The sequence below is a fragment of the Candidatus Enterococcus murrayae genome, assembly GCF_017315985.1.
In the GTDB taxonomy this organism is placed as follows: domain Bacteria; phylum Bacillota; class Bacilli; order Lactobacillales; family Enterococcaceae; genus Enterococcus_A; species Enterococcus_A murrayae.
The window spans coordinates 1-57671 of the sequence record NZ_JAFLVR010000001.1 but is presented as its reverse complement, the minus strand read 5'-3'; the positions used below and the strand labels follow the sequence as shown (position 1 = coordinate 57671).

55 protein-coding genes (1 of these 55 running past the window's edge) are annotated in these 57671 nt (G+C 42.8%); 47 read left to right on the top strand and 8 right to left on the bottom strand.

What is annotated here, in order from left to right; translation table 11 throughout:
- Positions 1-1075: the 3' portion of a DEAD/DEAH box helicase gene (locus JZO85_RS00270; RefSeq protein WP_207106498.1), read on the top strand. Its footprint begins 275 nt before the window's first position; only the last 1075 of its 1350 coding nucleotides appear in the window; the start codon falls outside the window, past its left edge; the stop codon is at positions 1073-1075.
- Between the two features lie 20 nt (positions 1076-1095).
- Here the strand turns inward: JZO85_RS00270 and JZO85_RS00265 are convergent, their stop codons facing one another.
- Positions 1096-1533 carry a GNAT family N-acetyltransferase gene (locus tag JZO85_RS00265; RefSeq protein ID WP_207106497.1) on the bottom strand — a complete coding sequence of 146 codons (438 nt, stop codon included), beginning with the start codon at positions 1531-1533 and terminating at the stop codon, positions 1096-1098.
- A 70-nt stretch (positions 1534-1603) separates the two neighbouring features.
- Here JZO85_RS00265 and JZO85_RS00260 point away from each other — a divergent pair, with 70 nt between their 5' ends.
- From JZO85_RS00260 to cls, 3 genes are all read left to right on the top strand, one after another.
- Positions 1604-2656: a DUF7278 family profilin-like fold-containing protein gene (locus tag JZO85_RS00260; protein ID WP_207106496.1), complete on the top strand. Its 1053-nt coding sequence runs from the start codon at positions 1604-1606 to the stop codon at positions 2654-2656.
- A gap of 267 nt (positions 2657-2923) precedes the next feature.
- Positions 2924-5557, top strand: a complete 2634-nt coding sequence (alaS, locus tag JZO85_RS00255) for an alanine--tRNA ligase (RefSeq protein WP_207106495.1) — start codon at positions 2924-2926, stop codon at positions 5555-5557.
- Between the two features lie 146 nt (positions 5558-5703).
- Positions 5704-7164, top strand: coding sequence for a cardiolipin synthase (gene cls / locus JZO85_RS00250; protein ID WP_242550133.1), 1461 nt, complete (start codon positions 5704-5706; stop codon positions 7162-7164).
- Here the strand turns inward: cls and JZO85_RS00245 are convergent.
- Positions 7159-7548, bottom strand: a complete 390-nt coding sequence (locus JZO85_RS00245; protein ID WP_207106493.1) for a ribonuclease HI family protein — start codon at positions 7546-7548, stop codon at positions 7159-7161. The two genes, cls and JZO85_RS00245, sit on opposite strands and share 6 nt — an antisense overlap.
- A 33-nt stretch (positions 7549-7581) precedes the next feature.
- Between JZO85_RS00245 and JZO85_RS00240 the strand changes: the two genes are divergently transcribed.
- Entirely contained in the window at positions 7582-8013 is a 432-nt protein-coding gene (locus JZO85_RS00240) for an EbsA family protein (RefSeq protein ID WP_207106492.1), read from the top strand.
- A gap of 104 nt (positions 8014-8117) precedes the next feature.
- Here the strand turns inward: JZO85_RS00240 and JZO85_RS00235 are convergent, their stop codons facing one another.
- Positions 8118-8327, bottom strand: a complete 210-nt coding sequence (locus tag JZO85_RS00235; RefSeq protein WP_207106491.1) for a cold shock domain-containing protein — start codon at positions 8325-8327, stop codon at positions 8118-8120.
- A gap of 174 nt (positions 8328-8501) precedes the next feature.
- Between JZO85_RS00235 and JZO85_RS00230 the strand changes: the two genes are divergently transcribed.
- From JZO85_RS00230 to JZO85_RS00135, 21 genes are all read left to right on the top strand, one after another.
- Positions 8502-10175 (top strand): formate--tetrahydrofolate ligase, encoded by a 1674-nt coding sequence (locus tag JZO85_RS00230; protein ID WP_207106490.1) that lies wholly within the window; start codon positions 8502-8504, stop codon positions 10173-10175.
- 202 nt (positions 10176-10377) lie between these two features.
- Entirely contained in the window at positions 10378-11409 is a 1032-nt protein-coding gene (argC, locus tag JZO85_RS00225; protein ID WP_207106489.1) for an N-acetyl-gamma-glutamyl-phosphate reductase, read from the top strand.
- Between the two features lie 22 nt (positions 11410-11431).
- Positions 11432-12625, top strand: coding sequence for a bifunctional glutamate N-acetyltransferase/amino-acid acetyltransferase ArgJ (argJ, locus tag JZO85_RS00220; RefSeq protein ID WP_207106488.1), 1194 nt, complete (start codon positions 11432-11434; stop codon positions 12623-12625).
- Positions 12626-12664: 39 nt separating this feature from the next.
- Complete coding sequence (gene argB, locus JZO85_RS00215) at positions 12665-13414, top strand: acetylglutamate kinase (RefSeq protein WP_207106487.1); 750 nt, start codon at positions 12665-12667, stop codon at positions 13412-13414.
- Positions 13411-14553 carry an acetylornithine transaminase gene (argD, locus tag JZO85_RS00210; protein ID WP_207106486.1) on the top strand — a complete coding sequence of 381 codons (1143 nt, stop codon included), beginning with the start codon at positions 13411-13413 and terminating at the stop codon, positions 14551-14553. The genes argB and argD overlap by 4 nt, the downstream gene beginning before the upstream one ends.
- A gap of 401 nt (positions 14554-14954) precedes the next feature.
- On the top strand, positions 14955-15338 hold the full coding sequence (locus tag JZO85_RS00205) for a hypothetical protein (RefSeq protein WP_207106485.1): 384 nt from the start codon (positions 14955-14957) through the stop codon (positions 15336-15338).
- A 90-nt stretch (positions 15339-15428) separates the two neighbouring features.
- Positions 15429-15929, top strand: a complete 501-nt coding sequence (locus tag JZO85_RS00200) for a DUF2922 domain-containing protein (RefSeq protein ID WP_242550132.1) — start codon at positions 15429-15431, stop codon at positions 15927-15929.
- 367 nt (positions 15930-16296) lie between these two features.
- On the top strand, positions 16297-16998 hold the full coding sequence (locus tag JZO85_RS00195) for a CBS domain-containing protein (RefSeq protein WP_207106484.1): 702 nt from the start codon (positions 16297-16299) through the stop codon (positions 16996-16998).
- 2 nt (positions 16999-17000) lie between these two features.
- Positions 17001-17462 carry a signal peptidase II gene (gene lspA / locus JZO85_RS00190; protein ID WP_207106483.1) on the top strand — a complete coding sequence of 154 codons (462 nt, stop codon included), beginning with the start codon at positions 17001-17003 and terminating at the stop codon, positions 17460-17462.
- On the top strand, positions 17455-18363 hold the full coding sequence (locus JZO85_RS00185; RefSeq protein WP_207106482.1) for an RluA family pseudouridine synthase: 909 nt from the start codon (positions 17455-17457) through the stop codon (positions 18361-18363). Before lspA ends, JZO85_RS00185 begins: the two co-directional genes overlap by 8 nt.
- Before the next feature lie 218 nt (positions 18364-18581).
- The gene (gene pyrR / locus JZO85_RS00180; protein WP_207106481.1) at positions 18582-19121 is read left to right on the top strand and encodes a bifunctional pyr operon transcriptional regulator/uracil phosphoribosyltransferase PyrR; all 540 of its coding nucleotides are present in this window, start codon (positions 18582-18584) and stop codon (positions 19119-19121) included.
- Between the two features lie 35 nt (positions 19122-19156).
- On the top strand, positions 19157-20428 hold the full coding sequence (locus JZO85_RS00175; protein WP_207106480.1) for a solute carrier family 23 protein: 1272 nt from the start codon (positions 19157-19159) through the stop codon (positions 20426-20428).
- A gap of 89 nt (positions 20429-20517) precedes the next feature.
- Positions 20518-21444 (top strand): aspartate carbamoyltransferase catalytic subunit, encoded by a 927-nt coding sequence (locus JZO85_RS00170; protein WP_207106479.1) that lies wholly within the window; start codon positions 20518-20520, stop codon positions 21442-21444.
- Positions 21445-21457: 13 nt separating this feature from the next.
- Positions 21458-22738 carry a dihydroorotase gene (pyrC, locus tag JZO85_RS00165; protein ID WP_207106478.1) on the top strand — a complete coding sequence of 427 codons (1281 nt, stop codon included), beginning with the start codon at positions 21458-21460 and terminating at the stop codon, positions 22736-22738.
- A 4-nt stretch (positions 22739-22742) separates the two neighbouring features.
- Positions 22743-23822 (top strand): carbamoyl phosphate synthase small subunit, encoded by a 1080-nt coding sequence (locus tag JZO85_RS00160; protein WP_207106477.1) that lies wholly within the window; start codon positions 22743-22745, stop codon positions 23820-23822.
- Positions 23823-27005: a carbamoyl-phosphate synthase large subunit gene (gene carB, locus JZO85_RS00155; RefSeq protein WP_207106476.1), complete on the top strand. Its 3183-nt coding sequence runs from the start codon at positions 23823-23825 to the stop codon at positions 27003-27005.
- Between the two features lie 33 nt (positions 27006-27038).
- Positions 27039-27827 carry a dihydroorotate dehydrogenase electron transfer subunit gene (locus JZO85_RS00150; RefSeq protein ID WP_207106671.1) on the top strand — a complete coding sequence of 263 codons (789 nt, stop codon included), beginning with the start codon at positions 27039-27041 and terminating at the stop codon, positions 27825-27827.
- Positions 27827-28759 carry a dihydroorotate dehydrogenase gene (locus JZO85_RS00145; protein WP_207106475.1) on the top strand — a complete coding sequence of 311 codons (933 nt, stop codon included), beginning with the start codon at positions 27827-27829 and terminating at the stop codon, positions 28757-28759. The genes JZO85_RS00150 and JZO85_RS00145 overlap by 1 nt, the downstream gene beginning before the upstream one ends.
- Before the next feature lie 50 nt (positions 28760-28809).
- Positions 28810-29526, top strand: a complete 717-nt coding sequence (gene pyrF / locus JZO85_RS23020; RefSeq protein WP_242550130.1) for an orotidine-5'-phosphate decarboxylase — start codon at positions 28810-28812, stop codon at positions 29524-29526.
- Positions 29527-30153: an orotate phosphoribosyltransferase gene (pyrE, locus tag JZO85_RS23015; protein WP_242550129.1), complete on the top strand. Its 627-nt coding sequence runs from the start codon at positions 29527-29529 to the stop codon at positions 30151-30153. It abuts the gene before it with no gap.
- A 211-nt stretch (positions 30154-30364) separates the two neighbouring features.
- The gene (locus JZO85_RS00135; protein ID WP_207106474.1) at positions 30365-31381 is read left to right on the top strand and encodes an AI-2E family transporter; all 1017 of its coding nucleotides are present in this window, start codon (positions 30365-30367) and stop codon (positions 31379-31381) included.
- A gap of 27 nt (positions 31382-31408) precedes the next feature.
- Here JZO85_RS00135 and efbA read toward each other — a convergent pair whose 3' ends face one another.
- Positions 31409-33112 (bottom strand): fibronectin-binding protein EfbA, encoded by a 1704-nt coding sequence (efbA, locus tag JZO85_RS00130; protein WP_207106473.1) that lies wholly within the window; start codon positions 33110-33112, stop codon positions 31409-31411.
- Between the two features lie 90 nt (positions 33113-33202).
- Positions 33203-34870 (bottom strand): phosphoenolpyruvate carboxykinase (ATP), encoded by a 1668-nt coding sequence (locus JZO85_RS00125; RefSeq protein ID WP_207106472.1) that lies wholly within the window; start codon positions 34868-34870, stop codon positions 33203-33205.
- Between the two features lie 174 nt (positions 34871-35044).
- Between JZO85_RS00125 and JZO85_RS00120 the strand changes: the two genes are divergently transcribed.
- The 16 genes from JZO85_RS00120 (at position 35045) to JZO85_RS00045 (ending at position 52181) form a co-directional block, all read left to right on the top strand.
- Positions 35045-35605, top strand: coding sequence for a hypothetical protein (locus tag JZO85_RS00120; RefSeq protein ID WP_207106471.1), 561 nt, complete (start codon positions 35045-35047; stop codon positions 35603-35605).
- Between the two features lie 423 nt (positions 35606-36028).
- Complete coding sequence (gene trpX / locus JZO85_RS00115; protein ID WP_207106470.1) at positions 36029-37039, top strand: tryptophan ABC transporter substrate-binding protein; 1011 nt, start codon at positions 36029-36031, stop codon at positions 37037-37039.
- A gap of 4 nt (positions 37040-37043) precedes the next feature.
- Positions 37044-37925, top strand: coding sequence for an ABC transporter permease (locus JZO85_RS00110; RefSeq protein WP_207106469.1), 882 nt, complete (start codon positions 37044-37046; stop codon positions 37923-37925).
- A gap of 4 nt (positions 37926-37929) precedes the next feature.
- The gene (locus tag JZO85_RS00105; RefSeq protein WP_207106468.1) at positions 37930-38712 is read left to right on the top strand and encodes an ABC transporter ATP-binding protein; all 783 of its coding nucleotides are present in this window, start codon (positions 37930-37932) and stop codon (positions 38710-38712) included.
- Positions 38713-39180: 468 nt separating this feature from the next.
- Positions 39181-40059, top strand: a complete 879-nt coding sequence (aroE, locus tag JZO85_RS00100) for a shikimate dehydrogenase (protein ID WP_207106467.1) — start codon at positions 39181-39183, stop codon at positions 40057-40059.
- Between the two features lie 21 nt (positions 40060-40080).
- Positions 40081-41121 (top strand): 3-deoxy-7-phosphoheptulonate synthase, encoded by a 1041-nt coding sequence (gene aroF, locus JZO85_RS00095; protein ID WP_207106466.1) that lies wholly within the window; start codon positions 40081-40083, stop codon positions 41119-41121.
- 34 nt (positions 41122-41155) lie between these two features.
- Positions 41156-42214: a 3-dehydroquinate synthase gene (gene aroB / locus JZO85_RS00090; protein ID WP_207106465.1), complete on the top strand. Its 1059-nt coding sequence runs from the start codon at positions 41156-41158 to the stop codon at positions 42212-42214.
- A 3-nt stretch (positions 42215-42217) separates the two neighbouring features.
- Positions 42218-43378 (top strand): chorismate synthase, encoded by a 1161-nt coding sequence (gene aroC / locus JZO85_RS00085; RefSeq protein ID WP_207106464.1) that lies wholly within the window; start codon positions 42218-42220, stop codon positions 43376-43378.
- A gap of 16 nt (positions 43379-43394) precedes the next feature.
- Positions 43395-44468, top strand: coding sequence for a prephenate dehydrogenase (locus JZO85_RS00080; protein WP_207106463.1), 1074 nt, complete (start codon positions 43395-43397; stop codon positions 44466-44468).
- A 4-nt stretch (positions 44469-44472) separates the two neighbouring features.
- Positions 44473-45756: a 3-phosphoshikimate 1-carboxyvinyltransferase gene (gene aroA / locus JZO85_RS00075; protein ID WP_207106462.1), complete on the top strand. Its 1284-nt coding sequence runs from the start codon at positions 44473-44475 to the stop codon at positions 45754-45756.
- On the top strand, positions 45756-46265 hold the full coding sequence (locus tag JZO85_RS00070) for a shikimate kinase (RefSeq protein WP_207106461.1): 510 nt from the start codon (positions 45756-45758) through the stop codon (positions 46263-46265). The genes aroA and JZO85_RS00070 overlap by 1 nt, the downstream gene beginning before the upstream one ends.
- Positions 46265-47113 carry a prephenate dehydratase gene (gene pheA, locus JZO85_RS00065; protein WP_207106460.1) on the top strand — a complete coding sequence of 283 codons (849 nt, stop codon included), beginning with the start codon at positions 46265-46267 and terminating at the stop codon, positions 47111-47113. Before JZO85_RS00070 ends, pheA begins: the two co-directional genes overlap by 1 nt.
- A gap of 96 nt (positions 47114-47209) precedes the next feature.
- The gene (locus tag JZO85_RS00060) at positions 47210-48304 is read left to right on the top strand and encodes an LCP family protein (protein ID WP_207106459.1); all 1095 of its coding nucleotides are present in this window, start codon (positions 47210-47212) and stop codon (positions 48302-48304) included.
- Positions 48305-48383: 79 nt separating this feature from the next.
- Positions 48384-49229, top strand: a complete 846-nt coding sequence (locus JZO85_RS00055) for a DegV family protein (RefSeq protein ID WP_207106458.1) — start codon at positions 48384-48386, stop codon at positions 49227-49229.
- Between the two features lie 223 nt (positions 49230-49452).
- Positions 49453-49932, top strand: a complete 480-nt coding sequence (locus JZO85_RS00050) for a DUF6530 family protein (RefSeq protein WP_207106457.1) — start codon at positions 49453-49455, stop codon at positions 49930-49932.
- Between the two features lie 23 nt (positions 49933-49955).
- Positions 49956-52181 carry an AAA family ATPase gene (locus tag JZO85_RS00045; protein WP_207106456.1) on the top strand — a complete coding sequence of 742 codons (2226 nt, stop codon included), beginning with the start codon at positions 49956-49958 and terminating at the stop codon, positions 52179-52181.
- 95 nt (positions 52182-52276) lie between these two features.
- Here the strand turns inward: JZO85_RS00045 and JZO85_RS00040 are convergent, their stop codons facing one another.
- Genes JZO85_RS00040 through JZO85_RS00030 form a run of 3 tightly spaced genes read right to left on the bottom strand, consistent with a single transcriptional unit; the run spans position 52277 to position 54128 of the window.
- Positions 52277-52816, bottom strand: a complete 540-nt coding sequence (locus tag JZO85_RS00040; RefSeq protein ID WP_207106455.1) for a TIGR01440 family protein — start codon at positions 52814-52816, stop codon at positions 52277-52279.
- A gap of 23 nt (positions 52817-52839) precedes the next feature.
- Positions 52840-53334, bottom strand: a complete 495-nt coding sequence (locus tag JZO85_RS00035) for an ECF transporter S component (RefSeq protein WP_207106454.1) — start codon at positions 53332-53334, stop codon at positions 52840-52842.
- The gene (locus JZO85_RS00030; protein WP_207106453.1) at positions 53331-54128 is read right to left on the bottom strand and encodes a bifunctional hydroxymethylpyrimidine kinase/phosphomethylpyrimidine kinase; all 798 of its coding nucleotides are present in this window, start codon (positions 54126-54128) and stop codon (positions 53331-53333) included. Before JZO85_RS00030 ends, JZO85_RS00035 begins: the two co-directional genes overlap by 4 nt.
- A gap of 197 nt (positions 54129-54325) precedes the next feature.
- Between JZO85_RS00030 and JZO85_RS00025 the strand changes: the two genes are divergently transcribed.
- The 5 genes from JZO85_RS00025 (at position 54326) to JZO85_RS00005 (ending at position 57272) form a co-directional block, all read left to right on the top strand.
- Positions 54326-54949: an NAD(P)H-binding protein gene (locus JZO85_RS00025; RefSeq protein WP_207106452.1), complete on the top strand. Its 624-nt coding sequence runs from the start codon at positions 54326-54328 to the stop codon at positions 54947-54949.
- 159 nt (positions 54950-55108) lie between these two features.
- Positions 55109-55726, top strand: coding sequence for a hypothetical protein (locus JZO85_RS00020; protein WP_207106451.1), 618 nt, complete (start codon positions 55109-55111; stop codon positions 55724-55726).
- 113 nt (positions 55727-55839) lie between these two features.
- Entirely contained in the window at positions 55840-56499 is a 660-nt protein-coding gene (locus JZO85_RS00015; protein ID WP_207106450.1) for an HAD family hydrolase, read from the top strand.
- Between the two features lie 247 nt (positions 56500-56746).
- A complete protein-coding gene (locus JZO85_RS00010) occupies positions 56747-56956 on the top strand; it encodes a helix-turn-helix transcriptional regulator (protein ID WP_207106449.1) in 210 nt (69 codons plus the stop codon).
- Positions 56949-57272 (top strand): hypothetical protein, encoded by a 324-nt coding sequence (locus JZO85_RS00005; protein WP_207106448.1) that lies wholly within the window; start codon positions 56949-56951, stop codon positions 57270-57272. The genes JZO85_RS00010 and JZO85_RS00005 overlap by 8 nt, the downstream gene beginning before the upstream one ends.
- The last annotated feature ends 399 nt before the right edge of the window (positions 57273-57671 follow it).

Genomic DNA, 57671 nt, shown 5'->3' with positions numbered 1-57671 from the left:
AATCGCACAGTTTGCGCCTGCTGAAATTCGTGTAACGAATTTTGTCGGCGGAACGGATAAGCAGCGTCAAATTGATAAACTGGGAGCACACCAGCCCCATGTCGCTATCGGAACACCCGGTCGAATCCTAGACATGATGAATGAACAAGCACTGAAAGTTCATACGGCAAACTATTTCGTTGTTGATGAAGCGGACATGACCTTAGATATGGGCTTCCTGACCGAAGTCGATCAAATCGCCGGTCGTTTACCCAAGCATTTGCAGATGCTGGTCTTTTCTGCAACAATCCCAGAAAAACTACGTCCTTTCTTATTAAAATATATGGAAAATCCGGTGATCGAAGAAATCCGATCAAAAGCGGTGATTTCTGATACGATTGAAAATTGGCTGATCTCGACAAAGGGCCAGGATAAAAATCGATTGATCTATCAATTGCTAACGATCGGACATCCATATTTAGCGATCGTTTTTGCCAATACGAAGCAGCATGTTGATCAAATCAGCGATTATTTGAAATCTCAAGGTCTAAAAGTTGCGAAGATCCATGGTGATATTTCCCCGCGTGAACGAAAGCGCGTCATGCGTCAGGTTCAAAACCTAGAATATCAATATGTAGTCGCAACAGATCTAGCTGCCCGCGGTATCGATATCGAAGGTGTCTCTCACGTCATCAATGCCGAAGTTCCGCAAGACTTAGACTTCTTTATTCATCGTGTCGGCAGAACAGGGCGTAATGGGTTATCAGGAACAGCCATTACACTGTATGGACCGAGTGATGAAAATGATATCAGCTTGATCGAAAAAATCGGTGTGACATTCCAACCGAAGGAAATCAAAAACGGTGAGATCGTTGATACGTATGACCGTAATCGCCGAAAAAAACGTGAAAAATCAAAGGATGAGCTAGACCCGACATTAATTGGTTTAGTAAAGAAATCTAAGAAGAAAATCAAACCAGGCTATAAGAAAAAAATCGATCGAGCAATTTCAGAGTCGAATAAGCAGAAACGTCGTCAAGCACGACGTCAAGATGAACGGACCGTTCGAAAAAATAAAAAACGCTCAAATTCTTAAAGAAAAGAACTTGTATCCAATTAATCGGATACAAGTTCTTTTTGCATTTTGACACAGGGGATACCGTCTTCTTCGAAAACAGCTGAAATCACTTGATACCCTCGTCTTTCGTAGAATGATTGCGCACTAAGCTCGGCTGAAAGAATTGAAAAGCGGCAGCCTTCGCGGATTGCTCGTCTCTCGATTTGATCCAGCAGCTTAGTTCCTAGACCTTGATCGCGATAGTCAGAATCCACACACAAGCGATCAGGATTTAACGTCTGCTGATCCAGCTTTTGATAACGGACTGTCGCAACAGGCAGCTCTTCATCAAAGAAAACGAGATATTGCCGCTCTGGTGTATCCAGCTGATCAAACTCCAATCCCGGTGAAATATTTTGTTCTAAAACAAAAACTTGATAGCGCAAATAAAAGGCGGCAGCCTGCAGTTCTGGCGAAGCGCCAAAATATTCCTTCATCTTTTTCCTCATTTCTTTATGATAATGGTATAATTCTAGCATATGAGTGTTGGAGGAGGCAGAAAGATTTATGAATTTATTAGATCAATTAGACTGGTCCTATTGGAAGCGACTGAATCCTAAGGAGAAGCGTACATTATTAAGCCAGTTGTTGCTTCATTTTGTAAATCCATTGATGAAAATCTCAGATATTGAATTGAAGGATTTTGATTTATACGGCATTAAGTGTCAGACCTTTCAGTTGCTAATCGATGAAGAGGAATTTGTTTTTATTCCTGGAAACAAAGATGCGATTTTAGGCTGGAATTTAGGTACAAAGGGCCTATCTTTATTAGAAACAGCACCAAACTCTCAAGAAATTACGATTCCTCAGGATTTGCGCGGACAATATAACTTTTTTGACGTGGATTCACTGGGGGAATTGATCAATGATAAAACGACCAGCTTGCGGAAAGTCAAAATCCCGCCGATGTTCGTCCAACGTTATGCGTTACCAGCTGGAACGAATTATTTAGGAATTTATGACTCTGTGACAGGCAGCTTTTCAGGCGAAGCCGATCAATTTTCAACTTATGAAGAAGAAATCAAAGAGGTGTTATCGCCTAATCTAACACCGGAAGAAAGCATGACTTGGTCATTTCCAAAAAATGTCCTGAAGGAGGATCGCTGGTATATCGAGATGGTTCCTCATTCGGACAGTTATCATGTTTTTAGTCACGAAAAGCATACCTATACCAGCCTGCGGAAAAAAATTCGGAAGAAAAATTTTGATCTATTGACTGAAGATCAGTGGGAATACGTGAATGGCGCAGGCAGTCGTCGATTATTCCGATGGGGGAATGATCTAAACGTTGCCGATCCCTATCGCGGAAAAAAGGTACGTAAAATGATGGAGCAGGCGAATATGTTTGGCTTATTTTTTGATACATCGATGGAACGCTTCGAAATTACCGAAGATCCAGGTGTTCTCAAATTGACGAATAAGAAAAATCACGTAGGAATTCCAATCGTTGATTTTCTACCGTTATCAAGTTATTTCAGCAATACTACTGCGATGCTCCATGAAGAGGTCTTATCACCTAGCGAGTATCTATACCGCAAGGCGATTTTAATCAAGATCTAGTTTGACTTTTGACAGACTTTTTTCTATACTCTTAAAAGGATATGGTTTATTCCTTACGCTTCTACAGAAAGTGCACGATTGTTGAAAGCTGCACGTTGCGAAGAATAAATTGCTCCCGATAATTTTGATTGAAAAATCAACGCTGCTCAGCGTTAGCGAGCTGAAGAGGTAATGATCAAACTATCATTGCAATCAAGGTGGTACCGCGAGTTTTCGTCCTTGACTGCAGTGGTAGTTTTTTATTTTTTTGAGAAAAGAGGAGAACAGATGAAAAAATTATCAAGCGCTGAAGTGCGCCAAATGTTTTTAGATTTCTTTAAAACGAAGAACCACATGATTGAACCAAGTGCATCTTTGGTGCCGGTTAACGATCCAACATTGCTATGGATCAACTCAGGTGTAGCAACGATGAAAAAATATTTTGATGGGAGTGTTGTACCTGAAAATCCACGGATCGCTAATGCGCAAAAATCAATCCGTACGAATGATATTGAAAATGTTGGGAAGACAGCTCGCCATCATACGATGTTCGAAATGCTGGGGAATTTCTCGATCGGCGACTATTTCAAAGTGGAGGCGATCGAGTGGGCATGGGAATTCTTGACATCACCGGATTGGATCGGCTTTGATCCAGATAAATTATATGTAACTGTGTATCCAGAAGACAAGGAAGCAAAACGCATCTGGTTAGAAGAAGTCGGCATTCCGGCTGATCATGTAGTTGAAATTGAAGATAACTTCTGGGACCTTGGTGCTGGTCCGAGCGGTCCTGATTCAGAAATCTTTTATGACCGGGGAGAATCGTTTAACGATTTGGCGGAAGATGATCCTGAAAACTATCCTGGTGGCGAAAATGAACGCTATCTAGAAATCTGGAACTTAGTGTTCTCCGAGTTCAATCATACGCCGCAAGATACGTATGAACCACTGCCTCATCAAAACATTGATACGGGTATGGGACTGGAACGGATGGTTTCAATCATACAGGATGCTCCTACCAACTTTGAGACAGACCTGTTCTTGCCGATCATCGGTAAGGTTGAAGAATTGAGCGGAAAAACATATGGTTCTGATAAGCAGCTGGATATTTCGTTCAAGGTAATCGCTGACCATATTCGTTCGTTAGCGTTCGCAATCGGTGATGGTGCACTTCCTTCCAATGAAGGTCGCGGATATGTATTGCGTCGTTTGTTACGTCGTGCCGTTATGCACGGCAAGAAATTAGGAATCGACGAAGCTTTCCTATACAAGCTTGTCCCCGTTGTCGGTGAAATCATGGTGAGCTATTATCCCGAAGTGAAGCAGCAAGAAGCATTTATCGAAAAAGTTGTCCGCACAGAAGAAGAACGTTTCCATGAGACGATCAATGACGGCTTGACGATGCTGAATGGTGTATTAGCAGAATTAAAAGCCAAAAATGAAACTACTTTAGATGGTAAAGTGATTTTCAAGCTTTATGATACATTTGGATTCCCAGTGGAACTGACTGAAGAAGTTGCTGAGGATGAAGGCTTGAAGGTGGATCACGAGGGCTTTGAAGTAGAGATGCAGGCTCAAAAGGAACGGGCACGTGCAGCACGTACGACAGAAAAATCTATGGGTGTACAAACAGCTTTACTAGGTGATATCAAGGTCGAAAGCCAATTCGTCGGCTATGATCAGTTAGAAGTCGAAAGTGAATTACTTGTCATCTTACAGGACAATGCGATGGTTTCTGCTGTGAATGACGGCGAGGCTCGATTGATTTTTGCTGAAACGCCTTTTTACGCTGAAATGGGTGGACAGATCGCAGACAAAGGAGTTCTTGTTGATCACGGAGGCAGGATTATTGCCAATGTAACCGATGTGCAAAAGGCACCGAATGGACAGGCTCTTCACACTGTGGAGGTTCTCGCTTCGTTAAAAGAAGGAGAAAGCTATTTCCTACAAGTAAATGCGGCATTCCGCAATAAGGTAATCAAGAACCATACTGCAACACACGTCTTGCACAAAGCATTGAAGGAAGTCCTGGGGGATCATGCAAATCAAGCAGGGTCATTGGTCACAGATACGCATTTACGATTTGACTTCACACACTTTGGGCAAGTAACCGCGAATGAGCTGAAGGACATGGAAAAAATCGTCAATCAAAAAATCTGGGAGGCAATTCCAGTCGTAACAATCGAAACAGATATCGATACCGCGAAAAATATGGGTGCGATGGCGTTATTCGGCGAAAAATACGGCCATGATGTTCGTGTCGTAAACATTGGCGACTGGTCGATCGAACTATGCGGCGGAACACATGTGATCAACACTGAAGATATCGGCTTATTCAAGATCGTTTCTGAATCAGGTATCGGTGCCGGGGTTCGTCGCATCGAAGCTTTAACAGGGAAAGAGGCCTATGAAGCATTCCGCGAGGAAGAAGAGCAATTGATGCAAGTGGCCCAAATTGTGAAATCTCCGCAAATCAAAGAAGTGGTTAGCAAAACAGAGCAGCTGCAGCAGCAATTGCGGGAACTGCAAAAGGAAAATGAGCAATTGGCAACAAAATTGGCCAATCAACAGGCGGGCGATGTCTTCAAAGAGGTGAAAGAGGTCAACGGTACGACAGTGATTACTGCACAGGTTAATGTAAAAGACATGAATCAGCTGCGTCAGTTAGCGGATCAATGGAAGCAAAAGGCTTTGTCTGACGTTTTAGTCCTTGGAACGGTACAGGGAGAGAAAGTAAATCTGCTTGCAGCAATGAGCCCAGCAGCAAATGAAAAAGGCTTGAAGGCGGGCGATCTGATCAAAGCGATTGCACCGAAAGTTGGCGGCGGCGGCGGCGGTCGTCCCGACATGGCGCAAGCTGGCGGAAAGAATCCAGCCGGGTTAACCGATGCATTAGCAGAAGCTGTTAACTGGTTAGCATAATGTAAGATAAGTTTGGCAGACAGCATCTATAAGGTGCTGTCTTTTTATGAGAAAACAACTATTCATCAGCGTGTTTCTTTTATTACGAGGGCGAATTCGGTATAATTCAAATGAGAGAATTTATTTTTTTGAAAAGAGGGGACCATTTGGGAATTGTTGAACAAATTATTTTTCTGATTTTTATTGTCAATGCCGCAGGTGCGATTATTACTGTTTTTCGTAAGCCGCGGAATATTACAACGATCTGGGCCTGGTTATTGACCCTGATTTTTTTACCTGTGATCGGATTTTTGATCTATGCTTTCTGCGGTCGAGGGATTGATGGCGAAACTATGTATCGGTTTGAACAAGAGGATGAGCAGCGAGTGAAAGAGATCAATGAAATCATCCAAGAGGACAACCGCCATGTTGAGCATAATGAGCCGGATCAACTGTACCCAGCTGCAAAATCCTTGGTGAAGTACTTCCAGAACTTAGATGAATCACCAGTAGCAGTTCGCAATGATTTGACGTTTTTCTTAGATGGAACGGATAAATTTGAGCGTTTGTTTGAGGATCTCAGGAATGCGCAAAGCACGATTCATGTGGAATACTATGCGTTTTTTAATGATCGCATCGGGAATCGTTTTATGCGGATTTTAGAAGAAAAGGCTGCCCAGAATGTAGAAGTTAAAATGATCTATGATCCATGGGGCTCGCCTAAAACAAACAAAAGGTTTTTTGAAACGCTGATCAAAAATGGCGGAAAGGTTACTCCTTTTATTACATCGAAAAATATTTTGGCGAAAACCCGCTTGAATTATCACTTGCACCGTAAGATCGTAGTAATCGATGGTCAGATCAGCTGGACTGGCGGCTTCAATGTTGGGGATCAATACCTTGGCGAATCGAAGCGTTTCGGCCGATGGCGTGATACTCACGGTCGGATCGAAGGGTCTGCGAGCTTTACTCTGCAGGAGATCTTTATTCGCGACTGGAATGCTTCAGTAGCCAATAAAGCAGATCGCATGAGCTATTTGCCAGAATACTTTGTTTTGCCGCAGAAAGAAATTGAAAAAGGTGTCGCGATGCAAATCGTGGCAGATGGACCAGACTCCAGTGAACAGATTATCAAGGACGGCTTTGTCCGTTTGATCTTAGCTGCGGAAAAGAGCGTTTGGATCCAAAGCCCTTATCTTGTGCCAGATGAAACGATGATCTCAGCTATTCTGATTGCAGTACGCTCCGGAATCGATGTTCGAATCATGATCCCGAATATGCCTGATCATCCATTCATTTATCGGGCAACGCAATATTACGCTAATTATTTGCATCAACGCGGAGTAAAAATTTATCACTATGCCGACGGCTTTATTCATTCTAAAACGATCGTGGTGGATGATGAGCTGGCTACCTTTGGTTCGACCAATCAGGATATTCGCAGCTACGAACTAAACTTCGAAGTCAGCAGCTTCATCTATGACCCGGAGATCGCACAAGTATTCCGTAAGATTTTTGAAGATGACATGAAGGAATGTATTGAATTAACTGATGAAATGATCGCGAATCAATCACACTGGTTGAACTTCAAACAGCGTTTTTCCCGCTTGTTATCACCAGTCTTATAAATTTTTTCGCAAACATTGGCGGGCAAGATTGTCCGCTCCTTTATTTTTAGCTTCTGGAATCCATTGCAGCACTAAAAGCGGGAACTGCGAAGCTAATTCATTAAACTCTGATAAATATGGCTGGAAGAGCTTGTTTTTTGTTTGGCCTTGGTCTAAAATTTTTATTGCGGTTTTACTATCGGAATAAAGCAAAACAGTGTGATCATTTAGCTTATGATCGATCAAATAGCGCAGAGCATAGAGAATCACAGCCAGCTCTGCTTGATGATTGTTGTTTTCTGCTATTGGAATTGAAAGCTGCTGCTGCTGCTCTTCAGAAATAATTAAGATGCCGCCGCCGCTTTTTTCCAGGTTTGTTGCGGCATCAGTATAAACTTTTAACATAATGACCATCCTTTTTAGAGTAGGAGTATACGAATGAAGAAAAAACGCTATTTTTGGCAGCCAGAGTTATCGATCAGTATTATTTACTGGTCACTGACTTTTATTGTCCTTTTTTATGGCTTAATTTTGACCTTGGAAAAAACGCATCCGTATTTTCAAGGGAATCTCATTATCGGAATATCGATCGTGTTTGCTGTCGTTGGCCTTCATCGGTATCTTATTTTGGAGGACGCAGGAATAAAGGTGCGTTACGCTCGACTTTCGAGACGTGAGACGCTTCTTCGCGAGCACATTGATTATTTGGTCCTTTGCAAAGATGGGGTTATTATCCAGCGAAAAGGGCTCAGCGGAGCAACCTTTCATTTTGCTATGCGGCGAAAAAGAAAAGAAGCCTTTGTAAAAGATTTTGCTGCCTTTTATCCTGAAATTGAAATCAAAGAAAACGAAAAGATCAGCCGTGACTGATCTTTTCGTTTTTTACGAGTCCAACACCTCAGCGGATTCACCAAGGAAGAAAGCTTTAGCTGGATCGTATGCCTAACGATAAGCTAAACTATTTTTACGTTTTTCTAGCTGGAAGCCAGCTTTTTCACATGAGCTGCCTGCATGCCGCGGGCACCTTCAACAATTACAAACTCAACCTCGTCACCAGGATCTAAAGTTTTGAATCCATCATTCTCAATAGCGGTGAAATGTACAAAAACCTCTTGATTTTCTTCATAGGTAATAAAGCCATACCCTTTTTTCTCATCAAACCATTTAACAATGCCACTATTCATCACGCAACACCCCTTTGCAATTGCTGGTTTTATTATACGTGAAGGAAACAAAAATTGCGAATCAATAAGATTACCGAATCTAAGTGGTGTTTTTCTCAAGATAATTCGTTATAATAGGTAGGAACGAATAAAAAAGTGTGTTTTTCTGAATAACGTTCGGGAAAGGGAGTTTTTATGAAAACTGATATCGAAATATCTCAAGCGGCGACTTTAGCACCAATTACAGAAGTTGCAGAAAAAATCAACTTAACTTTTGACGATCTGGAATTACATGGGAAATATAAAGCAAAGATCGAATTTGATGCTTTAGAAAAAATGAAAAAGAATCCAGAAGGAAAATTGATTCTGGTAACGTCTATCAATCCAACTCCGGCAGGCGAAGGAAAATCAACCGTAACGATCGGTTTAGGTGACGCCTTAAATAAAATCGGCAAGAAGACAGTGATCGCTTTGCGCGAGCCTTCATTAGGACCAGTGATGGGCATTAAAGGCGGCGCAACTGGCGGCGGATTCGCACAAGTGTTACCGATGGAGGACATCAATCTGCATTTTACTGGAGATATGCATGCGATCACAACAGCGAATAATGCGCTATCGGCTCTGCTGGATAATCATCTTCATCAAGGAAACGAGCTTAAGATCGATGCTCGTCGAGTTATCTGGAAACGAGTGGTGGATTTGAACGACCGCGAGCTTCGTCACATTACCGTTGGATTGGGCGGGCCAATCAATGGCGTCCCACGTGAAGACGGCTTTGATATTACAGTCGCTAGTGAAATTATGGCAATCTTGTGTCTGGCGACAGACATCGAGGACTTAAAACGCCGTCTGTCGAATATCGTTGTAGCCTATACCTTTGATCGCGAGCCGGTAACGGTTGGTGATTTGAGAGTAGAGGGAGCATTAGCGCTTGTTCTTAAGGATGCGATTAAGCCGAATCTGGTTCAAACGATTTATCAAACACCGGCCTTTGTTCATGGTGGACCGTTTGCGAACATCGCTCACGGCTGCAACAGTATTTTAGCTACGCGAGCTGCTTTGCATTGCGGCGATTACGTAGTGACTGAGGCGGGCTTCGGAGCTGATCTTGGCGGTGAAAAGTTCCTAGATATCAAAGTACCAAGTCTAGGAAAAGCACCAGATGCAGTCGTGATCGTTGCAACGATCCGCGCGTTGAAGATGCATGGCGGTGTTGCGAAGACTGATTTGAGCGCTGAAAATCTTGATGCTTTAAAGGAAGGCTTCAGTAATTTGGCAAAACATATTCGAAATATGCGTAAGTATGGCTTGCCAGTCGTTGTCGCTATCAATGAATTTATCAGCGATACGGAAAAAGAAATTACCTTGTTGAAAGAGCTTTGCCAGCAAGAAGATGTAAAGGTTGAATTGGCCAGCGTTTGGGAAAAAGGTCCAGACGGTGGAATCGACTTGGCAAAAACGCTGGTTGAGACGATCGCAGACGAAGAAGCGAGTTTCCATTCGATCTTCAATCGCGACCATGACGATCTAACGGAGAAGGTTGAAACGATTGTCCGTGAAATTTATGGCGGCAATGAAGTCATATATAGTAAAAAGGCACAGCAGCAGCTAGCTAGCTTTAAGAAATACGGTTGGGACCGCCTGCCTGTTTGTATGGCGAAAACCCAGTACTCCTTATCAGATGATCCAAGTAAACTAGGGGCACCGATTGATTTTGATGTAACGATTCGAGAATTTGTACCAAAAATCGGAGCTGGGTTTGTCGTGGCACTGACAGGAGACGTAATGACTATGCCGGGCTTGCCTAAAAAGCCGGCAGCTTTAAACATGGATGTCGACGAAAAGGGCAACGCGATCGGTTTATTCTAAAATGTGCAAAAAGAGGAATCACTCCTTCAATCGAGTGCTTCCTCTTTTTTTTGAATATTCTAAGCCGATTTCTGCATATTTTATCGAAAATATACAGAAATATTTATAAAAAACCATTGACTTGTATAAACACTCCACGTATAATCATCAGAAATAGTACCGTTCTAATCGTATTATTATTCAAATCCAAGGAGGGGGTAATATGAAAGTTTCGATTATCGGAGTGACGGGATACAGCGGGATTGAGCTAGTTCGGCTCTTACTGCAGCATCCAAAAACAGAGATCGTCTCGATCCACAGTCATTCTCAAAACGGCAAGGAGATCGCTGAATACCTGCCGCATCTAAAGCAATTATTAGACCTTCCTTTAGAGCCGATCAACCCAGATGAAATCATGAAGCGAGCAGAGCTAGTCTTTTTTGCGACCCCTTCAGGAATATCTAAGGAGATCGCAACGGCTTTTGTGAAGGCAGATTTTCCAATTATCGACTTATCAGGTGATTTTCGATTAAAAGCGGATGGTCAATACGAAAAATGGTATAAAAATTCAAGTGCTCCTTTTGACTTTCTCCAACATGCTCATTATGGACTAGCTGATTTTTATTCAAAGCCTGACTCAAAGCTGATCGCGAATCCCGGCTGTTACGCAACGGGCACCCTATTATCGCTGGCACCTTTGGTTGAGGAAGGGTTGATTGAGACAGATTCAATCATTGTCGACGCGAAATCAGGCTTATCGGGAGCAGGTAAAAACTTGTCTGAATCTAGTCATTTCGTAAATTGCAACGAAAATATGACACTTTACAAGATGAATAGTCACCAGCATATTCCTGAAATTATGCAGCAATTGCAAAAATGGGATAAGACGATTCCGGCGATTCAATTTTCTACTTCATTGATTCCGGTCACACGAGGGATTTTTATCACAACTTATGCCAGAAGCAAAGAAAAGCTGACCCAAAAACAGATTTGGGATACCTATAATCAATTTTATCGAGAAAAACCCTTTGTCCGAGTGCAGGATCAGCATGTGTATCCTAACCTGCGGCAAATCGTCGGTTCAAACTACTGTGATATCGGCGTGGCTTACAATGAAGTGACCAATATCATCACAGTGGTAACCGTGTTAGATAATTTGGTGAAGGGGGCAGCCGGACAGGCGGTCCATAATTTGAATCATTTAGCGGGATGGCCGGAAACGACTGGCTTGAACCTTGTACCTATTTACCCATAAAAAATGTCGGAGTGTGAAACGTATGCAAATCATCGAAGGAACGATCGCCAGTCCCAAAGGCTTTTACGCCGCTGGCTTACATGCAGGTTTAAAGAAAGAAAAGAAAGATCTAGGAGTTATCTATTCAGAGGTGCCGGCTAATGCTGCGGCGGTTTATACGACCAATCAAGTAAAGGCAGCACCGATTTATGTCACGAAAGAAGCGATGACGGATCAGAAGCTTCAAGCAGTAGTAGTCAATTCTGGTGTAGCAAACGCTTGTACTGGAAAAATCGGGTTAGAAAACGCCAAAAAAATGCAGGCTCTCACAGGGGCACATTTGAAGATCGATAAAATGAGTGTAGCGGTCGCTTCTACTGGTGTCATCGGAAAACAACTGCCGATGGAAACAATCGAGGCTGGGATTAGTCAAATTGATCTGCAAGATCAATTTGACTATGCATTTCATGAAGCGATCTTAACGACTGATACAGCAACCAAAGAAATCATAGTGACAGAAGAAATTAACGGACAAACAGTAACTATGGCTGGTGTTGCAAAGGGTTCTGGTATGATTCATCCCAACATGGCGACCATGCTGGCCTTTGTCACAACCGATGCGCAAATATCAGAGGAGCTACTGCAGGAGATTTTAGCTGACAAAACAGAAACGACGTACAATCAAATCACAGTCGATGGAGATACCTCAACCAATGACATGGTCTTAGTTCTTGCGAACGGCCTGGCGGAAAATCCGGTGATTGAAAAAAATACAGAAGCTTATGGAAAATTTGTCGCAATGTTCCAGTTAGTCAGTGAAACACTGGCAAAAATGATCGCAAAAGATGGCGAAGGTGCGACTAAATTGATTGAAGTTCAGGTTGTCGGCGCACTCAATGAAACAGAAGCACGGTTGGTGGCGAAAAAGGTCGTTGGTTCCAGTTTGGTGAAAACGGCGATGTTCGGTGAAGATCCTAATTGGGGAAGGATCATTTGTGCGGTAGGTTACGCCGGCTCACATACTGATCCAGAAAAAATCGATATGTGGATCGGCGATCAGCAATTGCTGAAGCATAGTCAGCCGCAGGAATTTGATGAGATCGCGATGAAGCAGACACTGGAAAAAGAAAAAATCTGTATCACCGTTGATTTGAATATCGGGACACAAAGCGGAAAAGCCTGGGGATGCGATCTAACGTACAAATACGTCGAAGTGAACGCCTTGTATCATACTTGATGACTAGAAATATAACCAGAAATGAAGGAGCAATGGATTATGGGGAAAATTGTTGTAAAAATCGGCGGAGTAGCGAGTGATAATCTAACAAAGAAGTTTTTTGAACAGATCGAATCATGGCAAGCCTATGGTCATGAGATCATTATCGTCCACGGCGGCGGTTACTATATCACTGAAATGATGGAGCAGTTGAACATTCCGGTGACAATAAAAGAGGGCTTGCGTGTAACGACCGAACAGGCGTTGAAAATCACTCAAATGGTGTTGATCGGTCAGGTTCAGCCAGCTATTACCACCTTGTTCCAGCAGCAGGGATTTGCAACGATTGGACTCAACGCTTCCAGCGACAATATGATTCAAGGAGAATTTATTGATCAGGAGAAATTAGGCTATGTCGGCGAAATCACAGAAATCAATCCTGCAGCTATCGAAAGCGTCCTGCATAAAAACTATATTCCGATCATCGCTCCGTTAGGCATGACTAGTTCGGGACAATGGTTAAACGTAAATGCAGATGACACTGCCTGCAAGATTGCCGAAGAGCTTGGTGCAGAGGCGTTGTACCTACTAACAGATGTACCGGGTGTGAAGCAAGCTGGTGAGTGGCTTGAAACTATCTCAATCGCTGAAGTAGCACAGCTAAAAGCTGAAAAAGTGATCACAGGCGGGATGCTTCCTAAATTGGATAGTGCCATCAATGCTTTGGAGAACGGTGTCTCAGAGGTTCATATCACAAATTGCATTGAAAAGACAGGTACCGTTATAACAAAGGAGGGGGTCCTTGTATGAGCCATTTATTTCCGAATTATGCACGAGATGAAATCGATTTGGTTGACGGCTCAGGAAGCTATGTTTTCGATCAAAATGGAACAAAGTATTTGGATTTTATGAGTGGGATCGCAGTCAGCAATCTTGGGCATCACAATCCCCAAGTAATGCAGGCTTTAGCTGAACAAGCGAGCAAGATTTGGCACAGCTCTAATTTATATACGAACAATCTGCAAGAGCTTGTAGCTGAAAAATTGACCATGGGCAAAGACTATCTGGCCTTTTTCTGTAATAGCGGGACCGAAGCTAATGAAGCGGCCATCAAATTAGCCCGGAAAGCAACCGGCCGCTCAAAAATATTGAGCTTCGAGCATTCCTTTCACGGCCGAACCTATGGCGCGCTGAGCGCGACAGGACAACCAGCCTTGCAAGCCGGATTCTTTCCCATTGTCGCGGGCTTTGAGTACCTGCCATACAATCAGCTTGAGCCTTTAAAGCAGCAGCTGGATGAAAATGTCGCGGCAGTAATGCTGGAAGTGATTCAGGGAGAAGGCGGAATCATCCCGGCAGACAAAAAATGGCTTCAGGCAGTCGCAAAATTATGCAAAGAAAATGGCAGCCTGTTGATTATTGATGAGATTCAAACTGGAATGGGAAGAACAGGAACCTTTTTCGCCTTTGAAGCTTATCAAATCGAGCCAGATATCATCACACTTGCTAAAGCACTGGCTAATGGCATTCCAGTTGGTGCTATGCTGGGAAAAAAGGAATTAGCTGATTCTTTTGGACCAGGTTCCCACGGCACGACCTTCGGAGGAAACAATCTAGCAATGAGCGTAGCTGACACGGTAGTTAGTGAAATCAATCAACCAGAATTTTTGGCAGCAGTTACGGAAAAAGGCAATTATTTGATGGAAGAATTAACAAAGGTGACAGAGGCTTCAGAAAAAGCAGTGGCTATTCGCGGCAAGGGGCTTATGCTGGGAATCGAACTGAATTCGGCTGAGACTCTGCAGCAAACGATTCAGGACTTGAAGGCAGAGAAATTATTAGCGATCAAGGCTGGGATAAATGTCCTCAGATTATTGCCGCCTTTGACAATCAGCCAAGAAGAACTAGCAGCCGGTGTTGAAATTATTCGATCGGTCCTGCTTGGATAGATTAAATTAATAGGATTTCGAATCAAAATACGTAAAAAATCCTCACTGTTTTTAAAAATAGTGAGGATTTTTTGCGTATTTTATTAGGAAAACCAAATAGTTCAAATACAAGAAGAAATTATTTTGCTATTTTAAACCTTAATACCCCTTGCTAAATCAACGTTTCACCTGCTACCGATCATTATATTTAATAACAAATTAACTTTTAGGGATGAAAGCGATTCAAAAAAGAGATATGGTTTATTCGTAACCATTATGTACGAATCATTATCAAGTAAGAAAATCAACGACAACAGTGGGATGCTGTTTGTCTTCAACGGCAACGCGCGCAGCAGTTGAAGATAAAGAGCGGATACTTTAACATATAGCCTATTTTATTAACTATGAAAGGAGGAAAAATAATGAACGAGCATTTATTGAATGAACGCCAGCTGTTTTGCCTAAAGCGTAAAACAATCGAAAAACGGGTCAATGAATACTTTCAATTAACAGGAGATATCAAGGAAGTTCTAGAGATTCTGCTTGTGCTGCAGGTACGAGAAGAGCTGACAGAAGACGACTTTTCACTCATGCTGAAGGGTCTTGTTCGGCATATTTTCTTGAAGATGAAGAGCAGCCGCCTTTTGCGCCGCTTCTATATTTTCTTTGAGGAATACTTTGACTCAAAGGAATGGAAAATACTGTCATTGAAATTATTTACCATAAAAACATTTGTTACTGGAAAGCTGAAAAAACTGCAAAAGCTATTCAGCAGAATATCTTTGGAAGGATTAGTGGGCTCATGAAGCTGATTGGTGGCAGTATCTTTGAGCTAAAAATTTCCAATAAACAGGAAGAAAGGAGGAGGGCTTATTAAGAAGCTGAAAAAAAACAGATTGGCGTTAAAATTTGAAAAGAGCAACGGAAAGCTCCATCGCTTCAGCATAAGAAATCTAAATCAAGAACTTTCACCAGAGGCGATCAAAGCAGCCTTGGAAAAGCTAGCGATCGTTGACCTATTTGAAAAAGACGGTGTCGGTTCCTTCAAGAAAGCAGTTGGGGCAAAGCTGATCGAAACGACCGATACTATGTTCTACGATGAAAATGACGAGGAGCTAAATACTGCAGCCTTGCAAAGAGCTGCTGCTTTGAATCATGGAGCTGAAAAAAAGGAAGTCCTGATTCGAATACCGGAAGACCTTATCATTACAGCAGAAAATCCAGAACCTGGGATCTTGATTCGGAAAATCGAGCTGCCGGCAGGAATCGATCCGCAAGATTTAGATGATGAGCAAACAGCTTCTTTGCTGAGCGCTTGCTTGCCTGAGAATCCGCAAATAGAAGACGCTTGGCTTGAGGATAATGTCTTTACGCTGATTGAAATAATCGACCGTTAGATAATGATCGTCAGTGCACAATTTTTTAGAAGCAAAAGCAATTATTTAATCGAATAGCTGCTGATTCATAAATCCAATGTTGGTAGTCAGCAGGTATTCAGCAATAACTGGCCAGTTTATTGTGATTATTTTAATAGTGGTATTTTTTAAGCCTGCTGATTCAGCGGGCTATTTGGCATGAGGTCTTTTCAATAAGACATTCTTTTACATTTGACTCCATTTGAACACCTACTTTTGCTTTTTTCCTGTAGCTAAGACTTTCCTTGCTGCTTTTTTTCACTTATACTGGAGCTATCGCATTGGAATCTTTCTGTTTGTTTATGCGAAACGGAGATTTTCAAAGAAATCTTTTAGAAGGAGCAGCTGAATGGGAGAAAGGGCAGACATTTTTTTAAGCACATTTAATCGAATCGAAAAGGAATTGAAGCGTCAGTTGGGCAATCCTGTCAATATGAGCTTTAGTGAAGCGGTTCGGCGGCTGTCAAAGCGTCGCGACAACTTGATCGGTGAGAGTGAAAATGATTTGCTACAGCTGGCACAGCTGAGAAATGCCATCGTTCATGATCAGGTGGCCGATGATTTTGTGATCGCTGAACCAAATGAGTGGGCGGTTGAGCGGATCAAGCAGATTGAAGAAAATTTATTACGGCCAGAAAAAGTGCTGCCGCGTTTTGGGAAAAACGTGACCGGCTTTGAACGAGATCTGCCATTAGTCGAGCTCATGAAGATTATTACGGAAAAGCGCTTTTCTCAATTTCCGGTTTATGACTCGGGAAAGTTCATGGGGCTGATCACTTTACGCACGATTGGTTTTTATTTTGCCCAGGCTAGTTTAAGCGGTTCAGTGAGTCTGAAAGGCCGGATCGCGGAGGATTTACTGCTGGCAAATGGAAAACGAGCCAATTTTAAATTTATTTCGAAGGATACGAAGGTTTCTGAAGTTGAAAAGATGTTCCAGACAGAAGCTGTCCTAGAAGCAATCCTAATCACCAAAGAGGGTAATTCAGACGGTAATCTGCTGGGGATCATCCGGCCGAGGGATATTTATAGTCAAGAAGGGGAGCAGTAAGCTTGTTAGTCATTTATTTATTACTAAGCGCAGGAATCATCACGCTGGATCAGTGGTTCAAATGGTGGATCGTCAGCCAATACAATTTTGGCGACAGTCAGACGATCATTCCTAATATTTTATCATTGACGCATATTCGAAATACTGGCGGAGCCTTCAGTCTGTTTGAAGGTCAGCAGATCTTTTTTATTGTGATTACAATCGTAGCAGTCGTTGCGGTGATCTATTATTTAGTCAAACACTTACATGAGAGCAAGTGGCTGACCATCGGGCTGAGTTTCTTTTTGGCTGGAGCTATCGGCAACTTTATCGATCGTTTTCGCTTAGGCTATGTGGTGGATATGTTTCGATTAGATTTTATCAATTTTCCAATTTTTAATATTGCGGATATGGCGCTGGTAGCTGGCGTAATCATGATTTTTATTTACATTCTATTAGATGAGAGAGACAAGAAAAATGGATAATCAAATTGAAATTATTATAAAAGCTGAAACAGGACGGATCGACAAGGTTTTGAATGAACGCTTGGCCGACTATTCTCGTTCACAAATTCAGCAATGGATCAAAGAACAATGTGTTTCAATCGACGGAAAGGTCGTCAAAGCGAATTACAAGGTCAGTGCTGGGGACAAGATTCTGATCGTGATTCCTGAACCAGAGGAATTAGATCTTGTACCGGAAAATCTGGAGCTGGACATTGTTTATGAAGATGAGGATGTAGTTGTAGTAAACAAACCTCAAGGAATGGTGGTGCATCCTTCCGCTGGGCATCCTAAGGGAACCTTGGTCAACGGTCTGCTGCATCAAATCAAAAATCTTTCCACGATCAATGACGTGGTTCGCCCCGGAATCGTACATCGGATCGACAAGGACACCTCCGGCCTTTTGATGGTAGCGAAAAATGACCGTGCCCATGAAGCATTAGCTAAACAGCTTAAAGACAAGACCTCTTTGAGAAAATATGTAGCATTGGTTCATGGTGAGATTCCTCATGAAAAGGGCCGAATCGAAGCACCGATCGGCCGTTCAAAGGTCAATCGTAAGATGCAGGCAGTTATTGAAGGCGGCAAAGAAGCCGTGACTCATTTTGAGGTATTGCAGCGCTTTGAAGACTATACCTTGATCGAACTGCAATTGGAAACCGGGCGGACACATCAGATCAGAGTCCACATGCAATATATCGGCTACCCAGTAGCAGGCGACCCATTATATGGACCGAAGAAAACGTTAAAAGGCAACGGCCAGTTTCTGCATGCAAAATTATTAGGTTTTGAACATCCGACAACAGGCGAGATGATGGTCTTTGAAGCCCCGCTCCCAGAAATTTTCAAAAAAACTTTGCAGCAGTTAAAAGAAAAAGATTGATTTCTTAAATAAGGAATAGTATAGTGTCTTTAGTAAGAAATAAATAACTTAATAGTGATCCTTTAAGAGTAGTCCCGTGAGGCTAAGAAGGAAGTAGATAGTGATTTGGACTAGGTGCGCCTAGGTGAACACTATCGTTTTGACGAAGTCGATAACATTCCTCCTACCTGATTGCGGGTAGGAGTTTTTTTATTGCAAACATTTAAGGAGGAGACAGGATGTATAAAAAAGAAGTTGTAGATGAGGTAACAATGAAGCGAGCATTGACTCGAATCACGTATGAGATCATCGAACGGAATAAAGGGGTTCAGGACATTGTTTTGATTGGGATAAAGACCCGCGGAATTTTTATCGCTCAACGAATTGCCGAGCGTCTGAAACAATTGGAGCACATCGACGTGCCGGTTGGAGAGCTGGATATCACCTTATACCGCGATGACGTGAAGGTATCAGAAGCAGAACCGGAACTACATTCTTCAGACATTCCTTTCTCGATTGAGGGCAAAGAAGTGATCTTAGTCGACGACGTATTGTTCACCGGCAGAACGATCCGCGCAGCTCTGGATGCTGTGATCGATTTGGGGCGGCCAAATCGTATTTCATTAGCAGTGTTAGTCGACCGCGGGCATCGTGAATTACCAATCCGCGCAGATTATGTAGGGAAAAATATTCCAACTGCCCTAACTGAAGAAATTGTCGTTGAAATGGAAGAAAACGATGGACAAGATCGCATCTTGATCCAAAAGGAAGAAAAATAAAAATTACTGTTTAGATACTAGAAAGAGGAAGTTCCATGGAAGAGTTTCACAATGATGACGTTGTTTTAGATATTCACGACCGCCCAAGTGCAGGGCACTGGATAGGCTTAAGTATTCAGCATTTATTTACGATGTTTGGCGCGACAGTCTTAGTACCGATCTTAGTGGGCATCAACCCCAGTATCGCGTTAGTCAGTTCTGGACTGGGGACCATCGTCTATCTGACGGTTACTAAAGGAAAAATCCCTGCTTACCTTGGCAGCAGCTTCGCGTTTATCGCGGCGATGAAATTACTGATGAAAAGTGACGGCTATCCGGCAGTCGCGCAGGGGGCTTTGACCTGCGGCCTGGTCTATCTGATCGTTTCCTTCATTATTCGAAAAATCGGCTCCGGCTGGCTGGATAAGATTTTACCGCCAATCGTAGTAGGGCCAGTAGTAATGGTCATCGGTCTAGGCTTAGCTAGCAATGCAGCTCAAAATGCGATGTTTAACAACGGTGTTTACAGCTTCAAATATGTTTTAGTAGCGCTGATCACCTTAGGTCTGACGATATTCTTCAACATGTTTTTCACCGGCTTCTTAGGCCTGATCCCGATCCTATTAGGAATCGTGGGCGGTTATGTCACAGCAATGACTTTTGGCATCATCGACTATCAACCGATCATCGATGCAAAATGGTTGGCGATGCCAGCTTTCAGTGTGCCTTTTGTCAGCTATCAGCCAAAGCTGTATATCAATGCAATAACGACCATGGCACCCATTGCTTTTGTCACAATGACGGAACACATTGGACACTTGATGGTTCTGAATAAATTAACGAAACGTAATTTCTTCGACGATCCAGGTCTGGATCGCACATTGATGGGTGACGGTCTCGCTCAAATCGTCGCAGGCTTTGTCGGCGGACCCCCAGTAACAAGTTATGGTGAGAACATCGGCGTACTTGCGATCACACGTGTGCATAGCGTATTCGTTATCGGTGGTGCAGCGATCTTTGCAGTCTTGCTAGGCTTTGTCGGGAAACTGAGCGCTTTGATTTTAAGCATTCCGGGACCAGTCATCTCAGGAATCAGCTTTATCCTATTCGGAGTGATCGCAGCCAGCGGATTGAAGATTTTAATCGAAAACAAGATTGACTTTGACCGCAAAAAGAATTTATTAATCGCGTCAACGATTTTAGTTATCGGTATCGGCGGCCTAGTTTTTGAGGCAGGAACCTTCACCTTGTCAGCGATGGCTCTAGCAACCGTCTTAGGAATCATTTTAAATCTGATTTTACCGGATCAAGCACGCAGCGAAAAATAAAAGTGAATGTAAGCAATGATAGTTAAATGAAAAGTAAACTCATTTTTGTCAAAAAATGACGATATTTGAAAGAACGAGGAGGAATTTTCATGATCATCCAGTCTGAGGAAATCAGCCTAAAGCATTTGTTGACGGTGGAGGCTTTAACCGATCAAGAAGTCATGGGACTGATTCACCGTGCGCAGCAATTCAAACAAGGTGCGCGATGGACGCCGCATAAGGACCAATACTTTGTTTCCAATCTTTTCTTTGAAAATAGTACACGGACCCATAAAAGCTTTGAAGTCGCTGAAAAAAAACTGGGACTAGATGTGATTGATTTTGACGCTAAAACGAGCTCTGTCCAAAAAGGCGAGACTTTATACGACACTGTTCTGACTATGTCGGCCTTAGGTGTAGATGTCGCGGTTATCCGCCACGGGGATGAGAACTACTATGATGAATTGATCCAAAGCAAGACTATCCAATGCTCGATCGTCAACGGCGGCGATGGCAGCGGTCAGCATCCAACACAATGCTTGCTGGATCTGATGACGATTTATCAAGAATTTGGCCGCTTTTCCGTCTTAAAAGTCGCTATTGTCGGGGATATCACTCATTCCCGTGTAGCAAAGTCCAACATGCAAATGCTGAAACGACTTGGCGCAGAAGTGTTTTTCTCTGGTCCGGAAGAATGGTATGACGAAAGCTTTGATGTATACGGTACTTACCGCCCATTGGATGAACTTGTACCAGAGGTTGATGTCATGATGCTTTTACGCGTACAGCACGAACGGCACGATGGTCAAGAAAGTTTTTCAAAGGAAGAATATCACGAGAAATACGGCTTAACGATCGAACGAGGAACGCAATTGAAAAAACGAGCGATCATCATGCATCCGGCACCGGTGAATCGCGATGTTGAAATCGCAGACAGCTTAGTTGAAAGCTTGCAGTCACGCATCGTTCCGCAAATGACGAATGGTGTTTATATTCGGATGGCTATTTTGGAAGCAGTACTTAGAGGAAAATCGTAAAGGGGCAGATAAAATGAAAACATTAATTAAAAATGGAAAGATCGTAACAAAAGACAATCAAACAATCACGTGCGACCTTTGGCTGGAAGATGGCATCATCGCCGGTATTGGCAAAGATTTCTCAGACATCACGTTTGATCAAGAGTACGACGCAAACAATCAATTAGTCACACCAGGTTTAGTTGATGTTCATGTTCATTTACGAGAACCAGGCTTTACCTACAAAGAAACCATCAAAGATGGATCGAAGGCGGCAGCTCGCGGCGGCTACACAACTGTCTGTGCCATGCCAAACCTTGATCCTGTCCCAGATACAGTCGAAAAGTTCAATGACGTCAAAGCGATCATTGAAAAAGACGCGGTAGTCAAGGTGCATCAATACGCGCCGATCACGGAAGAGCTTCGCAGCGAGACCTTGACTGATCAAAAGGGCTTGAAGGCCGCTGGCGCCTTCGCCTTTACCAACGACGGAGTAGGGGTGCAAACAGCTGGCACGATGTACCTAGCAATGAAGGAAGCCGCAGAAAACAATATGGCGCTAGTTGCTCATACGGAGGATGAATCCTTATTATTCGGCGGTGTCATGCACAAAGGAAAAATCAGTGAAAAATTGGACCTTCCAGGAATTCTAAGCGCCACCGAATCCTCACAAATTGCCAGAGATCTGATCTTAGCTGAGGAAACTGGTGTGCACTACCATGTGTGCCACGTATCGACAAAAGAAAGTGTTCGAGTAATTCGCGATGCAAAGAAAGCCGGAGTCCATGTTACGGCGGAGGTTTCGCCTCATCACTTGATCTTGATCGATGAGAATATCCCAGAGGACCATGGCTACTGGAAGATGAATCCGCCATTACGCGGAGTAGAAGATCGCGAAGCGTTGATTGATGGCCTGCTTGACGGCACGATCGATTGTATCGCCACTGACCATGCACCGCATGGCTTTGAGGAAAAGAACCAAAGCTTCTTGAAATCACCATTCGGGATCGTCGGCAGCGAGACAGCTTTCCAATTGATTTATACGCACTTTGTTGAAACAGGACGATTTACATTAGAACAAGTGATCGATTGGATGGCCGTTAAACCAGCGGAAATCTTTGGATTGACGGTTGGAACCTTAACCATTGGTCAGCCGGCGGACATCGCGGTATTTGATCTAAGTCACGAAGAAAAGATCGATGACAAAAAATTTGCATCACTAGGAGTGAACACACCTTTTACTGGCTGGCCAGTCAAGGGTGGCACACTGATGACCTTCGTGGATGGTCAGTTGGTATACAACAAGGAGGACTAAGACGTTGAAAAGACTTTTAATTTTAGAAGATGGCACAGTATTTGAAGGTGAAGGATTTGGCGCAGAAGCAACTGTTGTCGGTGAGGTCGTCTTCACAACTAGTATGACGGGCTATCAAGAAACAATCACCGACCAAAGTTTCAATGGGCAGATCATTACATTCACTTATCCAATGGTAGGAAATTACGGCGTGAACCGTGATGATTACGAATCGATCGCACCAACCTGTAAGGGCGTGATCGTAAAAGAACATGCGCGATTAGCCAGCAACTGGCGGAACCAAATGACACTAGATGAATTTTTGAAACGCAAAGGGATTCCCGGCATCGCAGGAATCGATACACGAGCATTAACTAAAAAATTGCGCAGCGTTGGAACCATGAAAGGCAGCATCGTTGATCCGGCCGATCAGTTTGAACACTCGTTTGATCAACTAAAAGCAACAGTCTTACCAACCAATCAAGTCGCTCAGGTTTCTACAGTCACTCCTTATCCAAGTCCTGGTGTGGGACGCAACGTAGTGGTCATCGACTTTGGCTTGAAGCACAGTATTTTACGTGAATTGTCTCGCCGCGAATGCAACTTGACGGTGATGCCGTATAACACCGACGCTCAAACGATCCTGGATCTTTGTCCCGACGGAGTAATGCTGACAAATGGCCCTGGTGACCCGAAGGACGTACCAGAAGCAATCGAAATGATCAAACAGATTCAAGGAAAAGTGCCGATTTTTGGCATCTGCCTTGGACACCAATTGTTCTCATTAGCTAATGGCGCGGATACCTACAAAATGAAATTCGGTCATCGCGGATTGAACCATCCAGTACGTGAGATTGCTACTGGACGAATCGACTTCACATCACAGAATCATGGCTTTGCAGTGGATGAAAAAACAATCGACCCAGATCAATTGATGGTCACTCATGTAGAGGTGAATGACGGCACGATCGAAGGCGTCCGCCATCGTAATTATCCAGCGTTCAGCGTTCAGTATCATCCCGATGCTGCGCCGGGCCCGCATGATGGCGTACATTTGTTTGATGAATTTATGGAAATGATGGATGCATGGAAGGAGCAAGCATAAATGCCAAAACGTACAGATATTAAAAAGATCATGGTGATCGGTTCTGGACCAATCGTGATCGGACAAGCCGCGGAATTTGATTACGCCGGCACACAAGCTTGCTTAGCGTTGAAAGAAGAAGGGTATGAAGTTGTCCTCGTGAACTCAAACCCAGCGACAATCATGACCGATCAGGAAATCGCGGATACCGTTTATATCGAGCCAATCACCCTTGAATTTGTTTCTCGCATCTTGCGTAAAGAGCTGCCAGATGCGATCCTGCCGACACTTGGCGGACAAACGGGTTTGAACATGGCGATGGAATTAGCCGATTCAGGCATTTTAGATGAGTTGAAGATTGAATTGCTGGGAACGAAATTGTCAGCAATTGACCAAGCGGAAGACCGTGACCTGTTCAAACAGCTGATGGAAGAATTGAACCAACCGATCCCTGAATCTGAGATCGTCAATACAGTGGAAGAGGCTGTCGCTTTTGCCAACACAATCGGTTATCCAATCATCGTGCGCCCGGCCTTTACCTTAGGCGGAACCGGCGGCGGAATGTGCGACAACGAAGAAGAGCTTCGCACAGTCGCTGAAAATGGCCTGAAGCTGTCGCCTGCTACACAATGTTTGATTGAAAAATCAATCGCCGGCTTCAAGGAAATCGAATACGAAGTGATGCGAGACTCAGCTGACAACGCGATCGTTGTATGTAACATGGAAAACTTCGATCCAGTCGGTATCCATACTGGAGATTCAATCGTTTTCGCGCCAAGTCAAACACTATCTGATTATGAATATCAAATGCTGCGGGATGCATCCTTATCAATTATTCGCGCATTAAAAATCGAAGGCGGCTGTAATGTTCAGCTGGCTCTTGACCCACATAGCTTCAACTACTATGTGATTGAGGTGAATCCGCGAGTTTCTCGCTCATCAGCCTTAGCAAGTAAAGCGACCGGTTATCCAATCGCTAAATTAGCCGCTAAAATCGCGGTGGGTCTAACGTTGGATGAAATGAAGAATCCGGTAACTGAAACGACTTATGCTGAGTTCGAACCGGCTTTAGACTATGTTGTTGCGAAGATTCCACGCTGGCCGTTCGATAAATTCGAAAGCGGCGAACGGGTGCTTGGCACGCAGATGAAGGCCACTGGCGAAGTCATGGCGATCGGACGAAACATTGAAGAAGCCTTGTTGAAAGCCGTTCGTTCCTTAGAAATCGGCACGTATCATGCAGAGCTTCCTGAATTAAGCGAAGTCACCGATGATGAACTTACAGAAAAAATGGTCAAGGCACAGGATGATCGCTTGTTCTATCTAACTGAAGCGATCCGCCGCGGCTATTCGATCGAGGAAATCAATGAACTGACAAAAGTCGATCTGTTTTTCTTAGATAAATTGCTGCACGTCGTTGAATTGGAAAACGCGCTGGCACAGAATAAAAAAGACATTGATCTGCTGAAACAGGCGAAGCAAAACGGCTTTGCCGATGTGAAGATCGCGCAGCTGTGGGAAATGACTGCTAATGAGGTTCGGGAATTCCGTACGGCTGAAAAGATCGTGCCAGTTTATAAAATGGTGGATACTTGTGCAGCGGAGTTTGAATCACAAACCCCCTACTTCTACAGCACCTATGAGCTTGAAAACGAGAGTGTACGCTCCGCTAAGGAATCTGTCCTAGTCTTAGGTTCAGGACCAATTCGGATCGGGCAAGGTGTGGAGTTTGATTACGCGACAGTTCACTCAGTAAAAGCGATCCAAGCGGCCGGTTATGAAGCAATCATCATGAACAGCAATCCAGAAACGGTCTCAACTGACTTCTCCGTCTCAGATAAGCTATACTTCGAACCGTTGACTCTAGAAGATGTCATGAATGTCGTTGAATTAGAGCAGCCAATCGGCGTGATCGTTCAATTCGGCGGACAAACCGCGATCAATTTAGCAGAACCTCTGGTAAACAACGGAGTGAAAATTTTAGGTACAACGATCGAAGATTTGGACCGCGCAGAAGATCGCGATCAATTCGAGCAAGTACTCCAAAGCCTGTCGATCCCGCAACCGCCGGGTGATACAGCAACAAGCGCCGAAGAAGCGGTGAAGATCGCTGAAAGAATCGGCTATCCAGTCTTGGTACGTCCAAGCTACGTTTTAGGCGGCCGAGCAATGGAGATCGTTGAGAACCAATCAGACTTAGAGGATTACATGGCAAATGCGGTAAAAGCTTCGCCAGAACATCCTGTTCTAGTCGATCGCTACCTGATCGGTAAAGAATGTGAGGTAGATGCAATCTGTGATGGCGAAACAGTCCTGATTCCAGGAATCATGGAGCATATCGAACGCGCCGGGGTTCACTCAGGAGATTCAATGGCGGTCTATCCGCCACAAACCTTCTCAGAGGAGCTGAAGGCAACGATCGAGGAGTATACACGCCGACTTGCCCATGGAATGAATTGTATTGGTATGATGAACATTCAGTTCGTCATCCATAACGACGAAGTCTTCGTGATCGAAGTGAATCCGCGGGCCAGCCGTACAGTTCCATTCTTGAGTAAAATCACCAATATTCCCATGGCACAGATCGCGACTAAAGCGATTCTTGGTCAAAGCTTGAAAGAGCTGGGCTACCAAGATGGGCTGTATCCTGAAAGCAGCATGGTCCATGTTAAAGCACCCGTCTTCAGCTTTACAAAACTGCAAAAGGTCGATACCTACTTAGGGCCTGAAATGAAATCGACTGGTGAAGTAATGGGAACCGATCGCAGCCTAGCCAAAGCACTATATAAGGCTTTCGCGGCATCTGGTCTGCATTTGCCTGATTTCGGCGCAGTCCTGTTCACTGTCGCAGACGAGAACAAAGATGAAGCTCTGGCCTTAGCCAAACGCTTCAAGGATGTCGGCTATAGCCTGATCGCAACCGCCGGAACAGCTAAATTCTTAGAAGAAAACGGCTTGAACGCGAAAACAATCGCGAAAATTTCCGAGTCAGACGATAATAACGTGATCGATTTAATTCGCAGCGGCGAAGCACAAGTCGTAATCAACACGATGGACAAAAATCGACAAAACTCGTCAGAAGACGGCTTTATTATCCGCCGGGAAGCAGTTGAGCATGGGGTGCCGTTGTTCACATCTTTAGATACAGCCGATGCCATCTTACGAGTAATGGAATCACGGGCATTTTCAATCCAAGAAATTTAATTTTTGCAGAGTGGAGCATGCTTCACTCTGTCGATGTATAGGGAGGCCGTTATGAAGCAGGAAATGATGACGATCGTTCGTCAAAGAGAGTTAGCACCGAGAATCTATGAGCTGGTTTTAGCTGGCGAATTAGTCAAAGAAATGACGATGCCGGGACAATTTTTTCATATCCGAGTGCCAAGAAGTGACTTATTATTGCGGCGCCCGATCAGTATCAATCAATACGATCCAGCAGAAGGAACCTGCACCATCATCTATCGAATCGAAGGAGATGGAACAAAGTATTTTGCGGAAATGTCGACTGGAGATCAGCTAGATGTCATGGGGCCATTAGGTCACGGTTTTGAGATCGAGGGATTGTCCACCGGTGATACTGCCTTTATCGTTGGCGGAGGAATCGGTGTACCGCCTTTGTATCAGCTTTCCAAAGAGTTGAAAGCAAAAGGAGTGAAGGTGATTCATTTTCTTGGCTTTGGTTCACAGGAAGTGGTCTATTATGCTGATGAGTTTCAGGCATTAGGTGAAACACGCTTTTCAACAGATGACGGAACCTACGGAATTCAAGGAAATGTCGGTAATTTATTGATGGCGGCGTCCGAACAGCCTGACGCAGTCTTTGCCTGCGGAAATAACGGTCTATTAAAAACCGTGGAGCAATTATACACTGAAGTAGACAATGTTCAGCTTTCGCTGGAATCCCGTATGGCTTGCGGGATGGGGGCTTGTTATGCCTGTGTCTGCCATGTACCTGAGGATGAAAACAAAAGTGTCAAAGTATGTGAAGACGGGCCCGTTTTCCAAGCAGGGGAGGTCATTTTTTAATGAGTATCACAGTCAAATTACCTGGTTTAGACTTAAAAAATCCGATCATGCCGGCAAGCGGCTGCTTCGGATTCGGTAAAGAATACGCGGATTATTATGATTTGAATCAATTAGGCGCCATTATGATCAAGGCGACAACGCCAAAAGAACGGTATGGCAATGCGACGCCGCGAGTAGCAGAAACACCCAGCGGCATGCTGAACGCGATCGGACTGCAAAATCCCGGCATGGAGGTAGTATTGACAGACATTTTGCCAAGCCTGGAAAAATATCAAGAGCTGCCGATCATCGCTAATGTAGCAGGGGCATGCGAGGAAGACTATGTCGAGGTCTGCGGCAAAATCGGCGACGCGCCCAATGTCAAAGCCATCGAATTGAATATCTCATGTCCTAATGTAAAACACGGCGGAATCGCTTTTGGAACAGATCCTGAAGTTGCTTATCGTCTAACAAAAGCAGTCAAAGAGGTTGCAAATGTGCCGGTATATGTCAAGCTAAGTCCAAATGTCACAGATATCGTGCCCATCGCTAAAGCAATTGAAAAAGGCGGTGCAGACGGCTTTACAATGATCAATACCTTATTAGGCATGCGCATCGATTTGAAAACACGTCAGCCGATTTTGGCTAATCGGACAGGGGGATTATCTGGACCAGCTATCAAGCCAGTTGCGATCCGTTTAATCAATCAAGTCGCTGCTGTCAGTGAATTACCGATCATCGGCATGGGCGGAGTCCAAACGGTTGATGACGTGCTGGAAATGTTTATGGCAGGTGCCAGTGCAGTCGCAGTCGGAACGGCGAATTTCACCGATCCATATATTTGTCCTAAGCTGATTGAAGAGCTGCCAATTCGCATGGCAGAGTTAGGCATTGAATCTTTGGAACAATTACGCCAAGAAGTAAGAGCTGCCAATCCAATTTCCCGTGGTTAAAATGCTCGTCCTTTACTTAAACTGACTAAATCGAAAAAGGAGGCGTTCGAATGGAAAAACGACCAATTATCGCTTTTGACTTTGCTTCAAAGCAAGAGATTGAAAAATTTTTGACCCATTTCCCAATCAATGAGAAATTATTTGTGAAGATCGGAATGGAGCTCTTTTATCAAGAGGGCCCAGCGATCGTTAATTTTCTACGCGCACAAGGCCACGATATTTTCCTTGATTTAAAGCTACACGATATCCCCAATACTGTTCAAAAAGCAATGCACGGAATCGCCAAAATGGGGGTCAAGATCACAAACGTCCATGCAGCAGGCGGAGTAGAAATGATGCAAGCAGCTAAGCAGGGCTTGATTGAGGGCACACCTGAAAAGCAAGCCGTTCCTGAACTGATCGCCGTCACGCAATTAACGTCGACTAGCGAAGAACAAATGCAGGAAGATCAGCTGATCAAGGTCAGCCTGCAAGAAAGTGTGCTGCATTACGCACAATGCACAGAAAAAGCAGGATTAGACGGTGTTGTCTGTTCTGCTCATGAGGTGGAAAAAATCCATCAAGCAACGAGTACAGACTTTATCTGCCTGACACCAGGCATCCGTCCGCAGGGCGCCAGTGTCGGCGACCAAAAACGTGTGATGACACCAGCAAAAGCTCGTGAGATCGGATCAAATTATATCGTTGTCGGAAGACCCATCACACAAGCAGACGAGCCTTATCAAAGCTATTTACAAATCAAAAAAGAATGGAACGGTGAAGTATAAATGATCGCAGAACAAATCGCCAAAGATTTATTATCAATCGAAGCAGTTTCATTAAGTCCCGATGCGCCTTTTACTTGGGCCAGCGGATTGAAATCGCCAATTTATTGTGACAATCGCGTAACCATGAGCTATCCAGAAGTTCGCCGCGCGATCGCACAAGGTTTGGCAGCGAAAATCAAAGAAACATTCCCAAATGTTGAAGTCATTGCCGGAACTGCAACAGCAGGTATTCCACATGCTGCTTGGGTGGCAGAGATTCTAGATTTACCGATGGTTTATATTCGCAGCAAAGCCAAGGACCACGGTCGCGGCAACCAAATCGAAGGCCGAATCAAGGAAGGCCAAAAAATGGTCGTAATTGAAGATTTGATTTCAACTGGAGGCAGCGTGTTAGAAGCTGCTGCTGCCGCAAAAAGAGAAGGGGCCGATGTTTTAGGCGTTGCAGCAATCTTCACTTATGAATTGGTAAAAGGGAAGAATAATTTTGAAGCAGCAGATATGCCCCTTGCAACTTTGACTAATTATTCAACACTGATCGAAAGTGCCTTGCAGGAAAACTACATCAATCAGGAACAGCTTGATTTGCTAAAAAAATGGCGCAAAGATCCAGAGAACTGGTTAAGCTAGGCCCATCCTCTGCGTTTATTTAAATCGTTGAGTCGCATACGTGCGATTCAGCGATTTTTTTGTATTAAAAAATACGATAGGTATATTAGGAGCTGAAAAAGCAGTTTAATGGTATATTATTTTCAGTAGTTTTTTGCATGAATTTCAAGCTTTATCGCTCACCGATAGCTAGCAAAAACAATTGATTAATAGGAATAAGAGGGTATCCATTATGTATGAAAAATTTCTAAACAACACCCGCCTGCGACGCTTCACAGTCCTTGCATTAGTAATCTTTGTTCTATTTTTAGTGAGAGATTTTATGACACCGATCTTACTGACCTTTATTTTTACATTGATCTCAGTTAAGATCGTCAAATTTATCCAGCGTTATCTCAAAGCACCGACTTTTTTGATTGCGACGATTCTTTATCTGTTGGAGCTGTGGCTGCTGTATCTTCTGGTTTCCAGATACTCAACGATTCTGATCGATCAAGTGACTTCGACGTACAATTCTATCGTTCATTTTTATCAGCATAAAAAGTTCGGTTCTGACGTGGTGACGAATTTCATTTCCAATTATTTTAAAAATCATAATTGGCAGGACAAGGTAGAAAGCGGGGCTGGCATCCTCTTGGAACAGCTGCAAAATGTTGGCCGCTTGGCTATTTCCTTTATCATGTCCTTTATTCTGAGTTTTTTCTTTATGGTGGAAAAAGAGAAGACCATTCTTTTTTCAAGAAACTTCCTGAGCAGCGAGTATGCTTGGTTTTTCCAAGATATCTATTATTTTGCCAAGGTTTTTGTTGAGACCTTTGGTGTGGTGGTAGAGGTACAGATGTTGATCGCGATCGTGAATACTGTGATCACAACAGTTGGACTGGGGCTGATTGGCTTCACGCAATTGCCGACATTAGCGATTATGATTTTCTTCTTAAGTTTAATACCTGTAGCCGGAGTGATTTTTTCTTGTATCCCGTTGACTTTGATTGCTTATTCAACAGGAGGGATTCAGACTGTCATTTACGTATTGATTTTGATTGTGGTCGTTCATTGTGTCGAAGCTTACATCTTGAATCCAAAGTTTATGTCGAGCCGGACCAAGCTGCCGATCTTTTATACTTTCGTTATTTTATTAGTTAGTGAAAAATTCCTCGGTGTCTGGGGATTGATCGTCGGTATTCCCATTTTCAACTTCTTCTTAGAAATCTTAGGAGTTAAAATCCGTACGAAATTGACGAAAGACTAATTCAACAAAAAAAATGGAGCAGCCATACTAGGCTGTTCCATTTTTTCGTAATTGCTCAATCACCGATTCTTCTGGTGTCACAAACAATGTTTTCTGATTCTCATAAATCACAAATCCAGGCTTAGCACCGTTAGGCTTATGAACATGCTTGACCGCTACATAATCCACCGGAACTTGCGCCGATTGTCGAAATTTCGAGAAGTAGGCAGCTAGCTCAGCAGCTTCTAATAACGTTTCCTCGCTAGGATCATCGCTTTTTACAATGACGTGGGAGCCGGGGATATTCTTCGCATGAAGCCAAATGTCCGTCTTGCGTGCTTGCTTCAGGGTCAACTGGTCATTCTGCAAGTTATTTTTACCGACTAGGATCGTTGTTCCGTCACTGGCGATAAAGCGCTCAGGCTTGGAAGGCGCATGATTTCGATTCTTCTTGCTGCGTTTTTTCTTCAAGTAGCCGCTGGCGACCAGCTCTTCCTTGATAACCTCGATATCCATCGGACCTGCGATCTCTAACTGGGCAAGAACAGATTCGAGATAAGCAATTTCATCCTTTGCTTCTGCGATTTGATCATAGACCAATTTGACTGCATTTTTCAGCTTCTGATACTTTTGAAAGTATTTTTGTGCATTTTGATTAGGTGTCAACGCTGGATTCAACTTGATTGTGATCGGGGCATTGTCTTCATAATAATTTTGCAGCTCCACACGATCGACACCACGCGGGACTTGAGCCATAAATGTCGTCAGCAATTCACCATCGCGTCGATATTCTTCGGCATTTTCAGAATCCTGCAAGGTTTTTTGTCGCTTCGCAAGCTTGGTTTGATTCCGCTTGATTTCATTTTCTACCTTGCGAATCAATTCATTTCCCAGCTGTTTAACCCGATCCTTTTCGGCTTTTTCACCATAAAAAGCATCAAGTAACGCACTTAAGCTATCATACGTTTCGGTCTTATCAAGAGTCTCGAAAGGAACCGGAGTAAAGAATTCTTTGTTATTTTTTGTTCCCAAGGTGGGGACCAGATCTTCCTGAATACTTGCCCAAAAGCTATCCCAAACAGCCATTTTCTCATTTGGCTTTTTGGAAAAACGGAAGGCCAGTTCCTCTGCCGTATCTCGTCCCAAGCCTTGGAAATTTTGCTGCAGATACCGACCATCAAGTGTTTCAGCAGTGGAAAGAAGCGTAAATACCTGCTCTTTTGTCGCATGGAATGGATTCACCTGCTCTTGCTTTGGCGGCTCGATATATTCGCTGCCTGGCAGGATCGATCGATACGTGTTTTGCGAGTGGCCGATATGCTTGATGGCATCTAAAATCTTTCCAGTTTGCTTATTCAGCAAGACGATTGTTGAATGCCGTCCCATCAGCTCCACGATCAGAACAATATTTTGCAGATCGCCCAGTTCATCCCGCTTGCTGAAGGTAAAATGAACCACCCGATCGTTTTCCACCTGATGGATATTTTCTAATATCGCGCCTTCAAGATGCTTACGCAGCATCATCACGAAATTTGGCGGATTATCAGGATTGGTATAAGCAATCTCTGTCAGCTGGATACGAGCATAGCTAGGATGCGCCGAAAGCAGCAGGCGTTGATTCTTTCCTCGAGCACGTATAACCAGTACGACTTCATTTTCATAAGGCTGATGTATCTTAGATATTCTTCCGGAAACGAGCTGATCCTTCAATTCTCGTACCATTGCATGGGTAAAAACTCCGTCAAAGGACATGTTTTATCCCTCATTTCTATTCATAATACGTCTATTATAAACAAAAAAGCTCCAATGACCAAATAAGTCATTGGAGAAGCAGGTCATCTGTTAAACACTAATCGATTCCTTAAAACTATGCAGCTCATCAAGCAGCTGAAGCAGCAGCTGTTCGGCTTCATTCGGCAATCGATCGTAGCCGCCTTGATAGGTTTTGCGCGATTGGACAAAGGCAAGCCTTGTCTCAAGTCGCGTCATCAGGTGAAGCAGGTAATGATGGCTGTTGAAATCCGGCTCGTGTTTTTTAACCGGCAGATAGCTAATCTTCTTCAGCGGACCAAAAGGCTTGAATTTCGCCGTTCCGTCAACGATTTTTTCAATACTGCTGAGGGTTTCATCCGGTGTGACCTTGCGTCCCTTGAAATCACCGGTATTTAAAATGAAGCAGGCTGTTTTTTGTTTTTGGAACAAGTCTTTGAAGTCTTGATAATCCTCCTGCAGCGGATAGCAGCGGAAGGGGTTGGCAAAGGGCTCGATAACTAATTGATCGGTCACCTCACCAACAACATTCTCCGCAGTCGATCGCTTCGTCGCCAACGTCGCACCAAAAACAGCAGCAAGGGAAGGATCCTCAATTTTGATCAATGGCGGCAGGCTGTCATCCTTCATGATCCAAAAAAGGCCATCAACTTTTTCATCAATATGATCGACGCGATTCGGTGTAGCGTAACGACTCTTAATGCTCCGGCCATTCCCGTTGCGGATATCCTCTGTAACCAAGACCTTCTTATTTTCCTCGTCCAAGGTCACCCCAACATTCTGTGCAGTCACAATATATTTTATCTCCTCACTGCTCATAGGGTAGTCTTGGGTTTTATCAAAATAGGCAGGCTCTAATGCTGTAGTTGAGCCTTTCTTTTTGGAAATAACAAACGCATCATCATGGAGAACGTGAACCTCTCCTTTATTTTTAGGCTTTGCTAGGGTGATCGTCGATTTTCCAGAGCCTGACAGACCAAATGCTGCCATCGTGTATTTTTTGTCCTCCAGCAAATATTGCTTCATCCCGCCATGGCACGCAATAAAGCCGTTACGATGTGCTGTGGCCCAAGCTAGGGTCAGTGTAGCCTTCTTCAATTCGCCAAAATAGCGCAGCCCTAAAATCCCGGCACAATTATGAAGCGGATCAATCACCACCACACCATCAGGAAAGTCAGGATGCTCCCAATCCGGGTCAGCAAAAATGAAGATATCGCCAGTATGGATCTCATCTGATTGCTGATAAAACAAGTGCTTCGCGTCACCGATTTGAAAGTTCAATAAATAAGAGCAGAGGTTGGGGCTGTAGTCTGCCGGTATCATCAAATGAGATTTGACAGTAAATTCTTCATCTAATCCCACAATGACTTCGCCGGAATAAAACTTTTTCGACCGAGCATTGAAAACAGCTTCTCTCAGCAGCTCACTGTAAAAAGCGCTGTCGATCCCTTGCTGACCAATAATACGCCGCGCTGCCGCTGTTCGGCCGACGATTTTCCCATCATTCGTCACTAGGACCTTCGCATCGGTGGGAAGCTGCAATCTGCTCGTATGCGCGACATCCAGATCGGTAGTGATCGTTCCAGGACTGGACTTCGCCAAGGCATAGGCATCCGTAAGATGGCGGATACGCGTGACGTTATTTCCATAAAATGCTGTTTCGATCACACTGCGAATACTGGAGAAAAGCCGATTACTTTTAGTGATTTCCTTACGTGAAAAATGTTCAATACTGCTCATCATAAAACCTCCTCAAAATAAGTTGTCATCATTATAATATCATTAAAAGAAAACGCTAACAATCAAATATAAAACACGCTGACTGGATGAGCTACGCAAATAAAACGAAATTTCTTCTTGCTGGTAGCGCTTTTAAGATAAAAATAATATAATGATAAGCAAGGAGGGATGATTATGGAGAGATATTTAGCAATCGTTAAAGAAAAAACACTTAATTTTTGGCAAAAATTCATAATTATTGTGTCGGAAAATGAACGTCGCTCCTTAATGATCGCTGCCAGTCTAGTTATCTTTGCGATCCTTTTTTCCGCTTCGGCAGCATTTGCTCAAAAGACGATCCGACAAGATCAATTAAATGAATTAGTCTTTGATTCTTTAAAATCAGACCATCTGATTCCTCTGAACTATCGGACCGTTGATCAAAAGATCAAAGAAACAAAGGCGATTTCGATCATGTTCAGCCAACCAAACGGGACGTCCTTTGATAATGTCATGACGATTCTAGACGATCCAAACCAGCAAACGATGCTGAACCGCAAATTTTATTATTATCCGATTGTTTATGACAGCGAGACGATCGCTCAAACCTATCAGCTTGATCCTCGCCAGGTCACGTTCATTTTCTTCCATAACGGCAAGGAAAAGAATCGCTTTGTTGTAGAAGGCTTGAAGGATTTGAACAATGAGTTCATTCCTGAGTTGAATCGCTTACCCATGTGGGACCTAAAAAAATAAAAATGAGAATTCGGATAAAATAAATGAGCTTTTTTTAATAAAAAGAGTTGACAGTCGATTTTTTTTCCGCTAAACTAACCTCAACATAAAAAAAAGAAGGAGTGACATTCATGAAACAAGCAAACTTATCTAATCAATTAAATAGCTGGCAAAACTGGCGTAGATAAGTTGTATTTATGAATTCACTCATAGATACAACGTTTAGGCAACTTCTAAATTTTGTATCTATGCTGGATATTTTTTCGTGCTTATTCCCGCATAGAGACCATCTATGCGGTTTTTGTTTTCTTTGAGACAACTACCGTTGCATTTTGGGTAGTTGTCTTTTTTTGCGAATTTCACTTCGTATACACAGTGGGAAGTAAATTCATCAGAATGAGCCATTTTCAAAAAAACAAAAATTAAAACTAGGGGGAATTATTCATGAAAAACAAAGGGATTATCGGATCAATCATCGCATTAGCAGTCGTATTAATTGGTGTTTTTGCTTATCAAATGGGGTCGCGTCAAACAAATGCGACTGAAAAAAAGGAAGAAATGAAAACCGTGGGTATCCTGCAATTCATCAGTCATCCATCGTTAGACCAAATCAAAGACGGTGTAATCGAAGGATTGAAAAAAGAAGGATACGAAGATGGAAAAAATATCAAAATTGAATTTTTAAACGGCCAAGGCGATCAAAGCAAATTAAACAGTATGAGCCAGCAGCTCTTAGAAAAAGATTCTGATGTTTTAGTGGGTATCGCCACACCAGCAGCGAAAGCATTAGCCAACGCAACAAGTGATAAGCCGATCATCATGGGAGCTATCAGCGATCCCATCGGTGCCGGTTTAGTAAAAGATTTGAAAAAGCCAGGGAGCAACATCACCGGCGTAAATAATCTTACACCCGTTGATCAGCAGTTAGATATGGCAAAGGAAATGTTTCCAAATGCAAAAACAGTCGGTATGATCTATTCTTCTTCGGAGGAAAATTCTAAGTCACAAATTGAACGAGCAGAAAAACGTGCCACAAAGGACGGCTTAACCGTTAAAAAATACGCGATCAGTTCTAGTAATGACATTGCTCAAATTACGCAACAAGCTTGTCAGGAAACAGACTACCTATATATTCCGCAAGACAACACGATCGCCAGTGCGTTCCAAACGTTGATCAATGAATCCGACAAAGCCAAAAAACCAGTGTTTGTTTCAGTAGACAATATGGCCAAAGAAGGCGGCATCGCAACTGTTGGACAAAATCAATTTGACTTAGGGGTTGAAACTGGAAAAATGGCGGCAGATGTCTTAAGCGGCAAAGCCAAACCAGCAGATACACCAGTAAATGTCATTGATTATGGCGACATGATCATCAATGAAGAAAAAGCGAAAGAATTAGGCATCACGATTCCAGAAAAAATCAAAGAAAAAGCAGAAGTAGTTAAAGGGGAGTAGACAAATGGTAATTTCAGCAATTGGGCAAGGATTTTTATGGGGGATCTTAGGATTGGGAATATTCATGACTTATCGAATCTTAAATTTTCCTGATATGACAACTGAAGGGTCCTTTCCCTTGGGCGGGGCAGTCTGTGTGACGGCGATCACTAATGGGGTTTCTCCAGTCTTAGCAACACTTTTGGGAATCGTTGCGGGGATGTGTGCAGGCTTCGTTACCGGCATGCTGTATACAAAAGGAAAAATCCCAGTCATCTTAGCTGGAATTCTAGTTATGTCGGGATTGAACTCGGTGATGCTGTTCATTATGCAGACACCCAACCTTTCTTTATTAAAGCAGCCTAAAATCCAAGATTTCTTTACAAATTTAAACCTGCCAGACCATTTTGATATCGTTTTGTTAGGTTTGATCGCGATCATCATTATCGTAGCTCTACTACTGTTTTTCTTTTTCACTGATTTTGGCCAAGCCTATATTGCGACAGGCGACAATGAAAACATGGCACGTTCGATCGGCATCAATACCGATCGCATGAAGGTAATCGGATTGACCTTATCAAATGGTGTGATCGCATTATCTGGAGCTTTGATTGCACAAAATGACGGCTATGCAGATATTGCCAAGGGCGTGGGCGTAATCGTTATTGGGTTGGCTTCTATTATTATCGGCGAAGTATTGTATGGCGAAGTTACCTTCGTTGAGAGATTGGTCGCGATCGTTTTGGGCAGCATCATCTATCAGCTGCTGATTCTGATCATCATCAAGGCGGGCTTAGATACCACCTATTTGAAGATTTTCTCGTCAATCATTTTGGCATTGTGCTTGATGATCCCTCGCTTAAAGGAAGCATTGAACTTAAAGACTGGACTGGAAAAGGAGGAGTGATCGTATGAATGCATTAGAGGTTAAAAAAGCAAGTAAGACAATCAGCAACGGAGTGAATGATCAGCGTAAAATCCTGAGTAATGTCGATTTGACGATCGCCCCTGGCGAGTTCGTTACAGTCTTAGGCGGCAACGGCGCAGGAAAAAGTACACTTTTCAACAGCATCTCCGGGACGCTGCAATTAGATAGCGGGACTGTTTCAGTAATGGGCAAGGATTTGACCAAATTATCAGAAGAGCAACGGGCGACAGCTATCTCACGTGTGTTTCAGGACCCGAAAATGGGAACAGCTCCACGACTGACTGTCGCTGAAAACTTAGGTTTAGCAGAAAAAAGAGGCGAAAAACGGCGATTGCGTCAACGTCAGTTGAACCAAAAGAAAGAAATGTATCGTGAGCTTTGCAAACTAGTGGGGAATGGTTTGGAAAATCATCTCGATACCCCAACAGGATTTCTTTCCGGCGGACAGCGTCAGGCCTTGAGCTTGCTGATGGCGACAATTACAAAGCCGGATTTATTATTACTAGATGAACACACAGCTGCACTCGATCCTAAAACAGCAAAGCAGTTAATGCTTTTAACGGATCAACGGATCAAAGAAGAGAATCTAACCTGTTTGATGGTCACCCATAAGATGGAGGATGCTTTAAATTATGGCGATCGCGTGATCGTGATGGAAAAGGGAGCGATCATCAAAGATATTCATGGTGAAGAGAAAAAGCAGATGAGCCTTGCGGACTTATTCCTGCTTTTTGAAGAGAACGAGAGTGTAGCTGAAGTAATGTAAATAAAGTTTTTTTACAGAAAATTAGAATAATGGGTTGACTTATGAGAAAAACAACTCTATACTAAGTTCAATCTTAAATCAGTTTGGAGCGATTTTTATGAATAAGAATAAGAGTACGCACACACAACTGAATAATTATTACTTTAGCTATTTTAGATAGGTTTGTATTCATGATTCATGGATGCAAACGACACAAGTTTGTATCTATGATGGCTAAGGATTTTAAGTTCGACTTAATGCCACATAGATGAAAATCTATAGTGGCTTTTTCTTTGGTATCTTTTCATGGGAGACTAGGCTCACTGTAGATTTTCTACGGTGGGCCTTTTTGCTGGTTTCGCTGCAATTCAGCAAACATAGACGAAAAGGGAGTAAGTTCATTTTTCCGGCTTTGGGAAAATGAGTCCAACGATTCCGAAGCAGCTGGTTTCTATAGGACAAATAAAAAATGAAGAGGAGTGAGGAAAGATGGAAAATCAAATTTCAGGAAGAACGCGGTTGGCTGGGTTATATGCGTTGCCGGCAAGGCACAGCTTTTCACCCATGATGCACACAACAGCGTTCCAAGCGACGGGGGTTGATGCAGTCTATTTAAGCTTTGACGTTCAGCCAGAAAGACTTGGTGAAAGTGTTCAAGCGATTCGTGATCTTGAAATGTTAGGAATCAATTTATCGATGCCTCACAAAATGGAAGCAGTCAAATACGTTGATGAGCTTAGTCAAGCAGCTCGCCTGATCGGAGCAATCAATACCATCGTGAATCAGGATGGAAAATTGATTGGACATATCACCGACGGCATTGGCTGCATGGAAAGCTTAAAGCAAAATGGGATAACGATCATCGGTAAGAGAATGACGATTCTTGGAGCCGGTGGCGCAGCAACTGCAATTATTACGCAGGCCGCGATTGACGGAGTAGAGGCGATTGATGTATTTAACATCAAGGATGATTTCTATCAAAAAATCGAGCCAAAGCTTGCGATGATCGCTGAAGAGACCAACTGTCAAATTCAATTGCATGACTTAGCAGATGAAAAACAATTGACCGAATCTTTAGGAGCAAGCAGCCTATTAATCAACGCGACAAATATCGGGATGGCACCCAACACAGATCAGCTGCCATTGCCGAATGTGTCCTTATTAAGAAAAGACCTGCCAGTCTTTGATGTCATCTATCATCCAGGTGAAACCAAATTATTAAAAGCGGCCAAAGCAGCTGGCGCAAAAACAGTCAACGGCTTAGGCATGCTGCTTTATCAAGGAGCGGCGGCTTTCAAATTATGGACAGGCCAGGAAATGCCTGTTGAACAAATCCAACCGTTATTGGAAGAAGCAATCAAAAAATAAAAAGTGAAGGAAGTTATTACTATGATCTTAATTATAAAAAAAGGCATTCAAGAATCTGAATTATCACCTATTTTATCCCGTATTAAAGAAGAGGGATTGGGAGTCCAAATCAATCATGGCAAGGATCGCTTAGTCTTGGGCCTCTTAGGAGATCCGAAAATCATTCAAAATGTACCGTTTCAAGCCTACAGTGTTGTTGAACGAGCAGTAGCTATCTCAAACACCTACAAGCTAACGTCAAGAGAATTTCATCCGCAGGATACAGTCGTGGATATAGACGGCGTAAAAATCGGCGACGGCAGTTTTGTAACAATGGCTGGTCCTTGTTCAGTCGAAGGCGAAGAACAAATCATGGAAACCGCTCGTATGGCAAAAGCTGGCGGAGCGAAAATCTTACGTGGCGGAGCTTACAAACCACGGACTTCTCCATACGCATTCCAAGGCTTAGGTGAAGAAGGCTTGAGGATCATGCGCAAAGCAGCTGACGCTCATGGATTAAAAGTAATCACTGAAGTAATGGATGAAGCTCATATTGATGTCGTTTGTCAATACACAGATATTATTCAAATCGGTGCGCGGAACATGCAAAACTTCCGTCTGCTAGAAGCTGTCGGAAAGACAGGCAAACCGATTGGCTTGAAGCGCGGAATTTCCGGGACAATCCAAGAGTGGTTGAATGCTGCTGAATACATTGCGGTTCAAGGCAACTCAAAAATCATCTTCATTGAGCGAGGCATTCGAACTTACGAAACAGCTACACGAAATACCTTTGACTTAAGTGCTGTCCCACTGATCAAAAAATTGAGCCACTTCCCAATCATCGTTGATCCAAGTCACGGGACAGGCGTTTGGGATTTAGTCGCACCAATGGCTCGTGCCGGTGTCGCTAGCGGGGCAGACGGTATGATCGTTGAGATTCATCCTGATCCATTACACGCTTGGTCTGACGGCGAACAATCATTGAATGAGAAGAATTACCTGCAAATGATGAGTGAAGTCGAGATCATGGTAGAAGCGATGCAAAAGGTCAAGGAACTAACAAAAGAGCCTTCACTTATTTAAGGGCCGCTCTTTACTGTACTAGGAGGAACGCTTCATGGAAATTGTTTTACCAGACAAAAGCTACGAGATTATTGTAAAGCGCCACGCCATTGATTCTGTCGGTGAATGCATCGCTTCACTTTGGCAAAATAAGAAAATCGCGATCATCAGTGACGAACACGTCTTCCCACTTTACGGCGATAAGATTCAACAGCAGCTGACCGACTATGAGGTTTGTCATTATACCGTTCCTGCGGGCGAAAGCAGCAAATCATTAGAGATGGCCAATAGGCTATATGATTTTTTAGCGGAACAGCAGTTTACCCGCAGCGACGCAATTATCGCGTTAGGCGGAGGCGTTGTTGGAGACTTAGCCAGCTTCGTTGCTTCAACATATATGCGGGGCATCGCTTTTGTTCAAATTCCCACCTCGCTGCTTGCTCAAGTCGATTCAAGTATCGGCGGAAAAACAGCGGTGAACTCAAGTAAAGCGAAAAATATGATCGGTACCTTTGCCCAGCCAGATGGCGTATTGATTGATCCAGAAACATTGACTACTTTACCAGAACTTCGCGTTCGGGAAGGCATTGCCGAAATTATCAAATGCGGCGCAATCAGTGATGCTTCACTGTGGAAGGACCTTGAGAAACTAACAGGAATCCAAGATCTTTTAGCTCATAGTGAAGCCATCATTCTAAAAGCCTTGCAAGTAAAGAAAACCGTTGTAGAAGAAGATGAATTCGATAATGGTTCGCGATTATTGTTGAATTTCGGTCACACGATCGGTCATGCGATCGAAAACACGGCTGGATATGGAACCATTAGTCACGGCGAAGCAGTCGCGATCGGAATGGTGAAAATTTCCCAATCAGCTGAAGAAAAAAAGCTTTCTCCAGCAGGGATCACTGAGAAAATCAGTGCCATGAATCAAAAATATCAATTACCCACCAGGTACCAACCTTGGGAAGCCGAAAAATTTTATAACGCCATCACTCATGATAAAAAGGCGCGAGGAAACAGCCTGAATATTGTCCTGTTAAAAGAAATAGGTCAGGCCTACATTAAAAAAATCAAATTGACAGAAATAAAAGACTTTTTAATAGAAGGGAAGTAGTTTATGCGTTACTTAACAGCTGGAGAATCTCATGGACCAGAATTAACTACAATTATCGAAGGTGTTCCAGCAGGACTAGCACTTTCCGTTGAAGCAATCAATCAGGAATTAAGCAGGAGGCAAGGCGGCTACGGTCGCGGCGGTCGAATGAAGATCGAAAAGGACCAGGTACGGATCACTTCTGGCGTCCGTCATGGCAAGACATTAGGGTCTCCAATCACCATGATCGTCGAAAACCGCGATTGGAAAAATTGGCAGAAGGTCATGTCAGTCGAAGAGGTGGCTGAAAAGGATGAGAAATTACGTCGGGTTTCAAAACCGCGACCAGGGCACGCTGACCTAGTTGGCGGTATGAAATACCATCATAATGATCTTCGTAATGTGCTTGAGCGTTCATCTGCTCGTGAAACTACGATGCGGGTAGCAATCGGGGCTCTTGCTAAACAAATCTTAGCAGCAGTCGATATTGAAATCGCCAGTCACGTTGCCGTTTTAGGGGGAATCGATGCGAGTGTCCCAGAAAAGCTAAGTGTTGAGGATATCAAAGCAAAAACTGCTGTCTCTGAAGTCAATATGGTCGACGAAACAGTGGAAGAAGCCGTGAAAGAACTGATCGACCAAACTAAAAAGGCAGGAGATACCATTGGCGGTGTCGTAGAGGTACGAACAGACAACGTGCCTGCCGGATTAGGCAGCTATGTTCAATGGGATCGCAAGCTAGATGGTAAAATCGCTCAAATCATGATGAGTATCAATGCCTTCAAAGGAGTTGAATTCGGGATTGGTTTTGAAGCAGCACGACGACCGGGTTCAAAGGTAATGGATGAGATCGTTTGGCAGCAGGGCTACAGCCGGACAAGTAATCACCTTGGCGGCTTCGAAGGCGGAATGACCAATGGTGAACAGATTATCGTTCGCGGAGTAATGAAGCCGATCCCGACTTTGTACAAACCGCTGATGAGTGTCGATATCGATACAAAAGAGCCATACAAAGCAAGCGTTGAACGCTCAGACAGCACGGCAGTTCCTGCGGCCTCGGTTGTAGCGGAGCATGTCGTTGCTACAGTATTAGCAGAAGAGATTTTAGAGAAATTTTCATCAGATACAATTGATGAACTACAGCAAGCGGTTGCTGAATACCGTGAAGCCATTAAAAACTTTTAAGAGAGAGGGTACGTCTATGAGAAAAAAAGTGTTCGTCTTAGGACTCGGTCTAATCGGCGCTTCACTTTGCAGGGCAATCAAAAATCCAACAATCGAGCTGTTTGGCTGGGATTATTCGCAAGAAACCCGTGAAATCGCTGAGGAAGTTGGATTAGTTGATCAAATTGCTTCTATTAAAAGAGCACCTGAGATGGATATCATTATTCTAGCCGTACCCGTTTTATCGACACTGCATTATTTGCATGAACTGTCACGTCTGCCGTTAAAAGAATCTGTCATTGTTACGGACACCGGCAGTACAAAAAATGAGGTCATGAAATTAGCTAAAACGCTGCCCTTTACATTTATTGGCGGACATCCGATGGCAGGCTCTCACAAATCGGGAGTCAAAGCAGGAAACCCCAATCTTTTTGAAGAGGCCTACTACATTTTGACACCGCCTGAGGGAACGAATGTTGAGCCATTAATGGCATTATTAGAGCCGACTCGCGCGAAATTTGTTGTGATTGAACCTGAATCTCATGATGAGATCGTAGGGGTCTTGAGCCACTTGCCTCACATCGTGGCATCAGGTTTGGTAAGGATGAGTGATCAGCTAGCAGAAGCTCATCCTCGTGCAACACAACTCGCTGCTGGTGGTTTTCGCGATATCACACGAATTGCTTCATCAGATCCGCAAATGTGGACCGATATCTTGCTGACTAATCGTTCGATTTTACTAGATTTGATCAGCGGCTGGCAAAATGAAATGACTAAAATTCGCGAAAGCTTAATAAGAGAAGATCAGCCAGCAATCTATGACTTCTTTAGTCAGGCAAAGCATTCTCGTGACCAGCTACCAACAAAAGATCGTGGAGTAATTCCAGCATTTTATGATCTTTATATCGATATCCCGGATATCGCAGGGGCAATCGCCAAAGTCATGACGATTATAAGCGAGGCAGACATCTCAATTATTAACTTGAAAATTCAGGAAACGCGGGAAGATATTTTCGGTGTTTTAGAACTTTCATTTAAGAATCAAGCAGACCTGGAAAAAGGACAATTACTAATTGAAGAAGCGGATTTTCGTTGTCGCAGAAGGAGTTGAACAAATGAAACTATTAAATACTAAAACAGGGCTAAACGGTGAACTGACCGTACCAGCAGATAAATCCATTTCACATCGCAGTATCATGTTCGGTGCGATCAGTCATGGGAAGACGACCGTACACAACTTTTTAAGAGCAGAGGATTGTTTGAGCACTATTGCTCTTTTTAAAGCATTAGGTGTGACGATTAATGATGACGGCAAAGAAATAACCGTTGAAGGAAAAGGGATAGAGCATTTGCAAGCCCCCAAAGACCTGTTAGATGCCGGAAATTCTGGTACGACGATGCGTTTGGTGTTAGGTATTTTGGCAGGGCGGCCGTTCCACTCAGAAATCGCTGGTGATGCTTCATTAAATCGACGCCCGATGGAACGTGTTATGGGACCACTAAGAGCAATGGGGGGAGACCTGCAAGGCAAAGAAGGAAGTGAATTTCCTCCTATTAAAATTGACGGCAAACAATTATCAGCGATCACCTATGAAATGCCGATCGCCAGTGCTCAAGTCAAATCGGCGATTCTTTTTGCCGCACTACAGGCAGAAGGTTTAACTACTATTATTGAAAAAGAAAAATCACGCAATCATACGGAAGAAATGATCAAACAATTCGGTGGAAAGATTTCCGTCGAGGATAAAACTATTACTGTAGTCGGAGGACAGCAGCTGATTGGACAAGAAGTGACCGTTCCTGGAGATATTTCCTCTGCCGCCTTTTACCTTATAGCAGCTAGTTTGCTGCCAGAAAGCAATCTTTGCTTAAAGCATGTTGGTATGAATCCAACGCGTACTGGTATTTTGGATGTACTGCAAGAAATGGGCGCAAATATCCAAGAAGCGGCTCTTGATCAGCAAAATCAGGCCGCAGATCTTTTGATTAAGTCCGCAGCATTAAAAGCTGTTGAAATCGGCGGAGAAATCATTCCGCGCTTGATCGATGAGCTTCCCGTCATTGCTTTAGCGGCAACACAAGCGAACGGGACAACGATCATTCGCGATGCCCAAGAGTTAAAAGTTAAGGAAACCAATCGAATCGACGCAACAGCCCTAGAGTTGAATAAATTAGGCGCGGATATTGAAACGACTGATGATGGAATGATCATTCATGGTCCAACCCCGTTACACGGCGGAATTGTTGACAGCCATGGTGACCATCGAATCGGAATGATGCTACAGATAGCAGCTTTGCTGACAGAAGAAGCCGTCGAACTCAATAATCCTGAAGCCATCAATATTTCTTATCCGAACTTTTTCACTGACTTAAGCTCAATAATAAAGGAGAATGTCTAATGGAATCAATTGTCTTAATCGGCTTTATGGGAGCCGGAAAAACCACTATTAGTAAAGAACTTGCCGCTACACTGAATGCCCGTGTAGTAGATATGGATGATGTATTAGTTGAGCGGATCGGCCAGCCGATCAGTGATTATTTTGAAGAACATGGGGAAGCCTCTTTCCGTGAGCATGAGTCGAATCTGTTAAAAGAAGCATTGAATCAAGAATCCGTTATCGCAACCGGCGGGGGAGTCATCTTGCAAAAAGAAAATCAAAAGGTGTTATCAGATAAATTGGTGGTCTATCTAAAGGCCGATGCTAATGTACTCGTAAAACGAATTCGCGAGGACAAAGTAAACATTCGTCCATTAGCGATCAAAAATGATGATGGCGACTTAAAACGTCTATTCTTTTCAAGGGAGAAGCTCTATGAAAAATTGGCGAAAATCACTGTAGATACCTCAGAAAAATTGCCAAAAGACATCGTGGAAGAAATCATTCAACAAGTCGAGGTCGCTTCATAATGAAAGTTGGTTATTTGGGACCAAGAGGGTCATTCACATACAGTGCTGCGGCGAACTTTTTTAAAGAAGAGTCACTTTTGCCCTATGATTCCTTAACCGCATTGCTGGAAGAGCAGCGAAAGGGCACGTTGGACTATTGTGTTGTTCCTATCGAAAATACGATCGAAGGCTCTGTACTGCCGACGCTAGATTTGATTTTTCAAACATTGCCGACGATTCAGGCAGAAATTGTATTGCCGATCCAGCAGCAATTAATGGTCCATCCAGCTCATGCCCAATCGTGGAGAGAAACTGAATTGATCTGCAGCCATCAACAGGCACTGGCACAATCACAAGTCTTTCTGATGAATCATTTTCCGACAGTCGATATCGAGCAGATCGGTTCAACCGCTCAAGGCGCGCAAAAGGTTGCTGATAATCCTGATAAGCGGTATGCAGCGATCGGTTCGCGTGCTGCGGCTAAACAATTTGGGTTAACGATCGTACAGGAAAATATCCAGTCAATCACTGAGAATGAGACACGCTTCTGGGTCTTGGGTGCACAGCCGGTTGCGGGGAACATGCCACATGGAAAAAATAAGGCGACGATTTTATTCGATTTGGCGTCTGACCATCCCGGAGCGCTTTATCAGTGCTTAGCGATCTTTGCAGGAGAGAAGATCAACCTGACCAAGATCGAATCTCGCACACAAAAAACAAAATTAGGCGAATATTTCTTTATTATTGATTTGGAAACACCAGAAGAAGGGACGCTCAGCAGCGTACTCGATCAGTTAAAGGAACAGAACTTTACCGTCACATTGATCGGTGATTATCCAACATATCTTCCACAGGTTAGAAAATCTTAGTAGTTAAGGTTTTCTAATTTTTTTTGATAAAAATAAGACAAAGTCCGAATGATTTGCTATTTTAATAATAATAGTATTGAGATGAAGAGGTGCACTATGAGCCGAATGGACAAATATAAGAAGGTTCACGAGGAAAGTCAAAAGGAGGAGAAGAAACCTTTTGGCTTTCGACGTGAAATGAAGAAAGATGGAAGAACAGAGAATACTAGGTATGAAGAGCCTAGATATGAAGAACCGCAAGAAACTTATCGAGAGCCTGAAAAAGAGTATTATTACGAAGATCACTACCAAGAGCCGAAGAAAAAAAGAGGGTGGCGCAGAATTTTAGTCATGATCCTGATCGCTGTTTTAGGATATTCCGTGATTTCCTTCGGTATTGGGAATTTTGTCGCAAAGCAGGATTCGTCTATGCCTAAGATCGAGACACAAGAATTTAATGGGGCGACTTCAGAAAATGGAAAAAGGAATATTTTGCTTTTAGGCAGCGACACACGTGACAATATCAGCGGCCGCTCTGATTCTATGATGGTTCTGCAAGTCGATGGATGGGGAAAGCCTAAGCTTGTTTCCTTTATGCGAGATATGTATGTCGATATCCCTGGAGTAGGACAGAATAAATTGAATGCTGCGTACGCTTACGGCGGGGCTGATCTTGTGCGCCAGACACTGAAGGAAAATTTCGGGATCGACTGCCGCTATTATGCGATGGTTGATTTTCAGACCTTTGAAAAGGGGGTAGACGCGCTGTTCCCTCGAGGTGTCAAGATGGATGCTGAAAAGGATATGAGTGCTTATATCGATGAACCAATCACAAAAGGAACACAGCGAATGAATGGTCACACCTTGTTGAACTATGCTCGCTTCCGGATGGATGAAGAAGGAGACTTCGGTCGGGTACGCCGCCAGCAGCAGGTCATGCAGTCGGTTTTTGGTCAATTGATCAATCCGCTAGTATTACTGCGGGGACCTTATGCTGCCGGAAAAATATGGGGATATCTATCAACAGATATGCCGAATAGTTATGTGCTGACTCATCTCTTCAATTTTGGGAAAGCAGTCGGAGGCCTCAACCGATTGACATTACCGGTCGATGGCTCATGGTCCTATATCGACACTGCCAATGCCGGGAGTGCGTTAGCCGTTGACACAAATCAAAATGCACAAGCTGCCCAAGAGTTTTTAGGGAAGTAACCGGATTTTGATTCCCATCATTCTATGAGTGTGCTATATTATAATTATTGTAAATTTTGATTGAAACGAGGAAACGACTATGAAACTAGCGATCGTGACAGATAGTACTGCTTATCTGAATGAACGCGTGCGCAATCATAAAGATTTGTTCATCATTCCGATCCCCGTCATTATTGACGGAAATCCTTTCGAAGAAGGGGTAGACATCGGTTACGAAGAATTTTATCAAAAATTGAAGAACAGTAAGGATTTCCCAAAAACCTCTCAACCCGTTTTAGGTGAAGTCTACGAACTTTATCGTTCGATTAAAGAACAAGGCTATGACACAGTTATCAGCATCCACTTATCAGAAGGGATCTCGGGTTTTGTTCGTACACTGACAGCAATCAAAGATGACATCGATGGGCTGCACATCATTCCTTATGATTCCAAGATTACCAGTGTTCCTATGGGGTATATGGTGGAAAGAGCCTTGGAATTGAGCGATGAAGGGAAATCGTTAGAAGAAGTGCTGCAGGCGATCGACCAGATTCGTGATACTACCAATGCCTATATTATTGTTGACGATTTGGATAACTTGGTTCGAGGCGGACGTTTGACCAATAGCGCTGCGATCATCGGCGGTTTGTTGAAAATCAAGCCAATCCTAACCTTTGAAGAAGGGAAAATCGTTTTAGCAGAAAAAATTCGTTCATTGAAAAAAGCATTGCAGCGGACGGAAGAAATTATCGAAGAACGTCGTCAGGAAAATAGCGATGAATTGCGAATTTACGTCATCCATGGAAATAACCCTGAGCTAGCACAGCAGGAATATGATAAGCTCCGTCAAAAATATCCAGATGCAACGATTGATATCGGCACATTCGGCCCAGTCATCGGTACTCATTTAGGAGACAAAGCAATTGCTCTTGGCGTCGCGAAATAAGCATTGACTCACTAACTTGTTTAGTGAGTTTTTTTGCGGATTCAAAAAGTCATTCCTTTCCTATCAGCTGATAGGAGTTAGTTGCAAAATCCATTCGAATTGCGTATTCTAACTTCATTAGTAGTTTAGTAATTTAGTAAATTACTAAACCTATTTTGTAGACCATTACCCTTATGTGATAAGGCTTGACTAAAATAAAATGAAGCAACTAGGAGGATTTCTAATGAAGATACCAACAAATTTAAAGCATAAACCCGTTTTTTTAGTGGAAAATTACGATAAAATCGATGGCCATCATGCTTGGGATAGCGACGCTAAAGGTCTGACATTAGGTTTAGCCCAATGGAATGACCGTGGTCGAGTAGATATTTCTGGAAAGGTTTGGCGTCATACTGGAGAAAAATGGTCACGTCAATCAGAGGAACTACCGATCACTCGAATTTTGGATTTGGCGATCTTAGTGGCACAATCAAGTATTTATTTGCAAGATGCCTATCGCTATGAAAAGTTTTATGATCCTGAAAATCCTAAAGTAGAGATTCTCGGTCTGCAAGGCGGACGCATGGAAGTTAAAGTAGATACTGAAAATCCTAAAATCGACGAAGACATCATCTTGTTCAACGATACGATGAATAAAGATGGAGACTTGATTGCTCAACGCTACCGCACACTGAAACGTCTTTTAGATGAATTAGGCTATTAGAAATTAATTACGAGGTGAATAGGATGGAAAAATCTTTTGTCGTGACTGAAGGGCGAAAGTTTACCAAAGTAGAGGAACAAATGATTTGGCGTAAACCAGCCAGCCATAAGACCAGTAGAGAAGAACTAAGAATTGCCTCAGAGATCAAGAGTAACTGGCTTGATCCTGAGATGAAAATCATGAACGTTTTGCTAGAAGGAGATGCTGGTTCAGGTAAAACGCAGCTGGCTCGTGCTCTTTCTGACGATCTGCAGCTGCCATATACAAAGGTGACTTGTTTTGCCGACATGGATAAGACAGATGTTTTTGGCGCCTTATTGCCTGTTGTCAGTTCGGATGATGAAGATGATCAAGAATTACTGGAAGCAATTTATCAAACGGATTCTCTTCAAGAGGTGCTGGCAATCATCCAGCGTCATTTTCAAATTGATGCGGATCAGGCAAAGAAACGTTTGAGTAACTTAATTGAGCGAATTGATCAAGATGAAATGACGACAAGCGTCGAATATAAATTCTACCCTTCAGAAATCGTTCGCGCCATGCAGAAGGGCTATCTGCTGGAAATCCAAGAGCCTACAGTGATTCGAGATGCGTCTGTTTTGGTCGCTTTGAATTCAGCGCTAGAACCAAACGGCTTATTGAATATCCCAACGGGAATCATTCGTAGACATCCTGATTGTGTCGTTATAATTACAACGAACCGAAATTATCAAGGAAATCGTCCGCTAAACGAATCATTGCGAGACCGCGTACAGCATGCAGAGAAAATGGATCTGCCATCGATTGAAGTCATGATCGATCGTGCCATTGCCAAAACCAATTTTACGGACCATGATTATTTAAAAATCATGGCAGAAATCATTCGACTGTTGGATGAAACAGCCAAGGCAAATGCTATCAAGGGTGTTGCTGGAATGCGTTCCTATTTCTTCTGGGTCAACAGCTTGAAGCAGGGACAAGATCCTCTAGAAAGTATTTTTCCCAAGGTTTTATACAAATTGACTACGGACGAAACAGAATTGAAAATCCTGCAAGAGGCTTTGGAACAAAGTAAATTGCTAACAGAGCTTCAGCAGGTAAAGAACCAGCAAAAAATGAAGCAGGGCAGAAGAATCAGTCAGGCAGAAGCCGAGCAGCGGAATATTTTAGAGGAAGCAGAAGAAGCAACGCTGAAAGGCGAAGCCGAAACTGGCGAACTCTCAACAGAAAAGGAAGAAGCAGAACAAACAATTGCTGAAAAGGAAAAACAACCAGAAAAAGCGTCGATTGCCGATGATGCAGAAAGAGGGGACGCGGAAGCAGAAAGCTCCTCAGCTTCAATCGACGAAGAAGATAAAATCGGTTCAGCGATGTCATTAGATGAAATGGCAGAGCTAGACAAAATAAAACGAAAAGAACGAAACCGTGAGATACGAGAAAGTTTAAAGAAAACGATCCATGCGAAAGAAGGAACGATTCTCCATCGACCAGCTGTCAACGAGACTGCCATCAAAAACGGGCACGAGCTGACTAAAAGCGTCTTACCAGAGGTAGAAAGTTTAAGTCGCGTCATCAATGACCTGTTGAATAAAGAGGTTAGTAATGATTATGCAAGCGGGAAATACTATGGCGCGAGATTTAATCCAAGCCATGTGGCCTACGGTGATTTAAGAAATTTCGATAAGAAAAATCCACCAAGTGAACAGCCTTCATTAGCATTGGCAGTGAGGGTCGATGAATCTGGTTCGATGCTGCGAGACGATCGTATTCAAAATGCTAAATTGGCTGCAATCGCATTAAGTCTCTTTGCTGAGAAGACTGAAATTCCGCTGATGCTGTATGGTGATTCGGCAGATCTTAGCCAACGAGAAAAAACGTCAATCTATTCGTATAAAGAATTTGACGATAACTTTGATTATATCGCAGCAAAGATTTCGACAATGAAGCCGCGACAAAACAATCGCGATGGTGTTCCGTTGAGATTACTAGCTGAAAAATTGAGTCAGCAGGCCGCCGATACGAAAGTCCTACTATCTATCAGTGACGGTCAGCCGAAAGCACTCCCAGATTATACTGGAGAAAAAGCCAAACAAGATATTCAATCCGTTCTCGCTGATTATGAACGTAAGGGGATCCTGTTCATTGCTTGCGCCATCGGTGAAGATAAGGAGCAATTGCGGGAACTATATGGTGAAAATAACTTTGTCGATATTTCTGATATTTCAACACTGCCGCAGCAGCTTCTACAATTAATTGCACGGTTTATCTAAAAGAAAAATTTCTGCGTAAAAAGACCGGTCCCCAAGAGCTAGACCAAAAAATCTAACTTCTGGAGACCGGTTCAAAATTTGCGGAGTTTTTTTGTTTAATACGTTGCCCGAGGACCGCCGATATATTTTGGACGGCTTCGTAGAGCAGTTACATGTGCACCGCCTAATTCCTTAATTGATGGACGAACAGGCACTTGTACATATTTTACATGCATCCCAATCGATGTATCACCAATATCGATTCCAGCTTGAGCGACAATGTGTTCAACCTCAACCGGATCACTGAATTGTTCAAAAGCAGCGACCGAGCAGGAACCGCCAGCATGCAATGCTGGTTTAACCGAGACAATTTCCCAGTCTTTTTTTTCGGCAAGTGTTCGCTCGACAACGACAGCGCGATTGATGTGTTCGCAGCCTTGCACAGCTAAATAGATTTGTTTGGGATCAAGAATGGATTTCAATGTTTCAATGACCCATTGACCAACCTCTTCACTAGAATTTTTTCCGATCGTGCCGCCAACGATTTCACTCGTAGTACACCCTAGTACAAAAGTATCTCCCGCCTTGAGCTCAGCTGCCTCTAGGACATCGTTAGTGATTGTTGTTAGTTGTTGCTGTAATTTTTCTTTCTCCATTTTTACAAACTTCCTTCTATTAACTATTTATATTGAGGGTGGCGCAGAACCTTTTGCAATGCATGAAAAAGTGGAACTGTCACCGCGATACCAAATATATTTTGAATACAATTGCCGGGCAGCGAAGCCAATCCAGCAGGCCAGCCAAATAATAAGGCTGTTGCCAAGGCGTAGCCGATGATCATGAATAAGCTTGCAAACAGAAAGCCTAAGCCAAGACCTTTTTTATTGGGGAACTTATGATAGAGATAACCTAAGATAAAGCCTTGAATACCATGAATGATAATCGAAAAGACTGCCCATTCGGGATAACCGGAAATCATGTCAATCAAGCCGCCGCTTAAGGCACCGACCAAGAACCCGCCGCTCGGTCCAAAAAGCAGAGCAGAGGCATAAATTCCTACTTCACAAAGCGTCACAAAACCTTTTGTCGCAGGAATCGGGATGATAAATAAAATGGACAGCGTAACGGTTAACGCCACCATCATCGCCAATTTGGTCAACTCCTTTGTTTTCATGTCATCACCTCCGTCTGAACGCTATCACCGAACCAAACATTTCCTTCACCATTTTTCAACGTGATTCCATTCTTGATTCCTTGATAAACATAATCTTTACTTTTACTGATCGCTGGAATCAGCTCTTTACCCAAAACCAAATTCGAAGTGATCGCAGAAGCAAAGCTGCAACCAGCACCGTTAATTGCCGCTTGAGTTAATTTAGGCTTTGAGAAGAATTCTGATTGTTCGCCATCATAGAACAAATCCGAAGCCAACTCGCCAGAAAGACGTTCACCGCCTTTTATTACGACAGAACGTGCACCAAGCGCCAGGATTTTTCGAGCAGCCAGCGCCATCTCATCCAAATTAGTGATTGATTGCTGGGCAAGAATCTCAGCTTCTTTTAAGTTCGGCGTAATAATTGTCGCAAAAGGGAACAGTTCAATTAGTTTCTCACGATAGGTATCACTATAGACACGATCTGTTTCCTTAAAGGCCATTACCGGATCTAAAACGATTGGTCCAACAAATCCACGCAAAAAAGATTTCACGATTTCCAAAGATTCTAGCTGATGTATCAGTCCAATCTTTATTCCATCTACATTCAGATGATCCTTGATCGTAGTCAGCTGCTCCTGCAAAAGACTAGGCGACAGATCATTTATCTCAAACTGATGATTATTGACGACGGCTACGCAAGTAATCGCCGTTAAACCAAATAACTGATGATTCTCAAAAACTTTTATATCTGATTGCAGTCCGCCTCCAGCTAAAGTATCTGAACCTGCAATTGTCAGCACTGTTTTTGTCATAGATAAACTCCTCATATCCTATATCAATTTTTCATAGACATTTAAACTGGTCACATTAATGATTCCTATTATAAAGTGCTGAAATAAAAAATAAACAGCCAATTGGTTGTTTTACAGCTCGTCCAATTCCAGGTGAAAATATTTGTTCCAAAAGGAAAATTGCGTTAGCATAGGGATTGAGAAAGGGGATCATGTGTATGAAACTATTTATTGCTGGTGCAACAGGGCGAGTAGGCGAAGAATTGATCAAGAATTTAGTAGAAAATGGGCACTATGTTTACGCAGGTGCTCGTCACGATGAAACCATCGAAGCAAAAGAGGCAGTGAAACCCGTTCATTTGGATTTGCACGGCTCTGTCGCTGAAATTGCTGACACGTTAGCAGATGCCGAAGCCGTTTATTTTGTCGCTGGTTCACGCGGAAAAGATCTGCTGCAAACAGACCTGTATGGAGCAGTGAAATTGATGCAGGCTGCCGAACAAAAAGGAATCAAACGTTACATCCATTTAAGTTCATTATTTGCTCTTCAACCAGAAAAGTGGAGCAGCACCTTAACTGATTACAATATCTCAAAATTCTTTTCAGATCGCTGGTTGATTGATAAGACGAATTTGGATTATACGATTTTGCAGCCTGGCAGCTTGATGGAAACTCCGGGAAGTGGAAAAATAACCACTGATATTACTGGGAAATCAGAAAACTCGATAGAAAACGTTGCAGCTGTTTTAGCGGAAATGCTTGAACAGGATAACACCATTAAGAAAGTCGTTTTAATGGGAGACGGAGAAATACCAATCGAAGAAGCAATAAAAAATATATAAAAAAAGGGTCCACTCAGTGCAAAAGCTTATCTGAGTGGATTTCTCTTTTATGAATTCAGACAAGCCGAAAAATATTAAATAATTTCTTAGTCTTTCGACTAACTTAATGATAAAATAGAGATTGCTGAAAAGAGAATTCCGTAATCAAGGAGAGACCTTATGAATCTTCATAATATTCATGATCCTAGAATCGAAGAGGGGGTTCAAATGATCCGAAAAAGGAAAATCGCAAAATACTATATGAAAGTCCAGGGCTTTGCTAAGAAAGAGGCCCATGAAACGGCAAAGAATACACAGCCAGAGTTTGCGGAAGCACGCCGCCTTTATCTCGCTTTGTTTTATGAGGCGAAGCCGGTATTTGCTGATCGCAGCGAGAAAGAAAAAGCGTTGAGAGTTTATCAAGTATTCAGCTTTTTGGCTTTGATTTGTTTTGTTGCCTGGCTATTTAGTAATGGGTATCTAAACGGCTCCAGCGTAACCGACAATTTTCTTTTGATAGCTTTGGTGATTAATTTTGCCGTTACCAGCTATTTCGATGAAAAGGTCACTGAACGAATCCATGAGCGAAAGACTAGAGAGCTCTTACGTCATAAACCTGAAGCGCTAAACAAATTAGTACAAGTAGAGGAAATCAAGCGGAATATTTTTCGTGCAGAGCATCGCGGCATCAAATTAGTGGAAGAACAAAAAGAAGAGGCCGAAAAGCAACCGGATGCTCAAGAAAAGATCATTACGTTAGAAAAAATAAAAGCGCTGCGTAATAAAATCAAAAAATAGCCAACTACGTTAAGTTAAAAACGTGATTGGCTATTTTTGTCTAATAATCTGATTTGCTTTTTACGAAAGGGTTTGCAATAATTCGAATTAGAAAGAGTAGGAGGTCAGTGTGAATGCTCAAAGCAATTATTTTTGATATGGACGGCGTGATTGTCGATACTGAATTTCAAGATTTTAGAATTCAACAGGAATTTATTAAAAAAGAAAATCCGACAATCGACCAGAAGAAGACGAATTTCAATGAATTGATTGGTCAATCTTATGACATGCTTTATGAAACATTAAGAAAATTTATTGGCAGCAATGATTCATTAAACGAAATCAAGGAGCGCTTTGAAAGATTTAATGAAGCCGCTTATGAATCAATAAACTACCTGCAACTGTTTAGAACAGACATTCTTTCCATTTTAAAATGGGCAAAGAAAAATGAGATTTTATTGGCAGTCGCATCCTCATCCACACATGGCCACATCCTTGAAGTCCTGACAGCTTGTGGTATCAAAGAATACTTTGACGTGATCTATAGTGGAGAGTTTGTTAAAGAAAGCAAACCAAATCCCGAAATTTATTTAAATACGTTACAGCAATTGACTATCGAACCTGAGCAAGCAATCGCTATTGAAGACTCTTACTATGGAATTACTGCGGCGAAAACCGCGGGTATTACAACGATTGCCTATAAAGAAACGAGAGCTGCGATCGATCAAACCTCCGCAGATTACTTAGCTGCAGATATGATTGAGATTTATAAAATCATCCAATCACTAAAATAGGAGAGAAGGGGTGTAGTAAATAAATTAGCTCGACATCTAGTTTAGCCGTTAAAAATCATAATTTAATTTTCGAATATCAGAAATAGGTAAAACACTCTGCAATTCTCTGTTGAGTGTTTTCGTCATTTCAAGAATTAAATTACCCGCTATAATAAACCATAGCGTATCTTTATGTTGATAAAATGTAATCAAGTGATTACTATATAGAATGTAACTGATTGATTACATTTAGGAAAGAGTTGCATACATGATAAAAAATCGAATTAAAGTATTAAGAGCGGAACGTGATTGGACTCAAGCCGATCTAGCGGATTATGTCGGTATTTCTAGGCAAGCAGTAATTTCTATAGAAAAATATAAATATACACCTTCATTAGATTTAGCCTTTTCTATTGCCAAAGCTTTTGATGTTGATATTAATGAAGTATTCAAACAGGAGGATGATATGAATGAGTAAGCTACTTATTCTCTTAGGATTATTGATTCTATTTCTTTTTATCCTTTTAAAGGATTCATACAGTAAGAAAAGAGAAGTTGAGTACAAGAATGATGAACGGTGGCAACAAATTAAGTTGAAATCCAGTGTCATTGTATTGAAATTTTATGACATGATCATTGTTTTAAATTGTCTTGCCTTCTTTTTTACTGATTTGTTTAATAATCATTTTGCTTCAATCACTCTCGTAAAAGCTTTTCTTTACGCATTCTACATCATGTTGGTTCGCTATCCCGTTGAATATTTTGCTTTAAGATATTACGATCAAAGGTTATGATGACATATCTAAATGAAGATTAGTTAAAAACTAAGAATAATTGTAAAGATAGAAGAGCCTGCGAGTTACTAATAAATCCTTTGTTGCATTTAAAGTAACCATCTCAGTAAGAATAAAATACAACCATTAAGACGAATGGATCGAATTACAAGGACAATTATCGTTAAGGAACTTGTAGCTAACTAGAAACCTTGATGCCAACAATCAAATGTTTAGGTAGGATATATTTATGTGAAAATAATCACATTTGATCATGGAAATAATTTTTTTATTTCATTAGAAATGAAACTCACAATGGATTACTAAGAAAATAATTTTCAAAGGCATTTATCAAAACTAAAATCGAATAATCTGATACAAAGCATGTATTTATGATCATTAAAGCTTCTTAGATGAAAT

Coding starts and splice junctions, on each gene's coding strand:
- aroF (WP_207106466.1), top strand. CDS start 40,081: ATGATCTTAATTATAAAAAAAGGCATTCAAGAATCTGAATTATCACCT.
- carB (WP_207106476.1), top strand. CDS start 23,823: ATGCCAAAACGTACAGATATTAAAAAGATCATGGTGATCGGTTCTGGA.
- JZO85_RS00005 (WP_207106448.1), top strand. CDS start 56,949: ATGAGTAAGCTACTTATTCTCTTAGGATTATTGATTCTATTTCTTTTT.
- JZO85_RS00170 (WP_207106479.1), top strand. CDS start 20,518: ATGATCATCCAGTCTGAGGAAATCAGCCTAAAGCATTTGTTGACGGTG.
- JZO85_RS00010 (WP_207106449.1), top strand. CDS start 56,747: ATGATAAAAAATCGAATTAAAGTATTAAGAGCGGAACGTGATTGGACT.
- argJ (WP_207106488.1), top strand. CDS start 11,432: ATGCAAATCATCGAAGGAACGATCGCCAGTCCCAAAGGCTTTTACGCC.
- JZO85_RS00230 (WP_207106490.1), top strand. CDS start 8,502: ATGAAAACTGATATCGAAATATCTCAAGCGGCGACTTTAGCACCAATT.
- pheA (WP_207106460.1), top strand. CDS start 46,265: ATGAAAGTTGGTTATTTGGGACCAAGAGGGTCATTCACATACAGTGCT.
- pyrR (WP_207106481.1), top strand. CDS start 18,582: ATGTATAAAAAAGAAGTTGTAGATGAGGTAACAATGAAGCGAGCATTG.
- JZO85_RS00030 (WP_207106453.1), bottom strand. CDS start 54,128: ATGACAAAAACAGTGCTGACAATTGCAGGTTCAGATACTTTAGCTGGA.
- aroB (WP_207106465.1), top strand. CDS start 41,156: ATGGAAATTGTTTTACCAGACAAAAGCTACGAGATTATTGTAAAGCGC.
- JZO85_RS00045 (WP_207106456.1), top strand. CDS start 49,956: ATGGAAAAATCTTTTGTCGTGACTGAAGGGCGAAAGTTTACCAAAGTA.
- JZO85_RS00185 (WP_207106482.1), top strand. CDS start 17,455: ATGGATAATCAAATTGAAATTATTATAAAAGCTGAAACAGGACGGATC.
- pyrC (WP_207106478.1), top strand. CDS start 21,458: ATGAAAACATTAATTAAAAATGGAAAGATCGTAACAAAAGACAATCAA.
- JZO85_RS00125 (WP_207106472.1), bottom strand. CDS start 34,870: ATGAGCAGTATTGAACATTTTTCACGTAAGGAAATCACTAAAAGTAAT.
- JZO85_RS00175 (WP_207106480.1), top strand. CDS start 19,157: ATGGAAGAGTTTCACAATGATGACGTTGTTTTAGATATTCACGACCGC.
- JZO85_RS00110 (WP_207106469.1), top strand. CDS start 37,044: ATGGTAATTTCAGCAATTGGGCAAGGATTTTTATGGGGGATCTTAGGA.
- JZO85_RS00020 (WP_207106451.1), top strand. CDS start 55,109: ATGAATCTTCATAATATTCATGATCCTAGAATCGAAGAGGGGGTTCAA.
- JZO85_RS00040 (WP_207106455.1), bottom strand. CDS start 52,816: ATGGAGAAAGAAAAATTACAGCAACAACTAACAACAATCACTAACGAT.
- trpX (WP_207106470.1), top strand. CDS start 36,029: ATGAAAAACAAAGGGATTATCGGATCAATCATCGCATTAGCAGTCGTA.
- JZO85_RS00035 (WP_207106454.1), bottom strand. CDS start 53,334: ATGAAAACAAAGGAGTTGACCAAATTGGCGATGATGGTGGCGTTAACC.
- JZO85_RS00120 (WP_207106471.1), top strand. CDS start 35,045: ATGGAGAGATATTTAGCAATCGTTAAAGAAAAAACACTTAATTTTTGG.
- JZO85_RS00265 (WP_207106497.1), bottom strand. CDS start 1,533: ATGAAGGAATATTTTGGCGCTTCGCCAGAACTGCAGGCTGCCGCCTTT.
- JZO85_RS00025 (WP_207106452.1), top strand. CDS start 54,326: ATGAAACTATTTATTGCTGGTGCAACAGGGCGAGTAGGCGAAGAATTG.
- JZO85_RS00050 (WP_207106457.1), top strand. CDS start 49,453: ATGAAGATACCAACAAATTTAAAGCATAAACCCGTTTTTTTAGTGGAA.
- JZO85_RS00150 (WP_207106671.1), top strand. CDS start 27,039: ATGTATAGGGAGGCCGTTATGAAGCAGGAAATGATGACGATCGTTCGT.
- JZO85_RS00240 (WP_207106492.1), top strand. CDS start 7,582: ATGAAGAAAAAACGCTATTTTTGGCAGCCAGAGTTATCGATCAGTATT.
- pyrF (WP_242550130.1), top strand. CDS start 28,810: ATGGAAAAACGACCAATTATCGCTTTTGACTTTGCTTCAAAGCAAGAG.
- argB (WP_207106487.1), top strand. CDS start 12,665: ATGGGGAAAATTGTTGTAAAAATCGGCGGAGTAGCGAGTGATAATCTA.
- argC (WP_207106489.1), top strand. CDS start 10,378: ATGAAAGTTTCGATTATCGGAGTGACGGGATACAGCGGGATTGAGCTA.
- alaS (WP_207106495.1), top strand. CDS start 2,924: ATGAAAAAATTATCAAGCGCTGAAGTGCGCCAAATGTTTTTAGATTTC.
- JZO85_RS00145 (WP_207106475.1), top strand. CDS start 27,827: ATGAGTATCACAGTCAAATTACCTGGTTTAGACTTAAAAAATCCGATC.
- aroE (WP_207106467.1), top strand. CDS start 39,181: ATGGAAAATCAAATTTCAGGAAGAACGCGGTTGGCTGGGTTATATGCG.
- JZO85_RS00060 (WP_207106459.1), top strand. CDS start 47,210: ATGAGCCGAATGGACAAATATAAGAAGGTTCACGAGGAAAGTCAAAAG.
- JZO85_RS00135 (WP_207106474.1), top strand. CDS start 30,365: ATGTATGAAAAATTTCTAAACAACACCCGCCTGCGACGCTTCACAGTC.
- argD (WP_207106486.1), top strand. CDS start 13,411: ATGAGCCATTTATTTCCGAATTATGCACGAGATGAAATCGATTTGGTT.
- pyrE (WP_242550129.1), top strand. CDS start 29,527: ATGATCGCAGAACAAATCGCCAAAGATTTATTATCAATCGAAGCAGTT.
- JZO85_RS00195 (WP_207106484.1), top strand. CDS start 16,297: ATGGGAGAAAGGGCAGACATTTTTTTAAGCACATTTAATCGAATCGAA.
- aroC (WP_207106464.1), top strand. CDS start 42,218: ATGCGTTACTTAACAGCTGGAGAATCTCATGGACCAGAATTAACTACA.
- JZO85_RS00055 (WP_207106458.1), top strand. CDS start 48,384: ATGAAACTAGCGATCGTGACAGATAGTACTGCTTATCTGAATGAACGC.
- JZO85_RS00245 (WP_207106493.1), bottom strand. CDS start 7,548: ATGTTAAAAGTTTATACTGATGCCGCAACAAACCTGGAAAAAAGCGGC.
- JZO85_RS00070 (WP_207106461.1), top strand. CDS start 45,756: ATGGAATCAATTGTCTTAATCGGCTTTATGGGAGCCGGAAAAACCACT.
- JZO85_RS00080 (WP_207106463.1), top strand. CDS start 43,395: ATGAGAAAAAAAGTGTTCGTCTTAGGACTCGGTCTAATCGGCGCTTCA.
- JZO85_RS00105 (WP_207106468.1), top strand. CDS start 37,930: ATGAATGCATTAGAGGTTAAAAAAGCAAGTAAGACAATCAGCAACGGA.
- JZO85_RS00015 (WP_207106450.1), top strand. CDS start 55,840: ATGCTCAAAGCAATTATTTTTGATATGGACGGCGTGATTGTCGATACT.
- efbA (WP_207106473.1), bottom strand. CDS start 33,112: ATGTCCTTTGACGGAGTTTTTACCCATGCAATGGTACGAGAATTGAAG.
- aroA (WP_207106462.1), top strand. CDS start 44,473: ATGAAACTATTAAATACTAAAACAGGGCTAAACGGTGAACTGACCGTA.
- JZO85_RS00205 (WP_207106485.1), top strand. CDS start 14,955: ATGAACGAGCATTTATTGAATGAACGCCAGCTGTTTTGCCTAAAGCGT.
- JZO85_RS00260 (WP_207106496.1), top strand. CDS start 1,604: ATGAATTTATTAGATCAATTAGACTGGTCCTATTGGAAGCGACTGAAT.
- JZO85_RS00235 (WP_207106491.1), bottom strand. CDS start 8,327: ATGAATAGTGGCATTGTTAAATGGTTTGATGAGAAAAAAGGGTATGGC.